Source organism: Stenotrophomonas sp. TWI700 (genome assembly GCF_039673645.1).
GTDB classification, from domain to species: domain Bacteria; phylum Pseudomonadota; class Gammaproteobacteria; order Xanthomonadales; family Xanthomonadaceae; genus Stenotrophomonas; species Stenotrophomonas maltophilia_AA.
Map to the genome: position 1 here is coordinate 57,672 of NZ_JBDJMB010000002.1, position 55,235 is coordinate 112,906.

Consider the following 55,235-nt stretch of genomic DNA (forward strand, 5'->3'; position numbering starts at 1 on the left):
ACGCCTGAGGCGCCGCGCCTCACCTGTGACCCCGACGATCCCCGCTCCGGCGGGGATCGTCGTTTCTGAAGAGTTGTCGAAAATGTGAATATCGGCCTGCGCCGGGTTCTGACACCATGCGCCTGTCGCCCACCCACACGCATCGTGAAGGCAGGAATCCGGACATGTCGCTCTTCGGCTATACCCGCGCTGGTCGCGAACCGGGCGGTCCACGCCCTCCATCACCGCTGCTGTGGATCGGACTGATCGCCCTGATCGCGGGTGGTCTGGTGCTGGCCTTCGCCTGGCTGGCCGGCTGGATCGGTCGCGACCGCGTCACCGCACAGACCTTCACCGATGCCATCGAAGCGACGGGGCCACCGCAGCCCGGCTTCCGCCGTGCGCATACCAAGGGTGTCTGCGTCAGCGGTGTGTTCCAGGGCACACCGGAAGGCGCGGCGCTGAGTTCGGCACGCGTGTTCCGCCAGCGCCAGGTACCGGTATTGGGCCGCCTCTCGATCGGTGGCGGCGATCCGCATGGTGCCGACAACAAGGCCCGCGTGCGCAGCATGGCGTTGCAGCTGGTCAGCGATGACGGCCAGGAATGGCGCATGGCGATGAACAGCTTCCCGTTCTTCGCAGTGCCCACCGCGGAAGCCTTCCTCGAGCAGACCCGTGCGGGCATCCCGGACCCGGCCACCGGCAAACCCGACCCGGCGAAGATGGCGGCCGTGCTGGAGAAATACCCCTCCGCGCGAGCCTTCCAGCAGTGGGCCAAGACCGCGCCATGGTCGAACAGCTGGGCCAACACCGCCTACAACGGCGTCAACAGTTTCCGCTTCACTGCCGCCGATGGCAGCCACCGCTTCGTGCGCTGGAGCATGCGCCCGCAGGCACCGTTCGAGGACATGACGCCGGAACAGCGCGCGCAGTCCGACGATGATTTCCTCAGCGAGGAGTTCGCGCAGCGGCTGGCGCAGGGCCCGGTGCGCTGGGACATGTGGGTGACCGTCGCCAACGATGGCGACCCGGTCAATGATCCTTCGCAGGTGTGGCCGGAGGACCGCCGCCAGGTGAAGGCCGGCACGCTGACCCTGAGCAGCATGCAGCCGCAGGCCACCGGCGCCTGCCGCGACCTCAACTACGATCCGCTGATCCTGCCCAGCGGCGTGGCCGGCACGGATGATCCGATCCTGGCCGCCCGCTCGGCGGTGTATTCACAATCGTTCAATCGTCGCGAGCGCGAAATCGCCCGCGGCAGCGCGCCCGCTGCCACGGGCAAGGAAGGTGCGCGATGAACCGTGATGCCGGCCATTTCAATCTTCTCGCCCGCGTCCTGCACTGGCTGATGGCGGCGATGATCCTGACCATGCTGTTCGTCGGCGTGACCATGGTCGCTTCGCTGCACTGGCGGCCGATGCTGATCGACCTGCACCGGCCACTGGGCATCGCGATCCTGCTGCTGGTGCTGGTGCGGCTGTACAACCGCCTGCGGCATCGTCCACCGCCGCTGCCGGCCGATCTGCCCGCCTGGCAGGCTGCGGCCGCGCATGCCTCGCACTGGGTGCTGTACGGGCTGATGCTGGCAATGCCGCTGGTCGGCTGGGGCATGTTGTCGGCCGGTGGCTATCCGATCGTGATGGGGGCCGGCGTGCATCTGCCGGCGATCTTGCCGCATGATCCGGCGCTGTATGCCGCGCTGCGCAACGCGCACAGCCTGCTGGCCTATGTGTTGTTCGCCACGGTGGTGATGCATCTGTCGGCCGCGCTGTTCCACCTGTGGGTGCGCCGCGATGGCGTATTCCAGGCGATGGCGAAGGGCCCGGAGAAAGAGCGCAACGACGATGCCGGATAAATCAGGCTGCCTGTCATCCTGGTAGCCACCGACCGCGTTACAACCAGCCTTTCTGCCGCGCCAGCCGATACGCTTCGATGCGGTTGGCGACGCCCAGCTTGCCGATGCATTCGGACAGATAGTTGCGCACCGTCCCGTGCGAGAGCCCGAGCTGGGTGGCGATCTCGCTGGCCGAGCGGCCGTCGCCGGACAGGCGCAGCACCTGACGCTCGCGGTCGTTGAGAGGGTCGGCCTGCGACCAGGCATCCAGCGCCAGCTGCGGGTCGATCGCGCGGCCGCCATGCTGCACCTGGCGCAGTGCATCGGCCAGGCGTTCGGCCGGGGCATCCTTGAGCAGATAGCCGCACACACCGGCATCCAACGCGCGGCGCAGGAAGCCGGAGCGCGCGAAGGTGGTGACGATCACCACCTTGATCGGGAGTCCCTGACGGGCGATCCGCTGCGCCAGTTCCAGCCCGGACAGGCCGGGCATTTCGATATCGGTGACCAGGATGTCCGGCTGCAGCTGCTGCAGCATCCGCCACGCGGCTTCGCCATCGGCAGCGCTGCCCAGCACCTCGATGTCCGGCTCCAGCCCGAGCAGCGCCGACAACGCGCCGCGCACCATCGCCTGATCTTCGGCGAGCACGATGCGGATCATGATGTGGCTCCGTCCGGGAGGGCATCGGTCGTGACCGGTGCCACGACCGGCGTGGTTGCCACCGGCAGCGTGACCCGCACCGTCACGCAGGTGCCCTCACCCTTCGCCGACTGCATCGCCAGGGTGCCGCGCAGTGCCGCAACGCGTTCGCGCATGCCGGTCAGCCCGTTGCCGTCGACGTGGACACCACCGCGCCCATCGTCGCGGATCTGCATCAACAGGCTGCGCCCGTCCTGCTCGAAGGTGATCCACGCCTGCCGGGCCTGTGCGTGGCGGGAGATATTGGTCACCGCCTCGCGCAGGACCAGTGACAACGCCCGTTCGGTATCGACCGGCATCGGCGGCGGCGGCGCGTAGTGCAGATGCACATGCTGGTACTCCAGCAGCAACCGGGCCGAGGCGAGTTCGGCCGCCAGATCGCTGGCGCGGATACCGGTGACTGCACTGCGCACTTCGGCCAGCGCCTGGCGCGCGATGGTTTCGGCCTCGTCCACCTCGCGGCGCGAGCCCGCCGGATCGCGATCGGCCAGCTTGCGCGAGAGCTCCAGCTTCAAGGTGATCAAGGACAGCGTATGCCCCAGCAGATCGTGCAGATCGCGACCGATGCGCTCGCGCTCGGCGGTCGCGGCGAGCCGCCGCACTTCGTCCTGGGAGAGCTGCAGCGCCGCATCCTGTTCATGGCTGGCGGTTTCGAAGTTGACCACCAGGCTGATGATCATCGCCATGCTCGGGATCCAGATCAGCGCCTGCCACGGATAGTGGGCCAACAAACCCACCACCACGAACAGCGCGTTCAATCCCACCAGCTGCAGCAGATAACGCCCATAGCCGCTGCGGCGCGAGACACGCAGGGTGACGCAGCCGAAAATGAAGTAGCTCACCGCCGAGGGGTACCACGCCAGCGGAACCAGCCCCAGTACCACCATCGACAGGGCGTAGCGCGGTGCGTGGCAACGCGGTGCGAGCAGCACACCGGCGTACAGCACGAGGAACACCGGGTAGGTCAGCAGGGTCAGCGCCGCCCAGCGCCAGGTGTATCCACCGCCGAACAACGGCGTCAGGAACACCCACAGCGTCCACAGCAGGTGGATCGCATCGACCCACGGCGATCTGCCGCGCCGCAGGTTCTCGGCCACAGCCGAATCCGGCGCGGGGCGCAACAGGGAGGCGAGCCGACTGGAGGACACGGACGATTCCAAAGCAGGGCGATCAGGCGCGATCATGCCACTTCAGCCGATGCGCCGCAGGCGACGCCGTGCCAGCCCAAGCGCCACCGCGGTGAGGCCAAGCAGCACGGCGACGTGCACCCACAGACTGCCCTGCGCCGGCTGGCCGACCGCCGGCAACGCCAGCTGGGCCAGATGCCAGGTTGGCCACAGCGGTGCCAGCGTGGTGAACAGCGGCGGCAGTATCGACAGCGGCAGCCACAGCCCGGACAACACGGCCAGCGGCAGATAGACCAGGTTGACCACGGCCGGCGCCGCGTTGGCGCCCACGTGGCTGCCGATCAGCAGGCCGATCGCGCCCAGCGGCAGCGCGGCGAACGCGGCCACCGCCAGCAGGTGAAGCACCGCCTTGGGCGTGACCGCCACGCCGGCGCCGATCGCCACCGCGATCAGCAGCATCGCCACCAGCACCGCGAACAGGACGGCCATCAGCAGACGCGCGAGCAACGGCGCCATCGGTGGCATCGGCAGCGCGCGCTTGAGCGTGAGCAGGCCACCCTCGCGATCCAGCGCCAGCTGTACGCCGAAGCCGAACAGCGCCGGCGCCATCGCACCGAACACGCAATAGGTCGCCAGCAGATAGACCGGGGCCTGGCCGCGGCCGAGCAGCACACCGAACAGCGAATAGAACAACACTGGGAACAACAGCGACGGCAGCACGAAGCCCGGGTAGCGCCAGGCGCGGCGCAGTTCGCAGCGTATCTCGGCGAGGTAGATGGGCCATGCCGGGGCGCGGGCGCTTGCAGCGGGTACGGTGTTCATGCGGCCTCCCGGGTCAGTTCAACGAAGGCGTCGGCCAGGCCGCCGCCATGTACTTCCAGTTCCTGCAGCTGCGGATCTTCGGCGAGCAGGCGCGCGACCACCGGCTCGGCCGGCTCAGCCAGCAGTTCCAGGCGCAGGCCATCGCGAACTACCTCGCGCACGCCGGGCCAGGTTTTCAGCGCGTCCACGTCCAATGCACTGCGGCAGCGGATGCGGCGCGGTGCCAGCTGCTGGCGGAACTGCGCCAATGGGCCATCGGCCAGCACGCGGCCCTGTTCGATCACCACCACGCGCTGGGCCAGCGCCTCGGCTTCTTCCAGGTAATGCGTGGTCAACAGGACACCGCAGCCCTCGGCCGCCAGCTGCCGGATGGCCTGCCAGAGCTGCTGCCGTGCCTGGATGTCCAGGCCGGTGGTCGGCTCGTCCAGGAACAGCAGCTGTGGCCGCCCGCAGACCGCGATGGCGAACTGCACGCGACGCTGCTGGCCGCCGGACAGGCGACCATAGCGGCGGCGGGCGAGATCGGTCAGCCCGGCCAATGCGAGGCACTCGTCCAGCGAACGCGGATCGACATAGCAGGTGCGCGCCAGATCAACCAGCTCCCGCACCTGCAGCACCGCAGGCAACGCGGTGGCTTGCAGCATCACGCCGATGCCCCCGCGGCGATCGCGATCCTGCGGGTCGCCGCCGAGCAGTTCCACCCGACCTGCATCGGCACGACGCAGGCCCAGCAGCAGGGAAATGGCGGTGCTCTTGCCGGCGCCGTTGCGGCCGAGCAGGGCCAGCACTTCGCCGCGATGCAACGAGAAGCTCACGCCCTGCAGGGCGGCGACGCTGCCGTAGTGGACCTGCACGTCGTGAAGGCAGGCCAGGGGCAAGGCAGTGGATTCGGTCATGACGCACTCCCGGAGAGGACACCCACAGCGTCCGTCATCCGCGCTGCCGGCCCCAGTGGCCGCCGTCAGCCCATGCAGGTGACAGCTGTCACTGCCGCCGCCGCAGGCCGCCGGGCATGCTGTGCACCACCCGGCCACCGTGCCGGTTTGCCCCCCGGCCGCCGTTGCGGTCACACTCGGCCCGATTCCCCGTCCAGACTCACGATGAACGCATCCGCTGAACTGCTCAAGGAACTCCGCATCGACCGCAAGGCCGGTTCGCCGCCGCCGTCGCCCCCGCGACGTGGCCGCTGGATCGTACTGGCGATCGTCCTTCTCATCGTGCTGGCCGGACTGGCCTGGTTCGTGTTCGGTCGCGAGCGCCCGATCGCCGTGACCACCGCCCCGGTGGTGGCGATCCAGCAGGGCGGCGCCAGCAGTTCGGTGCTCGACGCCAGCGGCTACGTGGTCGCCCGCCGCATGGCCACCGTCTCGGCCAAGATCACCGGCAAGGTCCGCGAGGTGATGATCGAGGAAGGCATGCGCGTGGAAGAGGGCCAGATCATGGCCACGCTCGACCCGATCGATGCCAACGCACAGCGCAGCCTCTCGGCCTCGCAGCTGGAGGCCGCGCGCAGCCAGCTGGCCGGATTGCAGGCGCAGGTCGCCCAGGCCGATGCCGAAGCCGGCCGCCTGCAGGCGCTGGTCGGCCAGCAGCTGGTCTCGCGCTCGCAGTACGACCTGGCCATCGCCCAGCGCGACAACCTGCGCGCCCAGCTCAAGACTGCCCAGCGCAACACCACCGTGGCCAGCGATTCGCTGGCGATCGCCGACCTCGGCGTGGACAACAACATCGTGCGCGCGCCGTTCTCCGGCGTGGTCACCGCCAAGGCCGCGCAGCCGGGCGAGATCGTCTCGCCGCTGTCGGCCGGCGGCGGCTTCACCCGCACGGGCATCGGCACCATCGTGGACATGGACTCGCTGGAGATCGAAGTCGAGGTCGGCGAATCCTTCATCGGCCGCGTGCAGCCGAAGATGCCGGTCGAAGCCACCCTCAATGCCTACCCGGACTGGAAAATCCCGGCCGAAGTGATCGCGATCATCCCGACCGCCGACCGCGGCAAGGCCACCGTGAAGGTGCGCGTGGCGCTGAAGACCAAGGACCCGCGCATCGTCCCGGAAATGGGCGTGCGGGTCAGCTTCCTGGAAAGCGCCCAGCCCACCGAAGCCGCCAAGCCGCAGGGCGTGCGCGTACCGGCGGCGGCGATCGTGGAGCGCGACCAGAAGACGGTCGCCTTCGTGGTCAAGGACGATGCGCGGGTGGAACAGCGCGCGCTCACCGTGGGCACCACGCTCAACAACGACCGCCAGGTCACGCAGGGCCTGAGTGCCGGCGAGGTCGTGGTGACCTCACCACCGGCCGAGCTGCACGACGGCAGCAAGGTCACCGAAACCCCCTGACGGGCCGAAGGTAGCAGTACGCGAGCCGCCCCCACGCTCGCAGCAAGTGCGACTCCCTCGTGCCGTCACGGCGCGCACGGTGGCGGCTGGCCGTCACCGCGGAACCCGGCGGCCTTCGCCCGGGCGCGCCGCATGCCTTTTCTCACTGATCCACGGAGAACCACCCATGTCCACCCTGGTTTCGCTCCGCAACATCACCAAGACCTACCAGCGCGGCCCCGAGAAAGTGCAGGTGCTGCACGGCATTGATCTGGACATCCAGTCGGGCGATTTCGTCGCGTTGATGGGCCCGTCCGGTTCGGGCAAGACCACCCTGCTCAACCTGATCGGCGGGCTGGACACGCCCACCGCGGGCGAGATCGAGATCGAAGGCGAGCGCATCGACCGCATGAGCGGTGGCCAGCTCTCGACCTGGCGCAGCCACCACGTCGGCTTCGTGTTCCAGTTCTACAACCTGATGCCGATGCTGACCGCACAGAAGAACGTGGAGCTGCCGCTGCTGCTCACGCACCTGGGCGCGGCGCAGCGCAAGCGCAACGCCGAGATCGCGCTGACCCTGGTCGGCCTGGCCGACCGCCGCAGCCACCGCCCGAACGAACTCTCCGGCGGCCAGCAGCAGCGCGTGGCGATCGCCCGCGCGATCGTCTCCGACCCCACCTTCCTGATCTGCGATGAGCCCACCGGCGACCTGGACCGGCAGTCCGCCGAGGAGATCCTGGGGCTGCTGCAGCAGCTCAACCGCGAACACGGCAAGACCATCATCATGGTCACCCATGATCCCAAGGCCGCCGAGTACGCCACGCACACGGTGCACCTGGACAAGGGCGAACTGGCCGACGTGCCAGCGGCCCACTGACGGAGGATGCGGCGATGAAATACTTCTCGCTGGTCTGGGCACAGCTGTTCCGCAGCAAGACCCGTACCCTGCTGACCTTGCTGTCGGTGGTGGCGGCCTTCCTGCTGTTCGGCATGCTCGATTCGGTCCGGGTGGCCTTCAACTCCGGGGGTGACACCATCGAAGGCGCCAAGCGGCTGGTGGTGTCCTCCAAGCTGTCGATCACCCAGAGCCTGCCGTTGCGGCTGCTGCGCGACATCGAAGCCACGCCGGGGGTGCGCAAGGTCAATTACGCGATGTGGTTCGGCGGCATCTACCAGGACCAGAAGAACTTCTTCCCGAGCTTCTCGGTCTCGGACAACTACATGGACCTCTACCCCGAGTTCGAGCTGCCGCCCGAGCAGGCCGAGGCGTTCAAGAACACCCGCTCCGGCGCGCTGGTCGGTGAAGCGCTGGCCAAGCGCTTCGGCTGGAAGGTCGGCGACACCATTCCGATGCAGGCCACGATCTTCCCGCGCAAGGGCAGCAACGACTGGCCGCTGGAGCTGAGTGGCATCTACCGCGCCAAGGACCGCAACAACGCCGGCGCGGAGAATCAGCTGCTGCTGCACTGGAGCTACTTCGACGAGTCCAACGATTACATCAAGAACCAGGTCAGCTTCTACACCGTGCAGCTGGACACCCCGGCGCATGCCTCACGCGTTGCCCAGGCGATCGACGCGCTGTCGCTGAACTCCGACCACGAAACCAAGTCGCAGACCGAAGCCTCGTTCTCGCAGGCCTTCGCCAAGCAGTTCGCCGATATCGGCCTGATCGTCACCGGCATCATGGCGGCGGTGTTCTTCACCCTGGTGCTGCTGACCGGCAACACCATGGCCCAGGCAGTGCGCGAGCGCATCCCGGAGCTGGCGATCCTCAAAACGCTGGGCTTCAAGGACGGCACGGTGCTGGTGCTGGTGATGGTCGAGTCGGTGCTGCTGATCGTGCTCGGTGGGCTGATCGGCATGGGCCTGGCCTCGATCGTGATGCCGGTGATCAGCGCCAGCAGCCAGGGCATGATCAGCCTGCCCGGCGTGCCGGCACAGACGTGGGTGATGGCGCTGGGCCTGATGGCGGTGATCGGGATCGTGGTGGGCCTGCTGCCGGCATTGCGCGCGCAGCGGTTGAAGATCGTCGATGCACTGGCCGGGCGCTGAGGAGACCACCATGAACAAACAATGGATGTGGAACGTACTGACCGTGGTGGCGCTGCTGGTTGCCCTGGTGGTGTGGATCGTGCTGCCGTGGTGGATGGTGCTGGCGATCGCGGTGCTGTTGGCCGCTTGGCTGGTGCTCACCCGCAGTGGTCGGCTGTCGCTGGCGGCCGCGCGTATCGGTATCGCCAGCCTGCCGCAGCGCTGGGGTGCCTCCTCGGTGATCGTGGTCGGCATCGCCGGGGTGGTCGGGGTGCTGGTGGCCATGCTGGCGATGGGCGATGGCTTCAAGGCCACCCTGGAGCGCAGCGGCAGCGATGACGTGGCGATCGTGCTGCGCGGTGGCTCGCAGGCGGAAACCAACTCGGTGATCATGCGCGACCAGGTCCCGCTGATCGAGAACCTGCCCGGCGTGGCCCGCGGCAGCGACGGCAAGCCGCTGATCTCCGCCGAGCTGTCGCAGGTGATCAGCCTGCTCTCGCGCAGCGACCACAGCGATACCAACGTGCAGTTCCGCGGCGTCGGCGAGCAGGCGTGGGCGGTGCGCGACAACGTGCGCATCATCGCCGGCCGCAGGTTCAAACCCGGCCTGCGCGAGATCGTGGTCGGCAAGGGCGCCCAGGCGCAGTTCGAGGGCCTGGAGATCGGCAAGACCCTGCAGCTGGGCAAGCAGGAATGGACGGTGGTGGGCGTGTTCGCCTCCAACGATGTGCACGAGTCGGAGCTGTGGTCGGACACCCAGACGCTGTCGACCACCTACAACCGCAGTGCCTACCAGTCAGTCAACGTGCGTACCGAAGGGGCGGCAGGCTTCCAGCAGTTCAAGGCCGCCATGGAGGCCGACCCGCGCCTGAAACTGGATGTCGAGACCACCCGCGACTACTACCGCAAGCAATCCGGCGGCCTGAGCAAGCTGATCAGCATCCTGGGCACGGTGATCGGCGCGATCATGGCGATCGGCGCGGTGTTCGGTGCGCTCAACACGATGTATGCGGCCGTGGCCACGCGCGCGCGTGAGATCGCCACCATGCGCGCGATCGGATTCCGCGGTGTGCCGGTGGTGACGGCGGTGATGCTGGAGACGATGCTGCTGGCCCTGCTCGGCGGTCTGCTCGGTGGGCTGGTGGCGTGGCTGGTGTTCAACAACTACACCGTGTCCACGCTGGGCAACAACTTCAGCCAGGTGGTGTTCCAGTTCCAGGTGTCCCCGCAGCTGCTGTGGACGGGCCTGAAGTGGGCACTCGGCATCGGCCTGGTCGGCGGCCTGTTCCCGGCACTGCGCGCGGCGCGGCTGCCGATCACCACGGCATTGCGCGAGACCTGAGCGATACGTTTGAACAACGCGCGTGCGCGTGATCGCGCACGCGAAATACCAAGCCTGGAACCGCACTTGCAAGAGTGCGGTTCTTTTTTTGTGCGCGCGTGTTCACTGCACGTTTAGCTGGCGATCGCGCAGCTGTACGCGCGCTGCGACGACACGCCGCACGCACTCAAGTTGCCTCGCGGGTCGCCGCTATTGCTGCCTCGGCCCACCGCGAGGGTGCTGTTTTCCTCGCGCTGCATGACGATGTGAAAAAGGTTTCGTCTGAATGCGTGGATTTGTCAGCCATCGTTCATTTAAAGCGCTTTTCACGCTTTCAAATGAAAGTAAAAATTTTGAAAAGTCATTAGACTCCCGCCCCCCACGTCGTGGTGTGTTGTTCCCCACGCCGCCCGAACGGGCGAATGTTTTTACAGAGAAAGAGAAACGCACGGATGTATTTGAAGACCAATCCGCTGCGCAACGCGATCGCCATCGCGCTTGTCGCCAGCTGCAGTGCCCCCGCCTTCGCACAGAGTGCCGATGACGGCACCACCAACCTTGATCGCATCGAGATCACCGGCTCGCGCATCCGCCAGGCCAGCGTCGAGTCCGCCCAGCCGGTCGTCGCGCTGAACCGCGCCGAGATCGAGAAGAAGGGCTACGTCAACGTCGCCGACATCCTGCAGGACGTCACCGCCGCCGGTTCGCCGAGCATGAGCCGTGCCTCCTCGCTGGAATCCGGTCGCGACTTCGGCGGCATGTACGTGAGCCTGCGCAACCTCGGCCCGGAACGCAGCCTGGTGCTGATCGATGGCCGCCGCATGGGCGTCAGCGCCGGCGGTTACTCCGATCTGGCCTCGATCCCGTCCTCGATCGTGGAACGCGTGGAAGTGCTGACCGACGGTGCCTCGGCCCTGTACGGCTCGGACGCCATCGCCGGCGTGGTCAACATCATCACCCGCAAGAACTTCGACGGCGCGGAAGTCAGCGCCTACGTCGGCCAGTACAGCGAAGGCGACGGCCAGAAGACCGCCTACAGCGCGACCTTCGGCAAGACCTTCGACCGCGGCTGGGTCACCGTGGGTGGCGAGTACACCGACGAAGATCCGGTCCTGGGTGGCGAGCGTGAGTTCACCGCCTACCCGAACGGCCCGCGCCACACTGCCGACGGCCTGAGCGGCGTCACCCCGTGGGGCTACGCGACCGTGGATGGCAAGAACCTCAGCGTGGGTCCGGGCGGCGATCCGACCCAGCTGGGCAACTTCGCGCCGGCCGACAAGGCCAACGATGCCAACACCAAGACCAACATGAGCCTGCTCACCGGTCTGCAGCGCAAGTCGGTGTTCGCCAACGGTGGCTTCTCGATCACCGATGACCTGCGCCTGGTCGCCGATGCGCTGTACAGCGAGCGCGAGTCGAGCAAGCAGCTGGCCGGTTACCCGTACCAGAGCACCGGTTCGCGTGCGCTGCTGTCCAAGGACAGCGCGTTCAACCCGTTCGGCCGTGACGTGGCGTTCGCGCACCGCACCGAAGAACTGCCGCGCGGCACCGAGAACAACCTGACCACCAAGCGCGCCAGCCTGGGCCTGGAAGGCAGCTTCGACACCGGTTCGCGTTACTGGGACTGGAACGTCAGCTACATGTACAACCGCAATGAAGGCGAGCGCATCGGCACGGGCAGCATGTACCAGCCGAACGTGAACCAGGCCGTGGGCCCGTCGTTCATCGATGGCCAGGGCATTGCCCATTGCGGCAGCGTCGGCAACGTGATCGCCGGCTGCACCCCGTGGAACCCGCTGGCCCCGATGGGTTACACCGGCCCGGGCTCGATGAGCAACCAGGATGTGCAGGACTTCCTGTTCACCCGCTTCACCGACAAGATGCAGAGCACCACCAAGGTGGCCAGCGCGAACATCTCCGGCTCGCTGTTCAGCCTGCCGGCCGGTGACATCCTGGGTGCACTGGGTGTCGAGCACCGCAGCGAAGAAGCCAGCTACTCGCCGGACCTGATGGTCCAGCAGGGCCAGATCGCCGGCACCACCGGCCAGCCGACCCAGGGCGACTACTCGCTCAACGAGGTCTACCTGGAACTGCAGGTCCCGCTGCTGGCCGACATGGCCTTCGCCCGCGAACTGTCGCTGGACATGGCCGGTCGCTACTCGGACTACAACAACTTCGGCTCGACCACGAACACCAAGTTCGGCCTGAAGTGGAAGCCGATCGACAGCCTGCTGGTGCGCGCCACCTACGGCACCGGCTTCCGTGCACCGACCGTGGAAGATCTGTACGGCGGCACCACCAGCACGCGTGACTCGTACACCGATCCGTGCGACACCACCTTCGGCGCGGCCGCCAACAACCCGCAGGTCCTGGCGCGCTGCCTGGCCAACGGTGTCCCGGCCAACTTCCGCCAGCTCGCCGCTGACGGCACCGCCGCGACGGTACCGGGCCAGCAGGGCGGCACGGACTTCAGCTCGGGCTCCAACGCTGCACTTAAGCCGGAAACCGCCAAGACCTGGACCGTGGGCGTGGTCTACAGCCCGGAGTTCGTATCGGGCCTGGACCTGAGCCTGGACTGGTGGAAGATCCGCATCAACGACGTGATCGTCGGTGAGTCGGCCACGGACATGCTCAACCAGTGCTACGTGCTGGGCGTGGACGCTGCGTGCGACCGCTTCACGCGTGCCAAATCGGGCCGCACCCTCGGCCAGGTCAACGGTCTGGACCGCACGCTGTTGAACGCGGGCTACCAGGAAACGGCCGGCTATGACCTGTCGGTCCGCTACCGTCTGCCGGAGCTGGCGATCGGCAAGTTCGCGGTCTCCTGGAACACCACGTACGTGGATTACCTGGAGCGCAAGAACGACAACGTCGACACCACCCCGGTGCGTCAGTACACGGGCTGGGAAGGCAACTTCCGCGTGCGTTCGAACCTCAATCTGGATTATCAGTACGGCAACTTCGGCCTGGGCTGGACGGCGCGTTACTACTCCAGCATGAAGGAGAACTGCGCTTACACGACGGAGTGCAGCAATCCGGGCTTCAGCTCGGCCTATACGGGCCAGCAGGGCATCAACAAGGTGGGTTCGAACACGTTCCACGATGTCCAGGTGCGTTATGTGCTGCCGTGGAATGGCACGGTGTCGATGGGCGTGAACAATGTGTTCGACCATCAGGGTCCGATCATGTACAGCCAGCCGAACAGCAGCTTCACGTACTACGGTGGGTTCGATATCGGCCGTTACATGTACATGAAGTACCAGCAGCGTTTCTGATCGGGTTCGCCTGATCAACCCTTTCTGATCTGCGGCTTACTCTCTCCAAGCCGCTGAGTGGAAGTAAGACGGCGCCTTCGGGCGCCGTCTTTTTTTTGCGCTGCCGTTTTTGAGCGATGGCTTCTGGAGCTCTGGCTTTTAGAGCAACAGCCTTTAGAGCAACAGCCTTTAGAGCAACAGCCTTTAGTGCTGGGCTAGCCCTGGCTTGGGCGGGCACGGGTGGGTTGTCGGGACCCGCTGCAAGTACGTCCATGTAAGCTCATATGCCGCCATCCATGGCGGCATATGGTCCCGCCAACCCACCCGTGCCCACCCTTTGACAGTGGGCTGGTGCGCAATGGGAAAGCGGCACCGCGGCTGGGGCTTTTGATCTGCTCTGCTGTGCTCTGCTTTGATCTGCTCTGCTCTGCTTTGATCTGCTCGGCGTTGATGAGCCCTGCGTTGATTGGTTTGGCTTAGCTCTACTGACCTTTAGTCGGCCTGTTCAACAAGCCTCCGCCTGGCTACAGCTCGCTCAACCCTGCTGCCTGCGCGCTGTCTTGGCTGAGCTTCCACCGGCGTTGCCCCACCGAATCAATACGCCGCTCGGCGCTGCAGAAATGGCGCCGCAGTGCCAGACCGCCCTTGGCTTTACCTAGGCCCCCAGCCAACTGTCGGAGGCGGGGTGTGGGTGGGTGCGCGGGACCATATGCCGCCATGGATGGCGGCATATGAGCCCCCATGGATGGGTTCACGGCGGGTCCCGCGCACCCACCCACACCCTGCCCAGCCAGCCATCCCCGCAGCCCAAGGCTTCAAAACGCTTCAAGGCTTTTCAGCCTTTCAAACCACCAACCCGCGACCGCCAAACACCGTCGCCGATGAACAGCAGCAGCCCGGTCCAGATCGCGGCGAAACCCACCGCCTTCGCCGTATCGAACGGCTCGCGGAAAAAGAACACGCCCAACAGCAGCCCGATACTCGGCGCGATGTACTGCAGGATCCCGACCAGCGACAGCGGAATCCGCTTTACCCCGTACGCAAACCCGATCAACGGCAACGCCGTCACCGCACCACCGAAGATCAACAGCGCATCGTTGCGCCAGCCCCAGCCACTGAAGAACGCCCCGCCGTGCCCGTTCTCGCTCCACAGCGCGAACCCGATCGCCGGCAGGAACAGATACAGACTCTCCATCCCAAGGCCGGCCACCGGATCCACCGAGATCATCTTGCGCAGCAGCCCGTACAGACCGAACGAACAGGCCAGCCCCAGCGCGATCCAGGGCGGCGTTCCCGCATCGACGGTCAGCCATGCCACCCCGAGGGCCGCGCAGCCCACCGCGAGCCACTGCAGGCGGCGCAGGCGCTCTTTTAAGACCACCACGCCGAGCACCACGCTCACCAGGGGGTTGATGAAGTACCCCAGGCTGGTCTCGATCACGTGACCGGCATTGATCGCCCAGATGTACAGGCCCCAGTTGAACGCGATCGCCACGCTGCTCAGTGCCAGCGTCGGCAGCGCGCGCGGCTGGGCGGCGATGGCCTTCCACCAGCCCATCCCGCTGCTCAGCAGCAGCCAGGCCACCACCAGCACCGTGCTCCAGATGATGCGGTGCGCGATGATCTGCTGCGACGGCACCGCCTTGAGCAGGTGCCAGTAGACCGGCACCAGGCCCCACAGGGTGAAGGTGAAGGCGGTGATCGCGAAGCCGCGGCGCTGCTCCTGCAGGCTGTGTTGCGCAGGCAGGCTCACTTCGCGCGCGTCCGGGCCAGGGTCAGCACCACCACGCCGGCCAGGATCACCGCCATTGCCAGCAGGTCACGCCCGCCGAAATGCTCGTTGCCGATGATCACGCCCAGGATCACCGCGATCACCGGATTGACGTAGGCATAGCTGGCCACCAGCGCCGGGCGCACGTTGTGCAGCAGCCACACGTACGCGGTGAAGGCGACGATCGAGCCGAACATGCACAGGTAGGCCACCGCCAGCAGCCCATTCATGCTGGGCCACGTGGTCGGGCGTTCGCCGCTGAGCAGGCCGAGCACGATCAGCATCGCGCCACCGCAGAGCATCTGCCCGGCGGCGGTCATGAACGGGCTGGGCAGGTCCAGGCCGCGTGCCCAGATCGAGCCGAAGGCCCAGCCGATCGGCGCGATCAGCAGCAGGATCAGGCCCTGCGGCGAGGCGGTCAGGCTGCTGCCGGCGTTGAGCCAGACCACGCCGAGGAAGCCGATCGCAATGCCCAGCCACTCGCCGCGGCTGGCGTTCTGCCCGCGCATCGCGCCGAACAGGGCCATCCACAGCGGCACCGAGGCCACGGCGGTCGCGGCCAGGCCCGAGGACACCGTGCGCTCGGCCAGCACCACCATGCCGTTGCCCAGCACCAGCATGGTCAGGCCCATGATCGCCAGGTTGCGCCACTGGCGCCGGGTCGGCGCGGGCGAGCCACGCCAGCGCAGCACGGCGTACATCAGCGAGCCGGCGATGATGAACCGGCCGCCGGAGACCATCGTCAGCGGCAGCGCGCCGCCCTCCAAGGCCAGCCGGATCCCGAGATAGGTGGACCCCCAGACCACGTACACCAGCAGCAGCGCCAGGACGATCAGGCCGCTGCGGGGAGCGGCCGACGGGGATTCGGGTAGGACGGCCATGGGCCACCACGGTGCGGGGGAACCCGGATTCTAGGCCGTTGCCGATGGCGCGGCACCCCTTGTGCTGGCACGCTGATTTCACCGGACCGCCGCGTGATGCCTGACACGCACCCGTTTTTGACGTGCGGTAAGGTAACAAGAGCCATCAACGCTTCCCAGCCAGGACCCCTACCCTGCATGAGCACTTCCGTCCCCGCCACCGCGGCACACCCCGAACGGGCCGCCCTGCGGCGCTCCATCTCCAACACCCTCAAAGGCTCGGCCGGCAACCTGGTCGAGTGGTATGACGTCTACGTCTACTCGGTCTTCGCGGTGTACTTCGAATCCCAGTTCTTCTCGGCCGCCGACAAGAACTCCACGATGTATGTGTGGGCGATCTTCGCCGCCACCTTCCTGATGCGCCCGATCGGCGCGTGGTACTTCGGCCGCTTCGCCGACCGCTACGGCCGACGGCTGGCGCTGACGGTGTCGGTCACGGTGATGGCCGCCTGTTCGTTCCTGATCGCGATCACCCCGACCGCCTCGCAGATCGGCATCTGGGCGGCGGTGATCCTGCTGTTCGCGCGCCTCCTGCAGGGCTTCGCGACCGGGGGTGAGTACGGCACCAGTGCGACCTACATGTCCGAGGCCGCCATCCCCGGCCGGCGCGGCTTCCTGTCCTCGTTCCACTACGTCACCCTGGTCGGCGGCCACGTGCTGGCGCAGTTGACCCTGCTGGGCATGCTGACCTTCTGGGACAAGCCGGAGATTTCCGCATGGGGCTGGCGCGTGGCGTTCGGCATCGGCGGTATCGCCGCGATCGTGGTGTTCTGGCTGCGCCGGAGCATGGACGAATCGCTGCAGACCGATTCCATCGAAGCCGCACGCGATGGCCGCGCCAAGGCCTCCGGCTCGATGCGTGAGCTGTTCGTCAACCAGTGGCGTCCGCTGCTGCTGTGCTTCCTGATCACCGCTGGCGGCACCGTCGCGTTCTATACCTATTCGGTCAACGGGCCGAAGATGATCCAGAGCGCGTTCGCGGGCGATGACGTCATGACCGGCACGATGATCAACCTCGGCGTGCTGACCTTCCTGATGGTGCTGCAGCCGATCGGCGGCTGGCTGTCGGACATGGTCGGGCGCAAGAGCCTGCTGGTGTTCTTCGGCATCGGCGGCGTGCTGTACAGCTGGTACCTGATCACCGAACTGCCCAACCAGCACGATCCGTTCATGGCCTTCCTGGTGCTGGGCATCGGCTTCGTGATCCTGACCGGCTACACCTCGATCAACGCCGTGGTCAAAGCCGAGCTGTTCCCCACCCATGTGCGCGCACTGGGCGTGGGCTTCGGCTATGCGATGGCCAACTCGCTGTTCGGTGGCACCGCGCCGCTGCTGTACCAGGGCGCGCTGAAGACCGGCCAGGTCGGCATGTTCGCGGTGTACGTCACGGCGATCATCGCGGTATCGCTGGTGGTCTACATGTTCTTCCTGACCAACAAGGGCCCGAACTGGCTCGATGGCACGCGCAAGTAGGGGACGCGCCATCGCATACGCGCTGACGCCCCACGCTTTGCTGCGCAAACCGCGGGCCCCTTCTTACCAGCACCCAGACCCCCGCCGCTACGCGGCCGCCCCCTGACTCAGGGGGCTTTGGTTTTGCTGGCGGATGCGGCGATCCCGCAATCCCCCCCTACATCAGCGGCGCGCGGACTCGGTCTTTTCACGCTCGGCGCGGAATTCGGAGCCTTCTTCCCACTGCGGCCAGCGACGGCTGTTGGCCAGTTCCGCGCCCAGGTCGTAGACCAGCAGGGTGTCGGCGGCGTGGCCGCTCGGGTCCCAGCCCGGGGTCCAGGCATCGCAGGCCTGGTGGTAGCAGGCGGCGAAATACGCATCGCGCAGCTCACGGCCCTTTTCGACGCCACCCTCGCGCATGTCCAGCCCCGGGCCGATGGTGATCGCCGGCACGCCGAGGCGGGCGAAGGCGAAATGGTCGGCGCGGTAGAAGAAGCCGGCTTCCAGGTTCGGATCCGGCGAGTAGGTCCGGCCGCGTGCCTTGGCCACGCGCTCCAGGTCTCCTTCCAGCGAGACCCGGCCCTTGCCCCACGAGGCGATGTCGCGGGTCGGGCCATCCGGGCTGAACATCTCGATGTTCAACACCGCAGCGGTCTTGTCGAGCGGGGCGAGCGGGTGCGCGGCGTAATAGCTGGCGCCGAGCAGGCCCTTCTCTTCCGCGGTCAACGCCACGAAATACAGCGTGCGCTGCGGCTGCGGGCCGGCAGCGAAGACGCGGCCCAGCTCCAGCACGGTGGCCACGCCGGTGGCGTTGTCGATCGCGCCGCGACGGATGCGGTCGCCCTTGGCATCGGGCTGGCCGATACCGAACGCGTCCCAATGCGCGGAGAAGATCACCGCTTCATCGGCATGCGCGCCACCGGGCAGCTTGGCCACCACGTTGCGGGTGATCACCTGCTCGCGCTTGAGCTTGAAGTCGACCGAGAGCTGCGCATCGCCCAGGGCCACCGGCTTGAAGGCCGGGGTCATGGCGCGGCGCTTCTCGGCCTCGAAATCCAGGCCCGCGTCGCGGAACAGCTGCTCGGCCAGGCTGCGCTGCATCCAGCCGCGCACCGGTACGTGCTGGGCCAGGGCCTGCTCGCGGGTGCGTTCGATATCGAACAGCGGCGAGGTGCCCGAGCTCTTTACCGTGGCCCAGCCGTACGCGGCCGGCGCGGTCTCGTGCACGATCAGCACGCCCTGCGCACCGCGGCGTGCGGCCTCTTCGAATTTGTAGGTCCAGCGGCCGTAGTAGGTCACGGCCTTGCCATCGAACGCGCCCGGCTGGTCGGCCTCGAAATCGGCGTCATTGATCAGCACCACGGCGATCTTGCCGTGCAGGTCGACGTCCTTGTAATCGTTCCAGTGGCGCTCGGGCGCATCGATGCCGTAGCCGACGAACACCAGCGGTGCGTTCTTGATCGCCACCGCATCCTGCGGGCGCAGGCTCTGCAGGGTCACGTCCTCGCCATTGGCCAGGGCGCGCTGCTTGCCCTTCTGGCGCAGCTGCGCGCGCACCGGGCCATCGACCTGCGCGCGCACCATCGGCACCGGCTGCACCCAACCGCCGTCGACGCCACCGGGCTGCAGGCCGTACGTCTTGAATTCCTCGATCAGGTACTGGACCGTGCGCTCTTCACCGGGCGTGGCCGGGGCGCGGCCTTCGAACTCGTCCGAAGCCAGGATGCGCACATGCCGCGACAGGGCCTGCGGATCGATGCCGCCACCGGGCAGATCATTGGCGGCGTGGGCCAGGCCGCCCACGAACAGGCAGGACGACAGCAGCAGCATGCGCATCGGATTCACGGCAGACACCAGGACGAAAACGGGACACCGGAGTGTAACGTGACACCCCCGTGACCGTGCACTAACGGCGATCGCGATCCAGCCAGCACGCCAGGCCCTGCGCGTTGAGCTCGATATCCATCGCCAGCACCCGGGTCACCGCTTCGTCATCCAGCGGGCAGCCGTGTGCCTGCGCGCGTTCGAGGTACAGCGCGGTCAGCGCCGCCACCAGGCAGCGATGCCGGTCCGGGCGACCATCGCATTGGCGACCGATCTCGACCATCGCATCGATCTGCTCGACGAGATCCGCCGCCAGTTTCCGCGGCGGTGCCACGGGCCCGTAGTGGGTCAGGTACATGGCCTGCGGATCGTAGGCCAGCATCTTCGCGATCGACTGCTTCAGCGGTTCCGGATCGAACTGGACAGGCGAAGAGGTCGGCACGATGAAGGCGCCCTGCGCGCTGTCCAGCTCGCGGTAGGACAGCCCGAAGGTGTCGCCGGTGAACCAGCTGCGGCTGCGTGCGTCCCACACGCACAGGTGATGGCGCGCGTGTCCGGGGGTATCGATGCACAGCAGTGCGCGCCCGGCCAGATCCACGGTGTGGCCATCCTCGGCAATCACCACGCGCGCGGCGGGCACCGGCAGCACCGGGCCATAACTGCGTGCGATCTCGGCTTCGCCATAGACCTCGGTGGCCCCGGCCACCAGGCGGGTCGGATCGAGCATGTGCGGCGCGCCGCGCGGGTGCACGACCAGGGTGGCGCTGGGCAATTGCTGCATCAGCAGGCCGGCGCCGCCGGCGTGATCCAGGTGCACATGGGTCAGGATCAGCCAGTCGACCTGTTCCGGCACGCAGCCGGCGCGCGTCAATGCGGCGAGCATCGCGGGCACGGCCAGGCCGGTACCGCAATCGATGAAGGCCGCCCGGCCGTTCTCGACGATCAGGTAGGCTGCGTCGAAATCATCGCGCTGGAACGCGGTGTCGATCGTATGAATGCTGGGGTCGGAGTGCATCAACACATCCCTGGCACGAAACGCCCCCATCTTACGTCGATCAGTGCAGTGGCTTCGATGCGGCTTTGGTCGCAGTGGCGGCCAGCAGCGGTCCGCGCAGCAGCACCGCAGCGACCATCACTGCCAGGAACGCACCGTAGGCATAAAGCACCGCCAGTACCTGCCGCCAGATCGGACCGGCGTCGTTCTGGACCACGCCGATGTGGTGGCCCCACAGCATCGCCACGATGCTCAGCACGAAGGCGAGGACCAGCGCGGCGCCATCGAACAGGCGGCGCGCGGTGCCACGCGGCTGGCGCGGGAACAGCCAGTACAGCGTGCCCAGCAGCACGAACCAGGGCAGGAACAACAACAACGACAACCAGGCCATCGCAGTCTCCCGTGCAGGAACACGCCCCTGCGGCGTGCAGGGGCATCATGCCATAGCGGTTGCATCGACCCACGGTCGATGCCTGCGTGATGGGGCGTTCGCCTGGTTGCCGGCCAGCGGCCGGCACTACGTGATGCTGCGATTGCCTGGTCGCCGGGCAGCGGCAGGCGTTACCCGCGCAGCGCCTGGAGTGCGGCCAGCACTACGTTGACCTCGGCCTCGAGCTTGAACAGCTCGCTCTGCAGCCCGTCGCCATGCTCGGTCTGCTTGAGCACGCCGATCAGCTGACCGGCATCGCGCGGCGAATCGAAGCCTTCGCTCTGGATCAGCGGCGTGCCGTCACCGGCCTGCAGCTTGAAGTAGAAACGGCCGTCCTTCTCGCGGTACTGCTTGAACAGCGGCGGCGCAGCGCGCGCGGCGTCGCTTTCCTCGCTGGGCACGTCACCGGCGGTGGACAGATCGCGCAGGCCGACCGCATGGCGCAGCTCCTTGAGCAGCGGCACGGCGAACTGCTCGCGCAGTTGCTGGCCACGACGGCGCAGCAGCGCCTCGATCTTTTCCGGCTCGGCCATCAGCGCGTCATAGCGCTCGCGCAGCGGGGTGATCTCGCTGTCGATGCGCTCGAACAGCTGCTGCTTGGCATCGCCCCAGCTGATGCCGTCGGCGAAGGCCTGCGCGAACGCAGCGGTCTGTTCCGGGGTGGCGAAGGCCTGGTACATCTGGAACAGCGCCGAGCCTTCGGTGCTCTTCGGCTCGCCGGGCGCGCGCGAATCGGTGAGGATCGCGAACACCAGCTTCTTCAGCTCCGCGCGCGGGGCGAACAGCGGGATGGTGTTGTGATAGCTCTTGCTCATCTTGCGGCCGTCCAGGCCCGCCAGCGTGGCGACCTGCTCATCGATCACCACCTCCGGCAGCGGGAAGAATTCCTGGCCGTAGACGTGGTTGAAACGCTGGGCGAAGTCGCGCGCCATCTCGATGTGCTGGATCTGGTCGCGGCCGACCGGCACGCGGTTGGCCTTGAAGATCAGGATGTCGGCCGCCATCAGCACCGGGTACATGAACAATCCCGCGCTGACCCCGGCGTCATCATCCAGCTGCTCCTCGCGGTTCTTGTCCACGGCCGCCTTGTAGGCATGCGCGCGGTTGAGGATGCCCTTGCTGGCGATCACGGTCAGGAACCACATCAGCTCGGTGGTTTCCGGGATGTCGCTCTGCCGGTAGAACCACACCTTGTCCGGATCCAGCCCGCACGCCAGCCAGCTTGCCGCGATCTCCAGCGTGGAGCGCTGGGTGCGCTCCGGCTCCTGCGCCTTGATCAGGCTGTGCAGGTCGGCCAGGAAGAAGAAGCTCTCGATATCCGAGGCCTGGCTGGCGGTGATCGCCGGACGGATGGCGCCGACGTAGTTGCCCAGGTGGGGCGTGCCGGAGGGGGTGATGCCGGTAAGGACGCGGGTAGTCATGGGGAATCAATGCGGACAGATGAACCGCCCCAGTTTACCTGCCCGCGCTCGACCCCGTTGGCCCGACCCGTGCGTTTGATCCTGCACCTGCCCTGCGGAGCCCTGCCATGAAACGCCTGATCCTGCCCCTGCTTGCCGTGCTGGCCCTGTGCGGCTTCAAGCCGGCGCCCTCTCTGCGCTACGACACCGGGCCCGTCCACCTGACCGTGATCGACCGCGACAGCGGCCAGGCCCTCACCCAGTACCGCCAGGGCAGCGAGCGCTGGGTGGCAGGGCAGCAGGGCCATCGCTACAGCGTGCGCCTGCGCAACGGCAGCGCCGAGCGGGTGCTGGTGGTGCTCTCGGTCGACGGCCTGAATGCCATCAGCGGCGAGGTGGCTGCCCCCGGCCAGACCGGCTATGTGCTCAACCCGTGGCAGACCACCGATATCCACGGCTGGCGCAAATCTTCCGACGAGGTCGCCCAGTTCGTGTTCACCGATCCGGACCGCAGCTATGCGGCCCGTACCGGGCGCCCGGACAACATCGGGGTGATCGGGGTGGCGGTGTTCCACGAAGCCGGGCGGGTGTCCTGGGAAGCGGCGCCCGCGGTGGCCGGCGCGGCCGATGCCAAGGCACGCCCGCAGGCGCGCGCATCGACGATGGAGAGCGCACGCGTGACCGGTTCCTCGGCCCGCGCCCCCCAACTGGGCACCGGCCATGGCCAGCGCGAGGCATCGCGCGTGCGCAACACCGCCTTCGAGCGCGCCACGGCGGATCCAGCACAGCAGCTGCAGGTCCGCTACGACAGTGAGCGCAACCTGAGAGCACGCGGCATCCTTCCACGGCGGGGCACGCCGCCGCGCGACGCGCCGCAGGCCTTCCCCGGCCAATACGTGCCGGACCCGCCGCCGTACCGCGATCGCTGATCCCGGACCAAGCGCATGAAAAAACGGGCCGCTCTCGCGGCCCGTTCCGGTTTCAACCCCCGACGGCAGCGCCGTCGCTACGGATCACCCCTCAGTGGTAATCCGGATAATCCTTGCGCATTGCGGCTTCGAAGTCGCGGACTTCGGTTTCAGCACGGTCGCGTGCCCAGCCATAGCGTTCCTGCAGGCGTCCCGCAAGGTACTCGGCATTACCTTCGGCCACCTTGAAATCGTCGTCGGTCAGGTCGCCCCACTTGGCCTGCGCCTTGCCCTTGAGCTGCGTCCACTTGCCGGAAATGATGTCTTTGTTCATGGGTTCGCTTCCTTGATTGCAACGGCCATCTCGCCGTGTGACCAGATTGCGCCACCGCGCGTTGCCGCACGGTCAAGCGGCGATGAAACGCATGCTCACGAGCTTGAATGATTCACTACGGAATCCGTCCGCACTGTCATCCCGCGGACATGAAAAAGGCCGGGAATCCCCGGCCTTTTTCGTTGACTGCTGATCCGCGGATCAGTTGCCCTTGGCAGCGTCTTCGACCGATTCACCGGCCTTCTGCACGTCCTTGCCTGCACCAGCAACGGTGTTGCAGCCGGACAGCATGGCCACCGAGAACATCGACAACAGCATCAGTGCGATAACACGCTTCATGGGGTTCTCCTGGTTGTTCAAATTCAATACCGAAATCCGGTCCCGCCTGTCAGGAGAGCACGCCAGCGCAGCTCCCCTTCCTGACCTGCAGTGCCGTGGGTCGAAACACACGGCGCCGCGTGACGTGCAATCTGGCTGGAGCCGCGTGCAGCGGATGTGAATGCAGGAAAACGCTGTTCAGCCAGAAGTTCTCAATCGCGCATCAGCGTCGATTTGCCGAACAGGCTTTCGACCAGATCCACCGCCAGTTCGGCCGTGGCATTGCGGTTGTCCAGCAGCGGATTCAGCTCGACGATGTCCAGCGAGCCCATGCGCCCGGTGTCGGCGATCATCTCCATCACCAGCTGCGCCTCGCGGTAGTTGACCCCGCCCGGCACCGTGGTGCCCACACCCGGCGCGATGCTGGGATCCAGGAAGTCCACGTCGAAGCTGACGTGCAGATGGGTGTTGGCATCGATGCCGGCCAGTGCCGCTTCCATGGTGCGCTTCATGCCGGCTTCGTCGATGTAGCGCATGTCGTAGACATCGACCTGGTGCTGCTTGATCAGGCGCTTCTCTTCCTGGTCCACCGAGCGGATGCCGATCTGGTGCACCTGCTGCGGGCGGATTGCGGGGGCGTCGCCGCCGAGCCGGGTCAACGCATCCGGGCCAAGCCCGCACAGGCAGGCCACCGGCATACCGTGCACATTGCCCGACGGGGTGACCTCGCTGGTGTTGAAGTCCGAATGCGCGTCCAGCCAGAGCACGCGCAGGTCCTTGCCCTGCTCGCGGCACCAGCGCGCGACCGCGGTGATCGAGCCGATGCCCAGGCAGTGGTCGCCGCCGAGCATGATCGGCATGCGACCGGCCTGCAGTTCGGTGTAGGTGGCGTCCATCAGCGCGCGGTTCCAGGCGACCACCTCGTCGAGATGGCGATAGCCCTGCACCGGTGCCGTCCATGGATTGCGCGGACCGTCCAGGTTGCCGAGATCGCGCACCTCCACGCCCCGCGCGATCAGCGCATCACCCAGGCCCGCGATGCGCAGGGCGTCCGGTCCCAGACCCGCGCCACGGTGGCCCGCCCCGATGTCGGTGGGCACGCCAATCAGGGAAACCGGGGAATACATCGCCATCGCTGTTGCCTCCATTGCAAAGAGGAACAGCATAGCCAGCGCGAGGTGATACGACTCGCGGCGCTGCAGCAGCCGTCATCGACCGTGCAGCAATGGTGCCGGCACCCGGATTCGAACTGGGGACCTACCGCTTACAAGGCGGTTGCTCTACCAACTGAGCTATGCCGGCATCGGCATCGCGGCGGGACGACCCGTCGCGGAGCCGGGATTCTAGCGCACGCGCGCGCATTCCAGCGAGCGCTGCTGGGCTGCGCCGCTGCGCTGGCGTGCCGCGGCGGCCTCTGTACCCGCTGCCAGGGTCGCATCCAGCCACCACTGCGCACTGCCATCGCCCCCGCTGGCGACCATCTTCGCCTTGAAACCGGCCGCGCTCAGCGCCGCCAGGCGACGATCCGCGCCTTCCCGGTTGCGGTACTGGCCCAGCGCGATGGCATGGGTCTCCTCGCCCTGGGCAATGATGTAGTAATCGCTCACCCCGGCCGCAACGATGCGCTTGACCGTGGCCTGCGCCTCTTCCCGGCTGGCGGCGGGCGGCAGCAGCACCCGGTAACGGGTGGCGCCGGCATCGGCGACCTCGCGCAGCCGGGCCGTGCGCAGGGCACTCCCGGCGCGGGACTGGGCGGCCTGGGCCGTCGCGCGGTCGGCGAAGGGCCCCAGGCTGACGCATTGGACAGGCGCGGCCGGCGGCGTGACCGGTGCGGGTGGGGCGACCGCCGGGGCGGCGGCGGGACCAGGCGCAACAGCGGGCGCGGTCGCTGCAGGCGTGGGCGCGGGCGTGGCAGCCACGGCGGTGGGCGGCACTTCGGGGGTCACCGGCGGCTGCGCCACCGGCGCCGCAGCCGGGGCCGGGGCCGGCGTCACGTCCTGCAGCGCGGGCGCGTTGTTCGTCGGTGTCGCCGCAGCGGGGGGCGCCTGCGTGGGCGGCAGCACTTCCAGCTGCGCCACGCCGACCGGCGAGGCCGGGGGTTCGCTGACCGGTTCGCCGCGCAGCAGCCACCACAGCGCGACACCGAGGTTGAGGATGACCAGGACGACGATCAGGGCACGGGTGAGCATCGGCTGATCCTAGCCTGCCGACGGCGGTTGATGCACGGCCCAGCGGGCCAGCCCGTCGAGCACCAGCGAAGGCTGGAATTCGGCATCGCCGAGCAGCGGCAGCAGGGCGGGTGCACCGCCCCCGTGGACCAGCAGGTGCGGCAGCGTGCCGAGCCGTTCGCCACCCTGTACGCGGCTGCGTTCGATCAGCGCCACCGCTGCACCATCGCAGCCGGACGCCAGCGCATCGGCGGTGTCATTGGCGAACTCGCTGTACTCGCCGCCGGCCGCAGGCAACTGCACCGCACGCGCATGCAGTGCTTCGCGCATGGTGGTCGGCGAGGCCGCGATGCGGCCGCCGTGGTGCTGGCCATCGGCGTCGAGCAGATCGATGGTCAGCGCGGTGCCCACGCCGGCGATCAACACGGCCTGGCCCCGCGCCGCCACGGCCAGCAGCGCCAGATAGCGGTCCACGCCGAAGCGGCCGGGATCGGCATAGGCGATCCGCACTCCGGCGTACTCGGCCTCGGTGCGCGCCACGCGCACATGGCGGAAGCGCGCCTGCAGCACATCCAGCATGGCGGCGGTCAGCGAGGGCGCTGCGACGCTGGCGACATACGCGGTGTCACCCGACGGCAGCGCCTCCAGTGCCGCGGCGGGCATCGCTTCGGCGCCATGCGGCCATGCCTGCACATCGCCCGCGCGCACGCCCTGCAGCGGGGCGAACTTGAAGCGCGAATTGCCCAGATCAAACAACCAGTTGCTCATTGCGCCCTCACGCTGACTTCGCCCGCATGGAAAACCCGTTCACTGCCGTCGATACGCACGCGCAGCGCCCCATCGTCGGCCAGACCCAGCGCCGTGCCGGCAAACAGCACGCCGCCTTCTTCCACCTGCACCTCGCGCCCGGCCAGGCTGTCCAACGCGGCATAGCGCGCGAGGAACGGCGCCAGGCCGTCCTGCTCGAACGCGTCCAGTGCCGGCAGCAGGACCGCGAGGATGCGTGCGACCACGGCGTTGCGCGACGTCTGTGCGCCGGACAGCGTGTCCAGATCGGTCCAGGGCTGGGTGATCTCCGCGGCGAACGCGGCGGGCATGCGCACGTTGACGCCCAGGCCGATCACCGCACGCGCGGGCCCGGCGAACTCACCGCCGCCCTCGATCAACAGGCCGCCGAGTTTGTGTCCGTCGACGACAAGGTCATTCGGCCACTTCAGCGCGACGTCGCGAAAACCCGCCTCGCGCAGCGCCTCGGCCACCGCGACCCCGGCGACCAGGCTCAGCCCGCCCAACCGCGACAGGCCACCGGCAAAGCCGCGCAGCACGGAGAGATAGATGTGCGCCGCCAGCGGCGAGGCCCAGGCCCGTCCGCGGCGTCCGCGGCCACGGGTCTGGCGCTCGGCCAGCAGGACCATCGCCCCGCGCTCCGGCGCGCTGCAGCGCAGCAATTCACTGTTCGTTGACGCAACCGACCAGGCCACCTGCAGGGAGGCGAGCTGGCCTGCGGCCGGGGCCGGCAGCGCGGCCTGGATCGCGTCGGCGTCCAGCAGATCCAGCGGTTGCTGCAACTGGTAGCCGTCACCGGCGCGCCCGTCGATATCGACGCCCGCCGCCCTAAGTCCTTGAATCCGCTTCCAAATCGCGGCGCGGGTCTGGCCCAGTTCGCGCGCCAGCGCGTCGCCGGACAGGCGCCCGGCGCCCAGTTTGGCCAGCAGTTGGCGGTCGTCCACGGCAGCTTCCATCGGGTAAACGGGAAAAGTATGCGGGAAAGCCGCCGCCAGCGCCCGCCGGGGGCCTTCCAATCCCCCGGCGGAATCGGGCTAGAATCGGGAACTTCACCCGCCGCTGGATGTTGACGATGCGCCCGTTCGCCCATTGCCTGCTCCTCCTGATGGCCCCGCTGGCCGCGCATGCTTCCGATGCGCTCACCCCGGCGGGTCGCGGCGCGTGTGTCTATTCGGCCAGTGAAAACGAGCGCAGTGCGCCGGCATCGGCATCTGCATCCGCCGCACCCGCCACGGTCAAGCCCAGCGCGAGCAGCGGGACCAGCACCGGCGGCGGCGGCGATGAGGACGTGCTGCCGCGCCTGCGCGCGCCGAAGTGGCACAGCTTCCTGCCGGGTATGTTCCGCTGATCGAACGACTGTTGGGCTGGCTGCGCCGCACGCCACGCGAGATCGACCCCACCCTCTGGGACACCACCTGCCACCGCGCCGCCTGGCTGCGGCGGTTGGATGCTGCCCGCCGCGAACGCCTGCGCGCCCTCGCCGCGCGCTTCCTGCACGAGAAAACCATCAGCCCGGCCGCCGGGCTGCAGCTGGACGAGGGCGATGGCGTGCTGCTGGCCGCGTTGTGCTGCCTGCCGCTGCTGGAGCTGGGTGAGGTCGGCCTGCGCGGCTGGTCGCAGCTGATCGTCTATCCCGACGCGTTCCGCGTGCACCGCAGCCAGGTGGATGCCGCGGGCGTGCTGCACGAATGGGACGATGCGCTGATCGGCGAATCCTGGGACAGCGGCCCGCTGATCCTGTCGTGGGCCGACATCCAGGCCGACATCGCCGATCCCGAGGCCGGGTTCTGCGTGGCGGTGCATGAGATGGCGCACAAGATCGATGCGCTGGACGGGGCGATCGACGGCACGCCGCCGTTGCCGCGGGCGTGGCAGCAACAGTGGGCGGCGGATTTCCAGCAGGCCTATGACGCGTTCTGCGCTGCGGTGGACCAGGGTCGGGAAACGCAGATCGATCCGTATGCGTCCGAGGCGCCGGAGGAGTTCTTCGCGGTGGTCAGCGAGTACCACTTCTCCGCACCGGCGCTGCTGGCATGCGAGATGCCGGCGGTGGCCACGCATCTGCAACGGTTCTATGGTCCGTCGCCCCTGATGCGGTGAGGTGCGCCACGACCAACGGTCGTGGGCTGATGCGGTGACGTGCGCCACGACCAACGGTCGTGGCCTACCTGTCCCGTGGGAATGCCGCGCGATACAGATCGATGATGCACTTTGGGTGGGTACTGGCCATCGGTAGGTACCGACCGTTGGTCGGTACGGCCTTTACGGCCCCGGCGGCAACTTCACTTCGAAGCGTGCACCACCCAGCTCCGGCGACCGCTTCACCTGCAGCTCGCCGCGGTAGTCCTTGATCAGATCCTGCACGATCGACAGACCGATGCCGTGGCCCTGCACGCGCTCGTCGCCACGCACGCCACGCTGCAGCACCTTGGCGATGTCCTCCGGTGCGATGCCCGGGCCATCGTCATCCACCGACAGCACCAGGCCGGCGCGACGCGCACCCGGTGCCGGCAACGGATGCGCGGTCAGCAGCACGCGGCGCTTGGCCCACTTGAATGCATTCTCCAGCAGGTTGCCGAGCAGTTCCTGCAGATCGCCGGGCTCGCCATGGAAACGCGCGGCCGGATCGATGTCGAACTCGCACAGCACGCCCTTGGAGGCGTAGACCTTCTCCAGGCCACGCACGATCTCTTCGGCGTTGGACTCGATCGGCAGCGGTGCGGAGAACAGCTTGTGGCCGGACGACGCCGCGCGCGCCAGCTGGTAGGACACCAGGTTGTTCATGCGCCGCAGCTGCACGTCGAATTCTTCGCGCAGATCCTCATCGCGCGCGCCGCTGTCGAGCTGCGTGCGCAGCACCGCGAGCGGTGTCTTCAGGCTGTGCGCGAGATCGGCCAGGGTGTTGCGCTGGCGCTCGAGGTTTTCGCGCTCGCTCTCGATGAAGGCGTTGATGCTGTCGGTCAGCGGCTCAAGCTCGCGCGGATGGCGTTCGCTCATGCGCTCGGTTTCACCGCGCTGGACCTTGGTCAGTTCGTTGATCACGCGCCGCATCGGGCGCAGGCTCCACTGCAGAATGACCGTCTGCAGCAGCAGCAGGATCAGACCGATGCCGCCGAGGTAGAACCATACCCGCCCGCGGAACACGCGCAGCTGTGCGCCGAGCGCGCGCGAGTCTTCGAGCACGTAGATCGTGTACGGGAATTCGGTGGCCGGGTCGGCGTCGGCATCCCAGACCAGGCCCATGCCATAGCGGTAGGCCGAGCCCTCGCTGCCGTCGATCTGGATCATCGGCAACGGGCCTTCGAAGACTTCCTGACGCGGGGCCAGCATGCCGCCGCCCACGGTCGGCAGCATAGGGCCTTCGGCGGACATGGAATTGCCCTTGCCGTCGGGCATCACGACCTGCAGATAGAGGCCGCTGCCCGGGACGTCGAAGCGCGGATCCGGCGGCTGCTCGCGGATGTACAGCGAGCGGTCACGGGTGAAATCGATGCCGGCCGCATACGCGGTGGCGTAGTTCTTCAGCCGCTCACGCAGGTTGGCCTTCGCGGTATCGGCGAATGCGGCATCCAGCGCGTAGCCGGCCAGGGCCAGGAAGGCCACCAGGCCCACCGAGGCGGCCAACAGCTGGCGCGCCTGCAATGAGCGCGGCCGCCAGCGTTTAAAGAACCACAGACGGCCGGACATCATCTATCGCCAGCCGCAGCTCAGCCTTCGTTGCGCGGAATGGCGAAGCGGTAACCGCGGCCACGCACGGTTTCGATCGGCTTGAGTTCGCCGTCGGCATCGAGCTTCTTGCGCAGGCGGCCGATGAAGACCTCCAGCACGTTCGAGTCGCGATCGAAGTCCTGCTGGTAGATGTGTTCGGTGAGGTCGGCCTTGGAGACCAGTTCACCGGCATGCATCATCAGGTACTCGAGCACTTTGTACTCGTAGCTGGTGAGGTCGACGTTGCTGCCGTTGACGCTGACCGTCTGCGCGGCAAGGTCCAGCGCGACCGGGCCGCACTCCAGCGTGGGCTTGCTCCAGCCGGCGGCACGGCGCAGCAGCGCATTGACGCGGGCCAGCAGCTCTTCGACATGGAACGGCTTGACGAGGTAATCGTCGGCGCCCTGCTTGAGGCCCTCGACCTTGTCCTGCCAGCTCGAACGCGCGGTCAGGATGAGCACCGGGAACTTCTTGCCCTCGTCGCGCAGCGCCTTGATCAGTTCCATGCCCGACATCTTGGGCAGGCCCAGATCGATGATGCCGACGTCGAACGGTACTTCGCGGCCCATGTACAGACCTTCCTCACCGTCCTGCGCAGCATCGACGGCAAAGCCTTCGCGCTTGAGCCGGGCTGCCAGTGTTTCCCGCAGCGGGGCTTCGTCTTCGACCAGAAGGATACGCATGAACTCTCCCTAGTGTCCTGGGTATGGCCCCATGGGGCCAGTGGGTAATGCAGATGACTGCGGACAACTATCCCTGTTCAGGGGTTATCGCCGCGTAGTGATGACATATCCGAGCGCGGCGTGCGGGGCTGTGAACGCGATGTCGCGGGATCGTCCATATAGCGGACGCGGCCGCGGTCATCCATGTACTTGACCCGGTTGATGTCGCGCCCGTCGAAGGGCACGCGCTCGGCGCCGAGGATGTGTCCACCGGTAGTCCGCTGCACCCGACGGACCGCATCGGACAGCGAGCGTTCCTGCGGGCCACCGCGTTCGGCCGTGCGCATCATCTCGGCACGGGCTGCTTCCGGCGGCATCTGCGCCCACGCACTGGCGGAGGCAGCTGCGCCCGTCGCCAGAAGGGCGAAGGCAGCGATGCGGCGGTGGCGGGTCACGGAGAACATCGGTCTGATCCTAGCGGAGCGCGGCTAAACGTTCAAAAGTTGTGAATCGGCAACCGCCAGCCTGGGCCGGCGCTTTACGAATCTTTAGCGAATTCTTGGTTTTAGCCAGTGAATCCGGTCTGAACTTTTCCGGTTGCCTCCCCCCTTTGTTCATCTAAGTGAACATTGGCGGCCAAAGCGAGGCCCTTGTCAAGTTGACAGGGTGATGCGGTTCACGCCGCGACGCGTTCGGCCTGGGCGCGGGTCACCGCCAACGCCTGGTCGATCAGGCTCCAGTCGGCCCCGACGCGGTGCGAGCCTTCGCTCAGAATCTGGCGGAAGGCGCGCCCACCCGGTTGGCCGTGGAACAGCCCCAGCAGGTGGCGGGTGATGTGCTTGAGCGCCAGCCCGCAGGCCAGCTGGGCCTCGATGTACGGCTGCATGGCGCGCAGCAGCGCCTCGCGCGACTGCAGCGGGGCACCGGTCTGGGCCGCCTCCAGCTGATGCAGCACGTAGGGGTCGTGGTAGGCCGCACGGCCCAGCATCACCCCGTCCAGCGCCGGCAGCTGGGCCTGCGCGGCCTCGACCGTGGCCAGACCGCCGTTGAGGACGATCTGCAACTGCGGGCGATCGGCCTTGAGACGGTGCGCCCAGTCATAACGCAGCGGCGGCACTTCGCGGTTTTCCTTCGGCGAGAGGCCCTTCAGCCATGCGTTGCGCGCATGCACCACGAACATCGCGCTACCGGCGTTTGCGGATTGATCGACGAAATTGACGAAGTTTTCGTAGTCATTGTCGTCATCCACGCCCAGGCGACACTTTACCGTCACCGGGATGTCCACCGCTGCGACCATCGCGCCCACGCACTCGGCAACCAGAGCAGGCTCGCGCATCAGGCAGGCACCGAAGCGCCCGGCCTGGACCCGGTCGGAGGGGCAGCCGCAGTTGAGATTGACCTCGTCGTAGCCCCACTCCTGCGCGATGCGCGCGGCCTGGGCCAGCAGGGCCGGATCGCTGCCGCCGAGCTGCAGCGCGAGCGGATGCTCGCTCCCATCGAAGCCGAGCAGGCGCTCACGGTCGCCATGGATCACCGCGTTGGCGTGCACCATCTCCGTGTACAGCCGTGCGCCGGGCGCCAGCAGCCGATGGAAGTACCGGCAATGGCGGTCCGTCCAGTCCATCATCGGGGCGACGGACAGGCGCAGGGAGGCGGCGTAACGCGCGGTGGCGTCGGTGATGGGCTGGGTCATGAGGCGCGGGGCTATCTGGATTCACTGGCAATACCAGCGCAATCAATAGTTTACCCCCCTGAGCTGAATACTGCCCGGGGGAGCCTAACCTGCACCCGACGGCCCCAGGACGTCGCGCGGATCCGCGCACTTCCCGGGAGACCCGATGAGCAGCCTTAAGACGCGTACGTGGGCCCATCCCACCCATCAAGGTACTTCGGCAGATCGTCCGACACGTCGACGACGCGCTGCCGATAGAACAAGTGCATGGTGGGAGCCAACGCCGCGTCAAGCTGGCCGTCGGTCGCACGGGCAACCAGCGCATTGGGGACGACACGCATGCCCAGTCGATTGGTACCGAAGAGAATGTCGCCGCAGACGCCACAGAAGGTCTTCGCCACCTGTTTTTCGGGATGCTGGAATGTCAGCGCCACGCCCTCTTCAACACGAACGGCAGCGGCTTCCCATGCTGTAGCGGACAACAAGGACGTCCCATAGAAGCCCCTGCAGGTGGAACAATGGCAGTTCGCACGCGCTGCGCGCGCGCCATGCAGTTCAACGGAAACCTTGCCGCACAGACAGGTAAAACGAAGTGACATGGTGACCTCGATGGCGCGACGAGCGTTGACTGTAGTGTGCCATCGGCGACCACACCCTGGCCGCGTCCGCTGGCCAGAACCATCATGTAATGTCCGTCGCGCGTGTCATGGTTTTTTCCGCATGGCTGGCGCAGGCTTGACCCGCAACGCACAGCCACAGGCGAGAATGCCCCATGAACGCTCCCGCGCACACCGCCTGATGTCCCTGCTCCGCCCTGGCACCTTCGACCCCACCACCGAACAAGGCGTGCTGCGCCTGTCGATCGCCGCCTCGTTGGCGATGGCGGCGGCTGCGGTGGCCTTCGGCCTGCTCGCCAACTCCTCGCTGATCATCTTCGACGGCATCTACGGGCTGATCGACGTGGTGATGACCTGGCTGTCGCTGCTGGTGGTGCGCCTGATCAGCCTGTCGACCCACGTGGATACCCTGCAGTCGCGCTTGAACCAGCGCTTCACCATGGGTTTCTGGCACCTGGAGCCGATCGTGCTCGGGGTCAGCGGCACGCTGATGATCGGGGCCGCGCTGTATGCCGCGGTCAATGCGGTCGATGCACTGATGTCCGGCGGGCGCGAGATCGCGCTGGGGCCGGCGATCCTGTTCGCGGTGATCTCGATCGTGGCCGAAACCGGGCTGGCGCTGTTCGTGCGCCGTGCGAACCGGTCGATCGGCTCGGACTTCATCGCACTCGATGCCAAGAACTGGGTGGTCGCGGCGAGCATGTCCGCCGCGTATCTGGTCGCCTTCGTCGGCGGTTATGTGCTGGGCGGCACCAAGTGGGCGTGGCTGGTCCCGTACATCGATCCGGCGATCCTGCTGGTGGTCTGCCTGTTCGTGGTGGTGGCGCCCCTGGGCACGGTGCGCCAGGCGCTGTCTGACATCCTGTTGATCACGCCGCTGGACCTGCAGGCGCATGTCGACGCGGTGGCGCGCGACATCGTGGCCAGGCACGGCTTCCTGGAGTACCGCAGTTACGTGGCCAAGGTCGGACGCGGTGAGCAGATCGAACTGTTCTTCGTGGCGCGCGCGGACGATCCGCCGCGGCCGCTGATCGAATGGGACCGGCTGCGCGATGAGATCGGCGAGGCGCTGGGCGAGGAGTCGCCGGACCGGTGGCTGACGATCATGTTCACGACGGATCGGGAGTGGGCGATCTGAGCGACGCCGACGTGCGTCGCACTATCGCCCGGGCGCCACACTGCCCTGCTTCCACTGCCGCGGCGACTGCCCGGTCTGCGCCTTGAACGCGCGCGACAATGCCGCCTCACTGCCGTAGCCCACCTCGATCGCGATGCGCTTGAGCGGATGGCCACGACGCAGCGCCTGCTGCACGAGGCGGGTACGCCAGCCCTGCAGATAGTGGCCGGGTGTGCTGCCGATGGTGTCGCGGAAACTGTCGGCGAAGGCGCTGCGTGACATGCCGGCGCGCTGCGCGAGCGACTCCAGCGTCCACTCGTCGGCCGGCGCTTCGTGCATGGCGACCAGCGCGTGGCGCAGCCGCGGATGGGCCATGCCGGCGAGCAGGCCGACACGGATCTGGCCACTCTCCATCAGCGCGCGCAGGATCTGGATCAGCACCACCTCGAACAGGCGATCCAGCAGGGCCTGGCGGCCGCAGCGCTGCGCGAACGCTTCTTCGAACAACAGCGACAGCACCGGCTGGCCGCCATACAAGCCCTCCAGCGGCAGGCACACGATCGGCGGCAGTGCCGCGGCGACCGGGTTGTTGGCGCCGCCTTCGAACTGCAGGTGGGCGCAGGCGAAATCCGCACCCCGCGTGGCATCGGTAACGAAGCGGTGCGCGAGCGGGCGCGGGTACAGCAGTACGCTGGGCGTGGTGATCTGCAGCGTGCTGCCGTCCGGGTGCTCGACACGCACCTCGCCGTCGCGGATCAGATGAAGCTGGCCGCGCTCGCCGTCGGCCGGCAGATCGTTGATGCCGCACAGCGCCCCGGCGTGGAAGACCTCGGCCGAGACGGCGAAACGGTCCAGCAGGGATTGCAGTCGATCGACCATGGCGGACTCCAGATCAAGTTTTCTGGACGAAATGTTGCCACAAGTACGGGATAGGCGCGCACAGTACACCTGCCATCTGGCCCACCCCTTTCACTCCGCAGGAAAGTCCCATGTCCATTGCCAACGTTCTGTATACCGCCCAGGCCACTGCCAACGGCGGCCGCGACGGCCGCGCCGTCTCTTCCGACAACGTGCTGGACATCCAGCTCTCCACCCCGCGCGAGCTGGGCGGCGCCGGCGGCCCGGGCACCAACCCGGAGCAGCTGTTCGCGGCCGGCTACTCGGCCTGCTTCCTGGGCGCGCTGAAGTACGTGGCCGGCCAGGCGAAGGTCGCCCTGCCGGCCGAAACGCAGATCACCGGCAAGGTTGGCATCGGCCAGATCCCGACCGGCTTCGGCATCGAAGTGGCACTGGAGATCTCGGTGCCGGGCCTGCCGCGCGAACAGGTCGAAGAACTGGTGCAGAAGGCCCACATCGTGTGCCCGTACTCGAACGCGACCCGCGGCAACATCGATGTGACGCTGACCGTGGTCTGATCCACCCGAGGCGCGCGATGCGCCTGCAATCCACGTACGGCCGGGCCTTGTCCCGGCCGTACGCGTGTGTGCGCGCCGTGATGCCGTGAGTCAGGATTGCTTCGTATACTGCCCGCCGGACAATGGAATGAAGGAATCAGGCATGCAGGCGAAGTTCAAACAGTCCCTTCTGGTCGGCATCACGCTGACCGCGCTGATCGCCAGCGGTGCGGCGATGGCGCGCTCGCCGGTCTCCACGGCGCAGCCCGGCAAGGGCATCAGTGCCTCCTTCACCACCTGCCAGCAGCGCGCCCAGGGCGCGATCGCACAGGCAGCGTGCATCTCGCAGGAAACCAAGCTGCAGGATCAGCGACTGAACCAGGTCTACAAGGCGCTGCAGGGCAAGCTCGACGCTGCCGGCAAGGCCAAGCTGGTTGCGGCGCAGCGTGCCTGGCTGGAGTCGCGCAAGCGCGACGGCGAGCTGGAGACCGTGATCTTCGACAGCACCCAGCCCGGCAACCTGCAGGGAAGCGAGATCGAGATGCGCCGCCTCGGCGCACGTGCGGACCAGTTGCAGGGCTACATCGACCTGCTCGACTGAGCCGCGCCACGCTGGAATGCTGACCCGGCCCCCGGCCGCCCCCCGATTGCACAGAAACAAGGAAGTAAGCCATGCCCGACAACATCGATACCCGTAACCTGGATGCCACCTCCGGCGCGGTCTACTTCGCGGTAGGCCGTGGCACCGAAGGCGGCCCGGCGTCGTACCATCTGTCCATCGCCGGCATCACCCGCGGTACCCGCGAGCCGGACTGGGGCGAGGTCAGCAGCGTCGCGCAGAACAGCGGCTACAGCCTGGGCGCGATCCAGGTCGATTTCGGCCAGCGCGGTACCTGGCCGGTCGGCGCGATCGGCGATCGTCCGCTGGCGGCGGGCGAAAAGACCTATGTGGATGCGGTGATCGACCAGGCCCAGGCCTACGCGAAAACGCACAATCTGCCGTTCACCAACGATCGCGCCGACCTGCGTGGCGACCTGCTCAGCCACGGCAACGGGCTCAGCGGCCGTTCTTCGATCCGCTTCATGGACGAACAGACCCGCGACAGCATCAACGCCTGGGCCGGTTCGGACGAAGGCAAGCAGTGGATCCACGCCAACATCGATTACCCGCAGGTGCGCAACGCCACCCAGACCGCGATGTCGATCCTGGACGCGCACGGCAGCCATATTCCCGATGAGCGTCGTTTCGAGGCGATCAGCCTGCTGGCCAAGACCGCCAACCAGATGCCCGGCCAGCTTTCAAAGCTGGAAAAGGTGCTGGAGAACGGCGGCGACTACGACGCCCTGCGCACCAAGGCCGGCGAGATCCGCGCCACACACACCTACTACGATGGCCCCAAGGCCGCCGACATCGCCGCGCGCTACGAAGACGCCTACGCGAACAACAAGGACGCGATGGACCGTGCCCACACCAAGGTCAGCAGCCGTGACTACGCGCCGGCCGGTGAGCGCAATGATGCGGACATCCGCGTCGCGCTCGACCAGATCCATCCGCCGCGCCAGCAGAGTGCCGCCTCGAGCGTGCTGAAGGAAGGCGCCAGCGGCAAGGAGGTGGGCAAGCTCGAGTCCAATCTGGCGGTCCTCGGCTACACCGCCGCCAACGGCCAGGCCCTGAACGCCGACAAGCGCTTCGACGGCGACACCCGCGCGGCGGTGGAAGCCTTCCAGCGCGCGCATGGGCTGGAGCCGGTGGACGGCAAGGCAGGCCCGGCCACCCTGGGCGCGATCGACCGTGAAGCACGTCAGCTGCAGACCGCACTGGCCGCGCAGGGACATACGGATGCCAACGGCCGCGCGCTGAGCGTGGACGGGCACCTGGGCGCCGGTACCCGCGCCGCGCTGGGTGCTTACCAGCAGGCGCACGGTCTGGACCCCAGCGGCGTACTGGACGCGCAGACCCGTGAAGCGATGGCCGCACCGGCGCGCACCCAGGCACCGGCCGACATCGCGCCTGCGCCGGAACCGGCGCAGCGCGATGGCGCCGCGCTGCGGCCGCTGACCGACCCGGGCAACGCCCAGCACGTGCTGTACATGGAAACCCTGATGCGCGTGCATGAAGCCGAAGAGGCCCGCGGCATCGGCCACGGCCCGCACAGCGAGCGACTGGCCGGCGCCCTGACGGTGGAAGCCGCACGCGCCGGCCTGCACACCATCGACCGCGTCGAGCTCAACCAGGACGGTTCGATGGCGCGCGCCGTGCAGGCCAATGCGCTGCGCGACGAGGCCGCGTTGAACCGCACCAGCGCGCCGGTGCAGACCGCCGACGCGATGGGCCAGTCGCTGGAAGAAAGCACGGCCCGCGCGCAGCAGGCCGGCGACCAACAGCGGGAGCAGCGGCTGATGGATCAGCAGGCCCAGCAGCATGGCGCACGGGCCATGTCGGCCTGAACCCGGCCGCCAGCGACCGGGCTTTACCGGTCGCTGGTGACCAGCTGCACCACGCTGGAGAAATCCAGTTTGCCGCGACCGGCCTGGTGGTTCATCGAGTACAGGTTGCGGGCCAGCTCACCCAGCGGGATCGAGGCGCCGACACTCATCGCCGCTTCCACCGCCAGGCCCATGTCCTTGAGCATCAGGTCGCTGCCGAAACCGCCGCTGTAACCGCGCGACGCCGGGGCGTTGTCCAGCACGCCGGGCCACGGGTTGCACACTTCGGTGGCCCAGCTGCGACCGGTGCTGACCGCCATCATCTGCGAGAGCACCTTCGGGTCCAGCCCGTGTGCGACGCCCAGCGCGATCGACTCACCGGTCACCGCCATGATCACGCCCAGCGCCATGTTGTTGCACAGCTTGGCGACCTGGCCGGCACCGCTGGCACCGACATGGAAGATGTTCTTGCCCATCGCCTGCAGCAGCGGGCGGGCGCGTTCCAGCGCCTCGGCTTCGCCACCGACGATGAAGGTCAGGGTGCCGGCCTGGGCCCCTGCGGTGCCGCCGGATACCGGAGCATCCAGCATCTGCAGGCCACGTGCGGCGGCCGCTTCGGCGACCTTGCGGGCGGTGGCCGGGGCGATCGTGCTGCAGTCGATGACCAGCGCGCCGCCGGGGATATCCGCGAGCAAGCCGTCATCGCCGAGGTAGACGCCTTCGACATGGCGGCTGGCCGGCAGCATCGAGATGACGATCTCGGCGTCGGTCAGCGTATCCAGGGCCGAGGTGGCGGCAGTGGCGCCGGCGTCGACGGCGGCCTGCACCGCGGCAGGCACCAGATCGAACACGCGTACGGCGTGGCCGGCCTTGGCCAGGTTGGCGGCCATCGGGCCACCCATGTTGCCCAACCCGATGAATGCAATACGGCTCATGCGTGGCTCCTTTCAGGGACGGTGGCACCGAGGTCGGCCAGCGGATGCGCGGCATCGGACCACGGCGAAACGAAGAAGGTGCGGGCCCACTCGGCCGTCGCGTCAGCCAGCGTGCGCGGCTGCCACTGCGGGGTGCGGTCCTTGTCGATCAGCAGCGCACGGATGCCTTCGGCGAAATCGCCATGGGCCGCCGCGTGCAGGGCTGCGATGTATTCGATGCGATAGACCTCGGCCAGCGAGGCGCCCTCGGCCAGGTGCTGCAGCTCGAACGCGAGTCGCGCCGAGCCCGGCGCACCGGCGGCGAGCGTCGCTTTGGCGGTGCTCAGCCAGGCATCGTCCGTCTCCAGCGCAAGGACCGCCTCGACGATCGCGCCGACGTCGTCGCTACTGCACAGCGCATCGATCGTCGCGGCGTTGCGCAGCAACGGGCCGGTGGCCGCGTCGCTGGCATGCTGCTGCAGCAGCGCGGTCAGCTGTTCGTGATTGCGCTTGGCCTCGCGGCTCCAGTGCACGTCCGCCAGCGCGTTGAATACGGTCTCGCGCTGCGCCTCGGCGATGTGGATATCCGCCAGACCGGCATAGATCGCATCGCCTGCGTTGAGCGGCGCGCCGGTCAGGGCCAGGAACAGACCGCCATGGCCGGGCACGCGCGGCAGCAGCCAGCTGCCACCGACGTCCGGGAACAGGCCGACGGTGATTTCCGGGAACGCCAGCTTGGAGCGCTCACTGACCACGCGGTGGCTGGCGCCGGACATCAGGCCGATGCCACCGCCCATGACGATGCCATGGCCCCAGCACAGGATCGGCTTGGGATAGGTGTGGATCGCGTAGTCGACGCGGTACTCGACGTCGAAAAATTCGGCCGCGTAGGCGTTGTCGCGGATATCGGTGTTCCCGCTCCCGCGGTACTCGACCATGCTGCGGTACAGGCTGTGCAGATCGCCGCCGGCGCAGAACGCCTTCTCGCCCGCGCCCTGCAGCACCACCAGCGCGATGCCGTCATCGCTGGCCCAGGCATCCAGCCGCTCGCGCAGCAGGTGCGCCATCGGCAGCGAGAAGCCGTTGAGGGTGCGCGCTGCGTTGAGCGTGGCAATACCGATGCGCGTGCCATTGCCGGCCTGGCGCTCTTCGAACAGCACCGGCGCCGCGTCGTTGGCGACGACGGTGCTCATGCGTTCTTCCACTGCGCGGCGCGCTTTTCCAGGAAGGCGTTCACGCCCTCGGCCTGGTCGGCGCTGTCGAACAGATCGACGAAGGCTTCGCGCTCGGCCACCAGTGCCGAGGCGTGGGTGCCGGTGCGGGTGGCCTGCACCAGGGTCTTGCAGGCGGCGATGCTGGTCGGGCTCTGCTTGCCGGCCTTGTGCGCCCATGCCAGTGCGAGGGCCTTGGCTTCGCCCTTGCCGACCTTTTCTTCGACCAGGCCGATACGCAGCGCGGTGTCCGCGTCGATGCGTTCGCCGAGCAGGATCATGCGCTTGGCCCAGCCTTCACCGACCAGGCGCGGCAGGTTCTGGGTGCCACCGGCGCACGGCAGCAGGCCGACGGTGGCCTCCGGCAGCGCCACCTGGGCGTGTTCTTCGATGATGCGCAGGTCGCAGGCCAGCGCGCATTCCAGGCCGCCGCCCATCGCGTAGCCGTTGATTGCCGCGATGGAGACACCGCGGAAACCAGACAAGGCTTCGAAGGCCTCACCGAAGCGGCGCGCGGCTTCACGAGCGGCCGCCTTGTCGCCGGAAGCGAACTGCTTGAGATCGGCGCCGGCCGAGAAGAACTTTTCGCCGTCGCCGGTGATCACCAGCGCATAGACATCGCGGTCTGCATTGAGCGCGCCCACCAGGTCACGCAGCGCGGACAGGCTGTGCACGGTCCAGGTATGCGCCGGCGGGTTGTCGAGGGTGATGACCGCGACGTGGCCATCGGCCTCGACCTTCAGGCCGACATGATCATGCTGGCGCCACTCCATCATCGCAGTTCCTCTTCGGTGTTGAGCAGGTGGCGGGCCACGATCACACGCATGATCTCGTTGGTGCCCTCCAGGATCTGGTGCACGCGCGAATCGCGCAGCAGCCGTTCAATCGGGTATTCGCGGATGTAGCCGTAGCCGCCGTGGATCTGCAGCGCATCGTTGCAGATGTTGAAGCCGGCATCGGTGGCGAAGCGCTTGGCCATCGCACACCACACATTGGCATCGCTGGCACCGGCGTCGAGCTTGCGCGCGGCGGTGTGCACCATCTGCCGGGCGGCGACCAGCTGGGTGGCCATGTCGGCCAGCTTGAACTGCAGTGCCTGGAATTCCGACAGCGCCTTGCCGAACTGGCGGCGCTCGCCCATGTAGCGGCGGGCGGCATCCAGTGCGCCCTGGGCAGCGCCCAGCGAGCAGGCGGCGATGTTGATGCGGCCGCCGTCCAGGCCCTTCATGGCCAGCTTGAAGCCGCTGCCTTCCTCGCCGAGCAGATGGCTGACCGGCACGCGCACGTTCTCGAACGTGATGCCGCGGGTCGGCTGGCTGTTCCAGCCCATCTTCTCTTCCTTGCGCCCGTAGCTGATGCCCGGCAGATCGGCCGGCACCGCGATCGCACTGATGCCACCGGCCCCGGCGCCACCCGTACGGGCCATCACCACCAGCAGCTCGGTGGCACCGGCGCCGGAGATGAAGGCCTTGGAGCCGTTGAGCACGTAATGATCGCCGTCGCGTACCGCGCTGGTCTTCAGCGAGGCCGCATCCGAGCCGGCACCCGGCTCGGTCAGGCAGTACGAGGCCAGCTTGGTGCCGGACGAGAGGTCTGCACCCCACTCCGCACGCAGGCTCTCCTGGCCCCATTTGGCCACCATCCACGACGCCATGTTGTGGATGCTGACATAGGCCGCCGTGGACGGATCCACATTGGCGAGCTCCTCGATGACGACGGCGGCGTCCAGACGGCTCAAGCCGCTGCCACCGACCTCGGGGTCCATGTACAAACCACAGAACCCGAGTTCCCCTGCCTTGGCGATCGCCTCGCGCGGAAAGATGCCCTCCGCATCCCATCGCGCGGCGTGCGGCGCCAGTTCGGCCTGGGCGAAGTCACGCGCTGCCTCTCTATAGGCCTGCTGCGCTTCGTCGAGTTCCGTCGTCATCGAGTGGCTCATGGTCGAACTCCGTTGTTGCTTACTTCAGGCTGATGGTGGTGTTGACGCCATGACCCAGCGTCTCGTCATCGAACCAGCGCGAGGTGATCGTCTTGGTCTGGGTGTAGAACATCACCACCTGCTTGCCGTACGGGCCCAGGTCGCCGAGCTTGGAGGCGCGCGAGCCGGTGAACGAGAACAGCGGCACCGGCACCGGGATCGGCACGTTGATGCCGACCTGGCCGACGTCGATGTCTTCCTGGAACTTGCGCGCGGCCGCACCGGACTGGGTGAACAGCGCGGTGCCATTCCCGTTCGGGTTGGCGTTGATCAGTTCGATGGCGTCTTCCAGCGTCTCCGCTTCCAGGATCACCAGCACCGGCCCGAAGATTTCCTCGTCGTACACGCGCATGCCCGGCGTCACGCCGGCGAAGATGGTCGGACCGACGAAGTTGCCCTTCTCGAACCCATCCACCTGCGGGTTGCGGCCGTCGAGCACCAGCTTGGCGCCCTGCTCCACGCCTGAGGCGATCAGGCCTTCGACACGCTCACGCGCGGCGCAGGAGATCACCGGGCCGACATCGGTCCCGGCGACGCTGCCACCACTGACCTTCAGCGTCTTGGCCTTGGCCACCAGGTCCGGCACCCATGCGCGCGCTTCGCCGACCAGCACCAGGGTGGAGGCGGCCATGCAGCGCTGGCCGGCCGCACCGAAGGCGGCACCGACCATCGCGTTGAGGCTCTGTTCCTTGTTGGCGTCCGGCAGCACCACGGCGTGGTTCTTGGCGCCCATCATGCACTGCACGCGCTTGCCGGCCAGCGAGGCGCGGTTGTACACATGCGTGCCGACGCGGGTGGATCCCACGAAGGACACCGCCTTGATATCCGGGTGATCGCAGATCGCGTTGACCACGTCTTCGCCACCGTGGACGACGTTCAACACGCCCTTGGGGATGCCGGCTTCCAGCGCCAGTTCGACCAGGCGCATGGTGACCATCGGGTCCTGCTCGGACGGCTTCAGGATGAAGGTGTTGCCGGTGGCGATCGCCATCGGGAACATCCACAGCGGAATCATCGCCGGGAAGTTGAACGGGGTGATGCCCGCGCACACGCCCAGCGGCTGCAGCAGGGTGTAGGTGTCCACGCCGTTGGCCACGTTGTTGGCCAGCTCACCGAGCTGCAGGTTGCCGATGGCGGCAGCGTGCTCGACCACTTCCAGGCCGCGGAACACATCGCCTTCGGCATCCGGCACGGTCTTGCCCTGCTCGGCGCTGAGGATGTGGGCCAGCTCGCTCATGTTCTCGCGGATCAGCTGCTGGTACTTCAGGAAGATTCGCGCACGGGTGCCGATCGGGGTCTTGCGCCAGGTCTTGAACGCTTCCTTGGCCGAGGCGACGGCGGCGTCGACCTCGCTGGGGGTCGCGAACGGGACCTGGGCCAGGACGTCCTGGGTGGCCGGATTGACCACGTTCTGCCAATGCGAGCTGGCCGATTCGATGAACTGGCCATCGATCAACATGCGGATACGGGGCGCTGCAACAGTCATGGACAATCCCGGCGGGTCGAAAGTTGTTAGCATTATTCACAGTGCTATCCTCGATTTCCGGGCTGTATGCGCTTAATCTGGCCAATGCCCGCTACGATTCTTGTGAATTCTGTGAATAGCCAGCCCGTCCAACGTCAGATCGGCCTGCGCCTGCTCAAGCTGCGCGAGCAGCGGGGCTACAGCCAGCTCGCGCTGGCCAAGGCTCTGGGGCTGTCGGCCAGCTACCTGAACCAGATCGAGCGCAACAAGCGGCCACTGACCCCGGCGGTACAGGGCAAGCTGCGCGAGGTGCTGGGTGATGTCAGCGACCTGTTCGAGGTCGATGACCCCGGTGCGCTGCAGGAATCGCTGGGCGAGACCCTGCGCGACCTGGGCCTGGCCGATGTCAGCAGCACCGAACTGCGCGCGATGGCGGGCAACCTGCCGCAGATCAGCCGTGCCCTGCTCGACCTGCACCGCCGCCACCTGATGCTGCGCGAGCATGCCGCCGCGCTGGAGTTCCAGCTGGGCGATGTGCATGCCGGGCAGGCGCTGCCCGCCGGCGACCAGGTGCGTGACTTCTTCAACCGCATGCACAACCACATCCCCGAGCTGGATGACCTGGCCGAGCAGTTGTTCGGCGAATGGGGGCTGGTGGCGGGGCATGTCGCGCCGCGCCTGCGCCAGCTGCTGGCCGACCGCCACGGCGTGCTGGTGGAGGTCGGACCGCTGCAGGCCGGACGCGAGAAGCGCGTCTACGACGGCGGCAGCCGCACCTTGTGGCTGCCCGACTACCTGGAGCCGGGTCAGCAGGCGTTCCAGATGGCGGCCGAGCTGGCCCTGCTCGGGTATGCGGCGCAGATCAATGCGGTGATTGCCCGCGCGGGGTTCGGTGAAGCCGAGCAGATCGCGCAGGCGCGGATCGGCATGTCCAACTATTTCGCCGGTGCGCTGGTGATGCCGTATGCACAGTTCCTGCGCGCCGCCGAGCACAGCGCGTACGACATCGATGCGCTCGCACATCGCTTTGGCGTGGGCTTCGAGGCGGTCTGCCATCGGCTGAGCACGCTGGCTCGACGCAGCGCGCCGGGGCTGCCGTTCTTCTTCATCCGCGTGGACCGCGCCGGCAATGTCTCCAAGCGGCATTCGGCGACCGACTTCCACTTCTCCCAGGTGGGCGGCTCCTGCCCGCTGTGGATCGTGTACGAGGCCTTCAACCAGCCAGGGCGGGTGCTGACCCAGACCGCACGCATGCCCGACGGGCGCCGCCATTTCTGGTTGGCGCGGCAGGTGAGCAGCGGCCCGATCGGGCATGGCCAGCCACGCAAGACCTTCGCGGTGGCACTGGGCTGTGATCTGCAGCATGCCGAGCGGCTGATCTACACGCGCGGGCTGGACATCCAGAGCCCGGGCAACTCGGTGTCGATCGGCCCAGGCTGCCGGGTATGCCCACGCGAGGACTGCATGCAGCGCGCATTCCCGCAGCTGCCGGGACGGGGCTGATACGGCTCGGTGGCGGTTGGATCGAGCCGGCCAACGGCCGGCACCTACCGGGTCACAGCACCACCGACCGCTGACCCGTTCCACCGACAAGGTAGTGCCGGCCGCTGGCCGGCTCCACGTAGCCCGCAATGCGGGCCAACGGCCGGCACCTGCCGGTTTGAAGGACACCGGTCTAGTAGATCGGCGTCACCTTCATCTGCGGCAGTGGTCGCGGTGCGCCATCCGTGAGGTCCGGCCCGAGGTCTTCCCAGGTCTGGCCCTGCTCCACCATGTGCCGCCACAGCTGCTGCGACTCGCGGCGTTTGTCTTCCGAGCTCAGGCGATAGGACGGGGGTACCGGCGTGCCGGTGGCCACGCTCTGATAGGCCGCCTCGTACGCCGCCACGCGCTGCGCCGGATCATCGGTGCGCGCCACATCCAGCGTGTAGCGCTGGTAGGCCGAGGCCAGATTGCGCCAGCGGATCCAGTAGTGGTTGGCAAAGGAGAAATCGCAGAAGCGTTCGCCGGCGATGCTGCCCTTGTCGGCGATGCGGCTGAGCACGGCCTGCGGCATGTCCAGGTTCATGCCTCCCTCGTCGCCCTCCAGCGCGACATGCACGATGCGGTCGCGGTAGCCCGGCGCGCGGGCCTGCAGCACATCGCGCCAGTTCTGCATGGTCGACACGATCGAGAACAAGAAGCCGGACATCTCCGCCGCCGCCAGCGGCTGCGCGATGGAATGGTAGCTGCGCTGCCAGCCATGGCGGTTCTCGGTCGGCAGGAACACCGCCTGCTCCGCACGCGCATGCGGGTCGCCGTGGGCCAGCACGCTGACCGCCTCGGCGTGGCGCGGATACACCAGATTGATGCCGAACGTCGGCCAGCGCGGCAACGCGGCGTCGAACAGATGGATCGGGAAATTGCTGCTGATCCCACCATCGGAGAACCAGCAGACGCGGAAGGCCGCGATCACCGGGCCACAGCTCTGGCCGCCACTGGTGAGCCCTTCCATGCTGTCGGCCACGTTGGTGTTGTCGCGCCGCGGCTCGGCGTCCGCGACCGGCTCGCAGCGACGCTCACGGCGGGCCGGCTCGTGCAGCGGCACCGCGCTGATCAGCAGCGGGAAGCTCAGGCTCATGCGCGTAGCGACCAGCACCGGCAGTTCCTCGCCATCGACCAGGCGGTAGTAGTCGCGCCCATCGACGTGCTCCGGCGTGCCTGCACGCGCCACCAGCCAGTCGACCACACTCGCCGGGAACAACTGCGCGAACTCCTCGCGCAGGAACCAGAAATGCGCTGCATTGAACGGCAGCGTGCGCGGCTCGCTGTGCGAGATGCAGGTGGTGATCATCTGCAGGGTGATCGCGTGCGCGCCGCCCGGTTCACCGGGATAGCGCGGCGCCGCGTGCAGATCGCCGAAGGTCAATGGCTGGTCGTCCGGCTTGCCGGCCAGTGCCTGCAGCCGTGCGTGCAGCCAATCGGTCAGGGCCGGTGCGGACGCATCGGGCTGGGTACTGCCATTGCACAGGCCGAGCAGGTTGCGCCGTGCCACCCGCGCGACGCGCAGCGCCGAGGCCAGCACGCCGGCGCCATACGCGCACAGCAGCGAAGGCAGCAGCGTCGCCCAGATACCCTCGATGCCACCGGCCAGGTAGCCGATCCCGAGCAGGCCGGCGAGCGCAACCAGCAGCTCCACGGGTGCGATCGCGAACACTGCCGCGAGCAGGCAGGCGACCTTGCGCAGCAGGCCGGCCTTGCCGGTCAGCATCACCAGCAGGCGATACGCGGTACGCGCGCCGTACGCCGGCTGGAACAGGCTGTGGATGAAACCCTGTCGCGACAGCTGCGCCGAGACCTCGGCCAGCCCGGGAAAGCCTACCGCCGCAGCGACCGGCTCACCGGCCTGGCGGCGCCGATCGCCCAGTGCGGCGGCCGCTGCCACGGCGGCGGCAATGGCCCCGGCCGAGGTGCCGCCGATGCTCTTGAAACGGTACTCACGGGCCAGCGACAGCACCGCATTGGGATACACGATGCCGCTGGTGATGCCGCCCTTCATGACCAGATCGCAGTACTTGTCCGCCACGTTGCCGTCCTCTGTCCGCCGGTGCGCGGCCGATCCGCGCACCCTCCCCGCCTGGTCCCGCAACGATGCAGGGACCGGCGAGGTCGATGGCGACAGTATCGCCCGCGCGCTTCTCAAGGCCTGAGAAGCGCGGCACGGAACGGCTTATTCGGCCTTGCCGGACTGCGGTACGCGCCGTACCTGGGACAGGTCGTAGCCGAGCGCGGCGATGCGGGTCATGGCCGCCTGGTAGTCCGCATCGGAGATGGTCGGCGTGCGCGCCATCAGCCACATGTAATCGCGTTTGCTGCGCCCGACGATGGTCTGCCTGTAGTCGTGATCGAGATCCACGATCACGTACTCGGCCTGGATCGGCCAGATGAACTGCATGCCCCAGACGGCGCCGCCGGTGCCCTCCTTGACCGTCCCGATCGGGTGCATGGTCTTGATCGGGGCCTGGAAGCTGCCCTTGCGGTAGCGGAAGGTGGTCTGGATGCGACCGTCCGGACGCAACGCATAGGACTCCACCGCATCGAACGCTTCACGCTCGGGGCGGCTGGGGATATGGGCGATCACATACCAGTCGCCCATGAAGCGCGGCACGTCCACGTGGGCCACGGGCGGGATCGGACGGGTGTTGCCACTGCAGCCGCCGAGCATCATGCCGACGGCCAGCAAAGGGATGAGAGCGCGGATCGACATGACGGCTTCCTCCAGGAACGTGGGGTGATCACGGACGGTTGAACAGGTAATGGGCCACCTGCCACTGCTGGCCCTGCTGATAGCCGAACAGCTCCGCGCAGGCCATCCAGAACATCCGCCAGCGCTGGTGCCACAGCGCGGCCGAGGCATCGCCGTAGGTCTGGCGCAGCACGGCCATCACCGCCTCTTTCTCGCGGTCCTGGTTGGCCAGCCAATGGTTGGCTGTGCGCTCGTAGTGGGTGCCATCAAGCAGCCAGCGCTGCTGCAGCTGCAGGTGCTGCTGGAAGAACAGCAGGGTATCGGCGGCCGGCATCAGGCCACCGGTGAAGAAGTGGCGGCCCATCCAGTTGTCATCGCCCTCGGTCTCGAACGGGTACATCAGCGTGCGGTGCACGAAGATGTGCACGAACAGCTTGCCCTCCGGGCGCAGCCAGCGGTGGATGCGCTGCAGCAGCTGCGGGTAATTGCGCATGTGCTCGAACATCTCGATCGACACGCAGCGATCGAAGGTCTCCGCATCCAGCATCAGATGGTTCACGTCACGGGTCAGCACGGTGACGTTGATCAGGCCACGCGCGCGGCACTGGCCCAGGATGTACTCGCGCTGGCTGTTGGAATTGGATACCGCGGTGATCTGCGCGTTCGGGTAGCGCTCGGCCATCCACAGTGTCAGCGACCCCCAGCCGCAGCCCAGCTCCAGGATGTGCTGCCCATCGGCCAGCTGTGCGCGCTCGCCGTACAGCGCCAGCATCGCCTCTTCAGCCTCGTCCAGCGTTTCCGTGCCGGTGGCGTAGTAGCAGCTGCTGTACTTCAGCCGCTTGCCCAGGCAACGGTGGAAGAACTCGGCCGGCACCTCGTAGTGCTGGCGGTTGGCGGCATCCACGTGCAGCGCCACGGCGCTGCTGGCCAGCCCGGCGATGCGCGCGGCAAAGCGCTGCGACTGCACCTGCTGGCCGCCGGCGAGTTCTTCGCGCAGGCGCTGCTCGCACTGGCGGCGGATGCCCAGCCGCAGCAGGGCATCGGGCAGCAGTCCGCGTTCGGCCAGGCCGGTCAGGCCCGGTGCGTAGTCCGGCAGCGGAAGACGGTCACTGGCGACATTCATGGGGAAGATTCCTTGCGGGCAGACGACGAACGGGAGGGGAACCACGGAAACAGCATCGGCGTGGTGCGCTGGTACTCGCGGTAATCCTCGCCACGCGAACGCAGCGCCTGCGCCTCGGTGAAGGGAATCCCACTGACCCAGCGCAGGAACACGTACATCACCAGTGGCCCGGACCAGGCCAGCCACCACAGCGGCGAGTGCACGGCGAGCAGCACATAGGTGAACCAGTGCAGCCACTCGAAGAAATAGTTGGGGTGCCGCGAGTAGCGCCACAGCCCGTCACGGCAGGTCTTGCCCTTGTTGGCCGGATCGGCACGGAAGCGCGCCAGCTGACGGTCCGCCAGCGATTCGCCGCCCACGCTCAGCAGCCACATCGCGATGGCCGCCATCAGCCAGCCCCAGCCCTGGGGTGCCGGATTCACCGACACCGCCACGAATGGCAGCGCAAACAGCACGATCAACAGCGCCTGGAACTGGAAGAAGCCGAAGATCTTTCCCTGGTGGCCGTTCCAGTGCCTGCGCAGGTGCTGGTAGCGGCCATCCTCGGGCTCGCTGCGCACGCGGTGCCACAGGTGCAGTGCCAGGCGCGAGCCCCACAGGCCGCCCAGCACCGCCAGCGCGATCCGCGGCATCGCCGCGCCATCGCCCAACAGTGCCAGCAGCAGGGCCGACGCGCCGACGCCCTTGGCCCAGAGCACATCCACCACACCGATGTTCTGGTGCCGGCGCTGCCACCACCAGCCCCAGGTCATGATCACGGCGGCGTACAGCCACACCCACCACAGCATTTTCATCGTGTCTCTCCCGGAACGAGTGGGCGCATCGGTGCGGCGTGGCGCTGCCAATGACGGGCGCACGCGGCAAGCACCGGCAGCGCGATCGCCCAGCCCAGGCCGAGCAGCAGCACGCCGTGCCATTGCGGTGCGGCGAACACCACCGACGACCAGCCGCGCGCGGCGGACAGATACGCCAGCGGCGCCAGCAGCAGGCCGACCAGTGCCGCCATGGCCAGATGCCGCTGCAGCACCGCGAATGACAGCGTGAGCGTCATCGCGAACGCGGCCCACAGCGCGAGGATCCAGACCGGGGCGACCCACGCGGGATCACTGCCGGCCGCGTAAATCACCCTCCCGGAAGCGGCGGCCAACCCGTCAACGATCACGCCGCAGCCGATCGCCACCAGCATAAGTTTGAGTTCGACCGACGGTTGTGCCGACAACGCCAACTGGCTGCCCACATACAACGCCGCCGCCACCAGCGCGGGCCAGCGCAGCCCATGACCAGCGCCGATCACGGCGCACAGCCAGACCAGCTGGTTGCCGATCACGTTGGCCCAGAAACGGGGCACCTCAGCCCTCCCCGGCGATCAGCGCGGGCCGGTAGCCCGGACGCGCCATCAGCAGGTGCGAGACGCCGATGGAGCGCTCCAGGAAGCCACCTTCGCAGTACGCGAGATAGAACTCCCACAGGCGGATGAAGCGTGCATCGAAGCCCTGCGCGCGCACTGCGGGCAGCTGGGCCAGGAAACGCTGGCGCCACGCGCGGAGCGTGAGTGCATAGGACGGCCCGAAGTCATGCTGGCCGATCAGCTGCAGGTCGCTGCTGCGGGTCTTGGCCGCGACGATCGCGTTGATCGAGGGGATGAAGCTGCCGGGGAACACGAAGCGCTTGATGTAGTCCACGCTGCGCCGCGCCTGCTGGTAACGCTGGTCTTCGATGGTGATGGCCTGCAGCAGCGCCAGACCGTCATCCTTGAGCAGGCGGGTCAGCGTGGCGAAGTAGGTGTCCAGGTACTGCGCGCCGATCGCCTCGATCATCTCGATGGACACCAGCTTGTCGTACTGACCGTCCAGATCGCGGTAATCCTTGAGCAGCAGGGTCACCTTGTCCTGCAGGCCGGCCGCCTCGACCCGCTGCTTTGCCAGCGTGTACTGCTCGACCGAGATGGTGGTGGTGGTGACGTGGCAACCGATATGGCGCGCCGCGTACAGCGCGAAGCCGCCCCAGCCGGTGCCGATCTCGACCACGCGGTCGGCGGCGGTCAGCTGCAGCTGCTCGCAGATGCGCGCCAGCTTGCGCTCGGACGCCGCCTCCAGCGTGTCGTCCGGGCGGGCATACAGCGCCGAGGAGTACATCAGGTCCGGGGACAGGAACAGCGAGAAGAATGGATTGCCCAGGTCGTAGTGCGCGGCGATGTTGCGGCGGCTGCCTTCGCGCGTGTTGCGGCGCAGCCGGTTCCAGCCTTTCAGCAGCCAGCCGCCCAGGCGGGCCGGGCCGCGCTCCATGCCATCGAGCAGATCGCGGTTGCGGACCAGCAGCTGCACCAGCGCGACCAGGTCATCGCAGCGCCAGTCACCGCGGATGTAGGCCTCGCCCGCACCGACACTGCCCTGCGCGGCGACCGCGCGGTAGAAGCCGGGGTCGTCCACCCAGACCGTCACCTGGGGCGTGGCGTCCGGATCGCCGATCACCACATCACCCACGGCGTCGCGCAGCCGCAGCTGCCCGCCGCGCAGCGGCGCCAGCTGCGCCAACAGGCGTGCGCGCAGGAACCCTTCGAGGGCGGACGGTTGCGGCACGGCCACCGCACGGGTCATGTCGTTCATGGGGATTTTCCGGCAAGAGAAGGATGGTCGTGGACGGGGGTGCGCTTCAGCCACAGGCGCAGCGCCTGCCAGTGGATCGCGGCAACGACCTTGAGGGTCATCAGCGGGTAGCGCAGCAGCACGCCGGCCAGGCCACGACCGGTGAGCGGATGGCGCCGCATGACCAGGTCGGCATCGAACTGGCATGCGCCCTCGCGCCAGACCTGCATGTGCACGTGCAGGTCGTCGCCCGGCGCGGTGAAGCGCCAGCGGTACTCGCAGTCCATCGGCATGAAGGGCGAGACATGGAACTGCTTGTCGAAGGACCAGCACAGCGCGCGGCCCTGGGCATCGGCCTGCGCCACCGGCAGCACGTAGGCGTGGCGCTCCTTCCACGGCGTGTTGGTGATCTCCGCGACGATGCTGTCCAGCGTGCTGCCATCGGCGGCGTAGCAGTAGTAGAAGCTCACCGGATTGAAGACATGGCCGGCATAACGCGGATGCGTCAGCAGGCGGATCGGCCCGGCGGGCGCGCGGCCCAATGCCTCGGTGATGCGTGCACGCACGGCATCGGCCAGCGGCTGATCGGGCGCGCCGAGATAGTCGCTGCGGCGGAACTCGACCACGTTGCGGCGGCCGACCGACCACAGCCAGCGCCGCTCGAACAGGCGCGGCAGTTCGTCCAGGTCCAGCAGCAGCTGCGCGATCGGGTAGCGGAATGCGTGCGCGTGCGGCGCGTGCCGCCGATGGCGCATCCAGCCGCGGTAGATCGCACTGGCGTTCATGCCGGCAGCGCCTCGGCCAGCGGCCAGTACGACTCCGCATCCAGCGCCTGTAACGCGTCGACCACGCGCCGTGCACTGCGGATGCCATCCTCGTGGAAGCCCCAGCCCCAGTACGCACCGGCGAACCAGGTCCGGCGGTGGCCCTGGATCTCCGTCCAGCGCTGCTGCGCCCGCACCATCGCGTGGTCGTGCACGGGATGGGCGTACTGCAGGCGACGCAGCACGGTGGCCGGATCGATCGCAGCGCTGCGGTTGAGGGTGACCACCAACGGCGTCGGCGTGTCGATGCCCTGCAGCAGGTTCATGCAGTAGCTCACCGTGCACGGCGCGAGGGGATCGCGCGGCACGTGCGCATTCCATGCGGCCCACGCCTTGCGGTCACGCGGCAACAGGCTGGCATCGGTGTGCAGGACGACGTCGTTGGGCTGGTAGCGGATCGCGCCCAGCACCGCGCGCTCGGTGAGATCGGCATCGGACAGCAGGGCCAGTGCCTGGTCGCTGTGGCAGGCCAGCACCAGCTGGTCGAAGCCTTCCAGGCCGGCAGCGCTGTGCACGCGCACGCCATGCTCGTGGCGCTCCACGCCGAATACCGGGCACTCCAGGCGCTCACGCACCTGCCAGCGACGGCGCAGCGCGTCGACATACCGCGCCGAGCCGCCCTGCACCACGCGCCACGGTGCGCGCCCGGTCATCTGCAGCATCTGGTGATTGGCCATGAACTGCACGAGGTAGCGCGCCGGGAACGCGGCCAGGCTGGCCGTCGGCGACGACCACAGCGCCGAGGCCATCGGCAGCAGGTGTTCGTCGATGAAGGTGCGGCCGTAACGGCCCTTGTCCAGGAATTCGCCCAGCGAGGGGCCCTCATCGTCGCGCTCGAGCAGCGCCGGCGCCTCGCGGTAGAAACGGCGCAGGTCGCGCAGCATGCCCCAGAAGCGCGGTGACACCAGATTGCGGCGCTGGCAGAACAGCGTGTCCAGCGAGGTGGCGTTGTACTCCAGCCCGCTGCGTTCGCTGTGCACCGAGAAGCTCATCGTGGTCGGCTGCGAGGCCACGCCCAGTTCCTCGAACAGGCCGGTCAGCAACGGATAGTGCGCGGGGTTGAACACGATGAAGCCGGTATCCACCGCCTGCGTGCGGCCATCGATCTCCACCTCATGCGTGTGGGTATGGCCACCGAGGTAGTCATTGGCTTCGAACAGCGTCACTTCGTGCCGCTGGCTCAACCACCACGCACTGGCGAGGCCGGCGATGCCCGATCCGATCACGGCGATACGCATGTCAGTGCTCCGCCTTGGCCAGCACCCAGGCCGGCACGGGTTTGAGGTCACGCACCAGCCCGAGCGCGGCCATCGCCCGCAGGCCATACCAGGTGACATCCACTTCCCACCAGTAGAAGCCCTGGCGCGCGGTCCCCGGGAAGAAGTGATGGTTGTTGTGCCAGCCTTCGCCGAAGGTCAACAGGGCGAGCCACAGGTTGTTGCGGCTGTCGTCACCGGTGTTGAAACGCTGGCGGCCGAAGCGGTGCGCGAGTGAGTTGATCGTCACCGTCGCATGGAACAGCACGACGGTGGAGATGAAGAACCCCCACACCAGCATCTGCCCGCCGGTGGTGCCCCACGACGGCGCGATGCGCTCCAGCAGGGCACCCAGGCCGAACAGCGCGGCGGCCAATGCGATCGGCACCAGCGTGTCGAAGCGGTCCAGCCAGCGCAGCTCCGGGTACTTGGCCAGGTCGGGGATGCGCGACCAGTCGGTACGGAAGCCCTCGACCGTGAGGAACCAGCCCATGTGGCTCCACCAGAAGCCATGCACCGAGGGCGAATGCGGATCGGCCGCCGTGTCGGTATGGCGATGATGATTGCGGTGATGCGCGGCCCACCACAACGGGCCGCGCTGCACGCTGGAGGCACCGATCAGCGCGAAGAGGAACTGCACGGCGCGCGACGTCTGGAACGTGCGGTGGGAGAAGTAGCGGTGGTAGAAGGCGGTGATCGCAAACATGCGCACCGCGTACAGCGCGACCGCCACGCCGACCGCGACCCAGGACACGCCCACCCAGATCACCGCCAGGCAGGCCAGGTGCATCGCGGCGAACGGGATCGCCCGCACCCAGTCCACGCGCTGTGGCTGGCCGGTCGCGGCCGCCGCATCGGTGCTGGTGTCGAACCAGCGCAGCAGCGTTGCCCAGCGGCGTCGCTGTGCGGTGCGTCCTGCGTCGGGGGTGGGGCTGACCGACATGACTCGCTTCTCCTGAGGCGTTATCAGGAGATACGGGAGCGGGCGCCTTTTGGATGCACGGATCCGGAAAAATAGTCCGGACCCATGCGGTTACAGGTTCGCGATATCGCCCTTGGCGATGATCGGGCCGGTCGGAATGCCCTGCGGCGCGCCGGTGGAGGGCTCCAGCGTGATCGCCAGCACCGAGCCGTTCACAAGTGCATCACGCAGGGTGTCGGGCACGGCCACGGTGTGGGCGCGGTTGATCGAGACCAGGCCCAGCGAACGCGGAGCGCCACCGGCCGGGATCAGCCACAGCTCCGGCGCGCGACCGGCCGCGTCTGCCGGTGCCGGGACGGGCACCATCAGCACCTTGCCCTGGGTCTTGTCGACCGAGGCCAGCCAGCCCGGCGTGCCATCGTCGTGCAGCAGCGGGGTGACCGGCTT

55 protein-coding genes and 1 tRNA gene (2 of these 56 cut by a window edge) are annotated in these 55,235 nt (G+C 67.6%); 18 read left to right on the forward strand and 38 right to left on the reverse strand.

The features are described from left to right. The 3 genes from ABE473_RS02060 to ABE473_RS02070 form a co-directional block, all read left to right on the forward strand. Positions 1–8, forward strand: partial view of a leucyl aminopeptidase family protein gene (locus tag ABE473_RS02060; protein ID WP_346488318.1) — the 3' portion only. 1,360 nt of this gene lie to the left of the window's left edge; 8 of the gene's 1,368 nt are visible here — the last part of the coding sequence; its start codon lies beyond the left edge, outside the window; the stop codon is at positions 6–8. 156 nt (positions 9–164) lie between these two features. Beyond that, complete coding sequence (locus tag ABE473_RS02065; protein ID WP_346488319.1) at positions 165–1,277, forward strand: catalase family peroxidase; 1,113 nt, start codon at positions 165–167, stop codon at positions 1,275–1,277. Continuing rightward, the gene (locus tag ABE473_RS02070; RefSeq protein WP_346488320.1) at positions 1,274–1,834 is read left to right on the forward strand and encodes a cytochrome b/b6 domain-containing protein; all 561 of its coding nucleotides are present in this window, start codon (positions 1,274–1,276) and stop codon (positions 1,832–1,834) included. Before ABE473_RS02065 ends, ABE473_RS02070 begins: the two co-directional genes overlap by 4 nt. 37 nt (positions 1,835–1,871) lie before the next feature. Here ABE473_RS02070 and ABE473_RS02075 read toward each other — a convergent pair whose 3' ends face one another. The 4 genes from ABE473_RS02075 to ABE473_RS02090 are packed head-to-tail and all read right to left on the reverse strand — an operon-like array spanning position 1,872 to position 5,358. Next, complete coding sequence (locus ABE473_RS02075) at positions 1,872–2,474, reverse strand: response regulator transcription factor (protein WP_123731154.1); 603 nt, start codon at positions 2,472–2,474, stop codon at positions 1,872–1,874. Next, on the reverse strand, positions 2,471–3,697 hold the full coding sequence (locus ABE473_RS02080; RefSeq protein WP_346488321.1) for a sensor histidine kinase: 1,227 nt from the start codon (positions 3,695–3,697) through the stop codon (positions 2,471–2,473). Before ABE473_RS02080 ends, ABE473_RS02075 begins: the two co-directional genes overlap by 4 nt. Before the next feature lie 6 nt (positions 3,698–3,703). Beyond that, entirely contained in the window at positions 3,704–4,462 is a 759-nt protein-coding gene (locus ABE473_RS02085) for an ABC transporter permease (protein WP_346488322.1), read from the reverse strand. After that, positions 4,459–5,358 (reverse strand): ABC transporter ATP-binding protein, encoded by a 900-nt coding sequence (locus tag ABE473_RS02090; RefSeq protein ID WP_346488323.1) that lies wholly within the window; start codon positions 5,356–5,358, stop codon positions 4,459–4,461. The genes ABE473_RS02085 and ABE473_RS02090 overlap by 4 nt, the downstream gene beginning before the upstream one ends. 204 nt (positions 5,359–5,562) lie before the next feature. Here ABE473_RS02090 and ABE473_RS02095 point away from each other — a divergent pair, with 204 nt between their 5' ends. The 6 genes from ABE473_RS02095 (at position 5,563) to ABE473_RS02120 (ending at position 13,404) form a co-directional block, all read left to right on the forward strand. Next, positions 5,563–6,798 (forward strand): efflux RND transporter periplasmic adaptor subunit, encoded by a 1,236-nt coding sequence (locus tag ABE473_RS02095; protein ID WP_346478422.1) that lies wholly within the window; start codon positions 5,563–5,565, stop codon positions 6,796–6,798. 166 nt (positions 6,799–6,964) lie between these two features. Continuing rightward, a complete protein-coding gene (locus ABE473_RS02100) occupies positions 6,965–7,654 on the forward strand; it encodes an ABC transporter ATP-binding protein (RefSeq protein WP_179460460.1) in 690 nt (229 codons plus the stop codon). A 14-nt stretch (positions 7,655–7,668) separates the two neighbouring features. Further along, positions 7,669–8,829, forward strand: a complete 1,161-nt coding sequence (locus ABE473_RS02105; protein WP_346488324.1) for an FtsX-like permease family protein — start codon at positions 7,669–7,671, stop codon at positions 8,827–8,829. Between the two features lie 10 nt (positions 8,830–8,839). Continuing rightward, positions 8,840–10,150, forward strand: coding sequence for an ABC transporter permease (locus tag ABE473_RS02110; RefSeq protein WP_346488325.1), 1,311 nt, complete (start codon positions 8,840–8,842; stop codon positions 10,148–10,150). A gap of 98 nt (positions 10,151–10,248) precedes the next feature. Next, positions 10,249–10,497, forward strand: a complete 249-nt coding sequence (locus ABE473_RS02115; RefSeq protein ID WP_346488326.1) for a hypothetical protein — start codon at positions 10,249–10,251, stop codon at positions 10,495–10,497. 84 nt (positions 10,498–10,581) lie between these two features. Continuing rightward, positions 10,582–13,404, forward strand: coding sequence for a TonB-dependent receptor (locus tag ABE473_RS02120; protein ID WP_346488327.1), 2,823 nt, complete (start codon positions 10,582–10,584; stop codon positions 13,402–13,404). Positions 13,405–14,218: 814 nt separating this feature from the next. On the opposite strand, the gene rarD is transcribed toward ABE473_RS02120, so the two are convergent. Further along, positions 14,219–15,136 (reverse strand): EamA family transporter RarD, encoded by a 918-nt coding sequence (gene rarD, locus ABE473_RS02125; protein WP_346488328.1) that lies wholly within the window; start codon positions 15,134–15,136, stop codon positions 14,219–14,221. Continuing rightward, positions 15,133–16,035 (reverse strand): drug/metabolite exporter YedA, encoded by a 903-nt coding sequence (gene yedA, locus ABE473_RS02130; RefSeq protein ID WP_346488329.1) that lies wholly within the window; start codon positions 16,033–16,035, stop codon positions 15,133–15,135. Before yedA ends, rarD begins: the two co-directional genes overlap by 4 nt. Positions 16,036–16,212: 177 nt before the next feature. On the opposite strand from yedA, the gene ABE473_RS02135 reads away from it, so the two are divergent. Beyond that, positions 16,213–17,547 (forward strand): MFS transporter, encoded by a 1,335-nt coding sequence (locus ABE473_RS02135; protein ID WP_176990148.1) that lies wholly within the window; start codon positions 16,213–16,215, stop codon positions 17,545–17,547. A 162-nt stretch (positions 17,548–17,709) separates the two neighbouring features. On the opposite strand, the gene ABE473_RS02140 is transcribed toward ABE473_RS02135, so the two are convergent. The 4 genes from ABE473_RS02140 to ABE473_RS02155 all read right to left on the reverse strand — a co-directional run bounded on the left by ABE473_RS02140 (position 17,710) and on the right by ABE473_RS02155 (position 22,195). After that, positions 17,710–19,362: a M28 family metallopeptidase gene (locus ABE473_RS02140; RefSeq protein WP_346488515.1), complete on the reverse strand. Its 1,653-nt coding sequence runs from the start codon at positions 19,360–19,362 to the stop codon at positions 17,710–17,712. Positions 19,363–19,432: 70 nt separating this feature from the next. Then, positions 19,433–20,365, reverse strand: coding sequence for an MBL fold metallo-hydrolase (locus tag ABE473_RS02145; RefSeq protein ID WP_346488330.1), 933 nt, complete (start codon positions 20,363–20,365; stop codon positions 19,433–19,435). Positions 20,366–20,405: 40 nt separating this feature from the next. Continuing rightward, on the reverse strand, positions 20,406–20,735 hold the full coding sequence (locus tag ABE473_RS02150) for a hypothetical protein (protein ID WP_179460467.1): 330 nt from the start codon (positions 20,733–20,735) through the stop codon (positions 20,406–20,408). A gap of 170 nt (positions 20,736–20,905) precedes the next feature. Further along, on the reverse strand, positions 20,906–22,195 hold the full coding sequence (locus ABE473_RS02155; RefSeq protein ID WP_346488331.1) for a tryptophan--tRNA ligase: 1,290 nt from the start codon (positions 22,193–22,195) through the stop codon (positions 20,906–20,908). Positions 22,196–22,302: 107 nt separating this feature from the next. Here ABE473_RS02155 and ABE473_RS02160 point away from each other — a divergent pair, with 107 nt between their 5' ends. Then, positions 22,303–23,103 (forward strand): hypothetical protein, encoded by an 801-nt coding sequence (locus tag ABE473_RS02160; RefSeq protein ID WP_346488332.1) that lies wholly within the window; start codon positions 22,303–22,305, stop codon positions 23,101–23,103. A gap of 91 nt (positions 23,104–23,194) precedes the next feature. Here ABE473_RS02160 and ABE473_RS02165 read toward each other — a convergent pair whose 3' ends face one another. The 7 genes from ABE473_RS02165 to birA form a co-directional block, all read right to left on the reverse strand. After that, positions 23,195–23,416, reverse strand: a complete 222-nt coding sequence (locus ABE473_RS02165) for a CsbD family protein (RefSeq protein WP_019185523.1) — start codon at positions 23,414–23,416, stop codon at positions 23,195–23,197. A gap of 201 nt (positions 23,417–23,617) precedes the next feature. Further along, a complete protein-coding gene (locus tag ABE473_RS02170; RefSeq protein WP_123731139.1) occupies positions 23,618–23,755 on the reverse strand; it encodes an entericidin A/B family lipoprotein in 138 nt (45 codons plus the stop codon). 191 nt (positions 23,756–23,946) lie between these two features. Continuing rightward, complete coding sequence (gene rocF, locus ABE473_RS02175; RefSeq protein ID WP_179460470.1) at positions 23,947–24,867, reverse strand: arginase; 921 nt, start codon at positions 24,865–24,867, stop codon at positions 23,947–23,949. A gap of 93 nt (positions 24,868–24,960) precedes the next feature. Beyond that, positions 24,961–25,036 (reverse strand) — tRNA-Thr (locus tag ABE473_RS02180). 41 nt (positions 25,037–25,077) lie between these two features. Further along, entirely contained in the window at positions 25,078–25,923 is an 846-nt protein-coding gene (locus ABE473_RS02185; RefSeq protein ID WP_346488333.1) for an SPOR domain-containing protein, read from the reverse strand. A gap of 9 nt (positions 25,924–25,932) precedes the next feature. Continuing rightward, positions 25,933–26,670 (reverse strand): type III pantothenate kinase, encoded by a 738-nt coding sequence (locus ABE473_RS02190; protein ID WP_346488334.1) that lies wholly within the window; start codon positions 26,668–26,670, stop codon positions 25,933–25,935. Further along, positions 26,667–27,632, reverse strand: a complete 966-nt coding sequence (birA, locus tag ABE473_RS02195) for a bifunctional biotin--[acetyl-CoA-carboxylase] ligase/biotin operon repressor BirA (RefSeq protein ID WP_346488335.1) — start codon at positions 27,630–27,632, stop codon at positions 26,667–26,669. Before birA ends, ABE473_RS02190 begins: the two co-directional genes overlap by 4 nt. Before the next feature lie 128 nt (positions 27,633–27,760). Between birA and ABE473_RS02200 the strand changes: the two genes are divergently transcribed. Together ABE473_RS02200 and ABE473_RS02205 are read left to right on the forward strand one after the other, a co-directional pair. Further along, positions 27,761–28,036, forward strand: coding sequence for a hypothetical protein (locus ABE473_RS02200; RefSeq protein ID WP_346488336.1), 276 nt, complete (start codon positions 27,761–27,763; stop codon positions 28,034–28,036). Next, positions 28,003–28,788: a M90 family metallopeptidase gene (locus tag ABE473_RS02205; RefSeq protein WP_346488337.1), complete on the forward strand. Its 786-nt coding sequence runs from the start codon at positions 28,003–28,005 to the stop codon at positions 28,786–28,788. Before ABE473_RS02200 ends, ABE473_RS02205 begins: the two co-directional genes overlap by 34 nt. A 162-nt stretch (positions 28,789–28,950) precedes the next feature. On the opposite strand, the gene ABE473_RS02210 is transcribed toward ABE473_RS02205, so the two are convergent. From ABE473_RS02210 to ABE473_RS02230, 5 genes are all read right to left on the reverse strand, one after another. Continuing rightward, positions 28,951–30,375: a sensor histidine kinase gene (locus tag ABE473_RS02210; RefSeq protein ID WP_070474511.1), complete on the reverse strand. Its 1,425-nt coding sequence runs from the start codon at positions 30,373–30,375 to the stop codon at positions 28,951–28,953. A gap of 20 nt (positions 30,376–30,395) precedes the next feature. Continuing rightward, positions 30,396–31,079, reverse strand: coding sequence for a response regulator transcription factor (locus ABE473_RS02215; RefSeq protein WP_019185514.1), 684 nt, complete (start codon positions 31,077–31,079; stop codon positions 30,396–30,398). A 77-nt stretch (positions 31,080–31,156) separates the two neighbouring features. Then, a complete protein-coding gene (locus ABE473_RS02220; RefSeq protein WP_176990160.1) occupies positions 31,157–31,522 on the reverse strand; it encodes a hypothetical protein in 366 nt (121 codons plus the stop codon). A gap of 212 nt (positions 31,523–31,734) precedes the next feature. Next, positions 31,735–32,751 carry a tRNA dihydrouridine(20/20a) synthase DusA gene (gene dusA / locus ABE473_RS02225; protein WP_346488338.1) on the reverse strand — a complete coding sequence of 339 codons (1,017 nt, stop codon included), beginning with the start codon at positions 32,749–32,751 and terminating at the stop codon, positions 31,735–31,737. Between the two features lie 155 nt (positions 32,752–32,906). Next, positions 32,907–33,329 (reverse strand): GFA family protein, encoded by a 423-nt coding sequence (locus tag ABE473_RS02230; RefSeq protein WP_346488339.1) that lies wholly within the window; start codon positions 33,327–33,329, stop codon positions 32,907–32,909. A 199-nt stretch (positions 33,330–33,528) separates the two neighbouring features. Between ABE473_RS02230 and ABE473_RS02235 the strand changes: the two genes are divergently transcribed. Further along, complete coding sequence (locus ABE473_RS02235) at positions 33,529–34,485, forward strand: cation transporter (RefSeq protein ID WP_346488340.1); 957 nt, start codon at positions 33,529–33,531, stop codon at positions 34,483–34,485. 21 nt (positions 34,486–34,506) lie between these two features. Here ABE473_RS02235 and ABE473_RS02240 read toward each other — a convergent pair whose 3' ends face one another. After that, positions 34,507–35,343, reverse strand: coding sequence for an AraC family transcriptional regulator (locus tag ABE473_RS02240; RefSeq protein ID WP_346488341.1), 837 nt, complete (start codon positions 35,341–35,343; stop codon positions 34,507–34,509). A gap of 110 nt (positions 35,344–35,453) precedes the next feature. Here ABE473_RS02240 and ABE473_RS02245 point away from each other — a divergent pair, with 110 nt between their 5' ends. The 3 genes from ABE473_RS02245 (at position 35,454) to ABE473_RS02255 (ending at position 38,306) form a co-directional block, all read left to right on the forward strand. Then, positions 35,454–35,879 carry an organic hydroperoxide resistance protein gene (locus ABE473_RS02245; protein ID WP_019185509.1) on the forward strand — a complete coding sequence of 142 codons (426 nt, stop codon included), beginning with the start codon at positions 35,454–35,456 and terminating at the stop codon, positions 35,877–35,879. A gap of 142 nt (positions 35,880–36,021) precedes the next feature. Then, positions 36,022–36,459 (forward strand): lysozyme inhibitor LprI family protein, encoded by a 438-nt coding sequence (locus ABE473_RS02250; RefSeq protein WP_346478441.1) that lies wholly within the window; start codon positions 36,022–36,024, stop codon positions 36,457–36,459. Positions 36,460–36,530: 71 nt separating this feature from the next. Beyond that, positions 36,531–38,306 carry a peptidoglycan-binding protein gene (locus tag ABE473_RS02255; protein WP_346478442.1) on the forward strand — a complete coding sequence of 592 codons (1,776 nt, stop codon included), beginning with the start codon at positions 36,531–36,533 and terminating at the stop codon, positions 38,304–38,306. A 23-nt stretch (positions 38,307–38,329) separates the two neighbouring features. On the opposite strand, the gene mmsB is transcribed toward ABE473_RS02255, so the two are convergent. Genes mmsB through ABE473_RS02280 form a run of 5 tightly spaced genes read right to left on the reverse strand, consistent with a single transcriptional unit; the run spans position 38,330 to position 43,874 of the window. Further along, positions 38,330–39,220, reverse strand: a complete 891-nt coding sequence (gene mmsB / locus ABE473_RS02260) for a 3-hydroxyisobutyrate dehydrogenase (RefSeq protein ID WP_346478443.1) — start codon at positions 39,218–39,220, stop codon at positions 38,330–38,332. Further along, positions 39,217–40,392 (reverse strand): enoyl-CoA hydratase/isomerase family protein, encoded by a 1,176-nt coding sequence (locus ABE473_RS02265; RefSeq protein ID WP_346488342.1) that lies wholly within the window; start codon positions 40,390–40,392, stop codon positions 39,217–39,219. Before ABE473_RS02265 ends, mmsB begins: the two co-directional genes overlap by 4 nt. Further along, positions 40,389–41,186 (reverse strand): enoyl-CoA hydratase, encoded by a 798-nt coding sequence (locus ABE473_RS02270; protein ID WP_346478445.1) that lies wholly within the window; start codon positions 41,184–41,186, stop codon positions 40,389–40,391. The genes ABE473_RS02265 and ABE473_RS02270 overlap by 4 nt, the downstream gene beginning before the upstream one ends. Next, entirely contained in the window at positions 41,183–42,349 is a 1,167-nt protein-coding gene (locus ABE473_RS02275; protein ID WP_346478446.1) for an acyl-CoA dehydrogenase family protein, read from the reverse strand. Before ABE473_RS02275 ends, ABE473_RS02270 begins: the two co-directional genes overlap by 4 nt. Positions 42,350–42,368: 19 nt before the next feature. Further along, a complete protein-coding gene (locus tag ABE473_RS02280; RefSeq protein ID WP_176990171.1) occupies positions 42,369–43,874 on the reverse strand; it encodes a CoA-acylating methylmalonate-semialdehyde dehydrogenase in 1,506 nt (501 codons plus the stop codon). A gap of 84 nt (positions 43,875–43,958) precedes the next feature. Here ABE473_RS02280 and ABE473_RS02285 point away from each other — a divergent pair, with 84 nt between their 5' ends. Next, positions 43,959–45,356, forward strand: a complete 1,398-nt coding sequence (locus ABE473_RS02285; RefSeq protein ID WP_346488343.1) for a short-chain fatty acyl-CoA regulator family protein — start codon at positions 43,959–43,961, stop codon at positions 45,354–45,356. 172 nt (positions 45,357–45,528) lie between these two features. Here ABE473_RS02285 and ABE473_RS02290 read toward each other — a convergent pair whose 3' ends face one another. The 10 genes from ABE473_RS02290 to ABE473_RS02335 form a co-directional block, all read right to left on the reverse strand. Next, complete coding sequence (locus ABE473_RS02290) at positions 45,529–47,418, reverse strand: RpoH suppressor (protein ID WP_346488344.1); 1,890 nt, start codon at positions 47,416–47,418, stop codon at positions 45,529–45,531. Positions 47,419–47,562: 144 nt separating this feature from the next. Then, positions 47,563–48,099: a lipocalin family protein gene (locus tag ABE473_RS02295; RefSeq protein WP_346488345.1), complete on the reverse strand. Its 537-nt coding sequence runs from the start codon at positions 48,097–48,099 to the stop codon at positions 47,563–47,565. Between the two features lie 28 nt (positions 48,100–48,127). Continuing rightward, positions 48,128–49,201 carry a class I SAM-dependent methyltransferase gene (locus ABE473_RS02300; RefSeq protein ID WP_346478450.1) on the reverse strand — a complete coding sequence of 358 codons (1,074 nt, stop codon included), beginning with the start codon at positions 49,199–49,201 and terminating at the stop codon, positions 48,128–48,130. After that, complete coding sequence (locus ABE473_RS02305) at positions 49,198–49,995, reverse strand: DUF1295 domain-containing protein (RefSeq protein ID WP_346488346.1); 798 nt, start codon at positions 49,993–49,995, stop codon at positions 49,198–49,200. Before ABE473_RS02305 ends, ABE473_RS02300 begins: the two co-directional genes overlap by 4 nt. Then, entirely contained in the window at positions 49,992–50,549 is a 558-nt protein-coding gene (locus tag ABE473_RS02310; protein ID WP_346488347.1) for a DUF2878 domain-containing protein, read from the reverse strand. Before ABE473_RS02310 ends, ABE473_RS02305 begins: the two co-directional genes overlap by 4 nt. 1 nt (position 50,550) lies before the next feature. Next, complete coding sequence (locus tag ABE473_RS02315) at positions 50,551–51,807, reverse strand: cyclopropane-fatty-acyl-phospholipid synthase family protein (protein ID WP_346488348.1); 1,257 nt, start codon at positions 51,805–51,807, stop codon at positions 50,551–50,553. Beyond that, entirely contained in the window at positions 51,804–52,571 is a 768-nt protein-coding gene (locus ABE473_RS02320; protein ID WP_346478454.1) for a DUF1365 domain-containing protein, read from the reverse strand. The genes ABE473_RS02315 and ABE473_RS02320 overlap by 4 nt, the downstream gene beginning before the upstream one ends. Beyond that, positions 52,568–53,848 (reverse strand): FAD-dependent oxidoreductase, encoded by a 1,281-nt coding sequence (locus tag ABE473_RS02325; protein WP_346488349.1) that lies wholly within the window; start codon positions 53,846–53,848, stop codon positions 52,568–52,570. Before ABE473_RS02325 ends, ABE473_RS02320 begins: the two co-directional genes overlap by 4 nt. Before the next feature lies 1 nt (position 53,849). Beyond that, entirely contained in the window at positions 53,850–54,809 is a 960-nt protein-coding gene (locus tag ABE473_RS02330; RefSeq protein WP_346488350.1) for an acyl-CoA desaturase, read from the reverse strand. Between the two features lie 90 nt (positions 54,810–54,899). Further along, on the reverse strand, positions 54,900–55,235 hold the end of the coding sequence (locus ABE473_RS02335) for an anti-sigma factor (protein WP_346488351.1). It continues 450 nt past the right edge of the window; the window shows 336 of its 786 coding nt (coding positions 451–786); its start codon lies off the right edge, out of view — the gene reads right to left on this strand; it ends in the stop codon at positions 54,900–54,902.

Bases quoted from the DNA above. Each gene is read 5' to 3' on its own strand.
- ABE473_RS02255 (WP_346478442.1), top strand. From the start codon at position 36,531: ATGCCCGACAACATCGATACCCGTAACCTGGATGCCACCTCCGGCGCG.
- ABE473_RS02065 (WP_346488319.1), top strand. From the start codon at position 165: ATGTCGCTCTTCGGCTATACCCGCGCTGGTCGCGAACCGGGCGGTCCA.
- ABE473_RS02295 (WP_346488345.1), bottom strand. From the start codon at position 48,099: ATGTCGATCCGCGCTCTCATCCCTTTGCTGGCCGTCGGCATGATGCTC.
- ABE473_RS02315 (WP_346488348.1), bottom strand. From the start codon at position 51,807: ATGAACGACATGACCCGTGCGGTGGCCGTGCCGCAACCGTCCGCCCTC.
- ABE473_RS02270 (WP_346478445.1), bottom strand. From the start codon at position 41,186: ATGATGGAGTGGCGCCAGCATGATCATGTCGGCCTGAAGGTCGAGGCC.
- ABE473_RS02145 (WP_346488330.1), bottom strand. From the start codon at position 20,365: ATGCACTCCGACCCCAGCATTCATACGATCGACACCGCGTTCCAGCGC.
- yedA (WP_346488329.1), bottom strand. From the start codon at position 16,035: ATGGCCGTCCTACCCGAATCCCCGTCGGCCGCTCCCCGCAGCGGCCTG.
- ABE473_RS02275 (WP_346478446.1), bottom strand. From the start codon at position 42,349: ATGAGCCACTCGATGACGACGGAACTCGACGAAGCGCAGCAGGCCTAT.
- ABE473_RS02120 (WP_346488327.1), top strand. From the start codon at position 10,582: ATGTATTTGAAGACCAATCCGCTGCGCAACGCGATCGCCATCGCGCTT.
- ABE473_RS02095 (WP_346478422.1), top strand. From the start codon at position 5,563: ATGAACGCATCCGCTGAACTGCTCAAGGAACTCCGCATCGACCGCAAG.
- ABE473_RS02150 (WP_179460467.1), bottom strand. From the start codon at position 20,735: ATGGCCTGGTTGTCGTTGTTGTTGTTCCTGCCCTGGTTCGTGCTGCTG.
- rocF (WP_179460470.1), bottom strand. From the start codon at position 24,867: ATGGCGATGTATTCCCCGGTTTCCCTGATTGGCGTGCCCACCGACATC.
- ABE473_RS02285 (WP_346488343.1), top strand. From the start codon at position 43,959: ATGCCCGCTACGATTCTTGTGAATTCTGTGAATAGCCAGCCCGTCCAA.
- ABE473_RS02265 (WP_346488342.1), bottom strand. From the start codon at position 40,392: ATGAGCACCGTCGTCGCCAACGACGCGGCGCCGGTGCTGTTCGAAGAG.
- mmsB (WP_346478443.1), bottom strand. From the start codon at position 39,220: ATGAGCCGTATTGCATTCATCGGGTTGGGCAACATGGGTGGCCCGATG.
- dusA (WP_346488338.1), bottom strand. From the start codon at position 32,751: ATGACCCAGCCCATCACCGACGCCACCGCGCGTTACGCCGCCTCCCTG.
- ABE473_RS02190 (WP_346488334.1), bottom strand. From the start codon at position 26,670: ATGAGCAACTGGTTGTTTGATCTGGGCAATTCGCGCTTCAAGTTCGCC.
- ABE473_RS02240 (WP_346488341.1), bottom strand. From the start codon at position 35,343: ATGGTCGATCGACTGCAATCCCTGCTGGACCGTTTCGCCGTCTCGGCC.
- ABE473_RS02165 (WP_019185523.1), bottom strand. From the start codon at position 23,416: ATGAACAAAGACATCATTTCCGGCAAGTGGACGCAGCTCAAGGGCAAG.
- ABE473_RS02230 (WP_346488339.1), bottom strand. From the start codon at position 33,329: ATGTCACTTCGTTTTACCTGTCTGTGCGGCAAGGTTTCCGTTGAACTG.
- ABE473_RS02170 (WP_123731139.1), bottom strand. From the start codon at position 23,755: ATGAAGCGTGTTATCGCACTGATGCTGTTGTCGATGTTCTCGGTGGCC.
- ABE473_RS02080 (WP_346488321.1), bottom strand. From the start codon at position 3,697: ATGATCGCGCCTGATCGCCCTGCTTTGGAATCGTCCGTGTCCTCCAGT.
- ABE473_RS02185 (WP_346488333.1), bottom strand. From the start codon at position 25,923: ATGCTCACCCGTGCCCTGATCGTCGTCCTGGTCATCCTCAACCTCGGT.
- ABE473_RS02220 (WP_176990160.1), bottom strand. From the start codon at position 31,522: ATGTTCTCCGTGACCCGCCACCGCCGCATCGCTGCCTTCGCCCTTCTG.
- ABE473_RS02325 (WP_346488349.1), bottom strand. From the start codon at position 53,848: ATGCGTATCGCCGTGATCGGATCGGGCATCGCCGGCCTCGCCAGTGCG.
- ABE473_RS02140 (WP_346488515.1), bottom strand. From the start codon at position 19,362: ATGCGCATGCTGCTGCTGTCGTCCTGCCTGTTCGTGGGCGGCCTGGCC.
- ABE473_RS02105 (WP_346488324.1), top strand. From the start codon at position 7,669: ATGAAATACTTCTCGCTGGTCTGGGCACAGCTGTTCCGCAGCAAGACC.
- ABE473_RS02090 (WP_346488323.1), bottom strand. From the start codon at position 5,358: ATGACCGAATCCACTGCCTTGCCCCTGGCCTGCCTTCACGACGTGCAG.
- ABE473_RS02100 (WP_179460460.1), top strand. From the start codon at position 6,965: ATGTCCACCCTGGTTTCGCTCCGCAACATCACCAAGACCTACCAGCGC.
- ABE473_RS02300 (WP_346478450.1), bottom strand. From the start codon at position 49,201: ATGAATGTCGCCAGTGACCGTCTTCCGCTGCCGGACTACGCACCGGGC.
- ABE473_RS02200 (WP_346488336.1), top strand. From the start codon at position 27,761: ATGCGCCCGTTCGCCCATTGCCTGCTCCTCCTGATGGCCCCGCTGGCC.
- ABE473_RS02155 (WP_346488331.1), bottom strand. From the start codon at position 22,195: ATGACTACCCGCGTCCTTACCGGCATCACCCCCTCCGGCACGCCCCAC.
- ABE473_RS02245 (WP_019185509.1), top strand. From the start codon at position 35,454: ATGTCCATTGCCAACGTTCTGTATACCGCCCAGGCCACTGCCAACGGC.
- ABE473_RS02075 (WP_123731154.1), bottom strand. From the start codon at position 2,474: ATGATCCGCATCGTGCTCGCCGAAGATCAGGCGATGGTGCGCGGCGCG.
- ABE473_RS02330 (WP_346488350.1), bottom strand. From the start codon at position 54,809: ATGTCGGTCAGCCCCACCCCCGACGCAGGACGCACCGCACAGCGACGC.
- ABE473_RS02160 (WP_346488332.1), top strand. From the start codon at position 22,303: ATGAAACGCCTGATCCTGCCCCTGCTTGCCGTGCTGGCCCTGTGCGGC.
- ABE473_RS02320 (WP_346478454.1), bottom strand. From the start codon at position 52,571: ATGAACGCCAGTGCGATCTACCGCGGCTGGATGCGCCATCGGCGGCAC.
- ABE473_RS02305 (WP_346488346.1), bottom strand. From the start codon at position 49,995: ATGAAAATGCTGTGGTGGGTGTGGCTGTACGCCGCCGTGATCATGACC.
- ABE473_RS02085 (WP_346488322.1), bottom strand. From the start codon at position 4,462: ATGAACACCGTACCCGCTGCAAGCGCCCGCGCCCCGGCATGGCCCATC.
- ABE473_RS02210 (WP_070474511.1), bottom strand. From the start codon at position 30,375: ATGTCCGGCCGTCTGTGGTTCTTTAAACGCTGGCGGCCGCGCTCATTG.
- ABE473_RS02235 (WP_346488340.1), top strand. From the start codon at position 33,529: ATGTCCCTGCTCCGCCCTGGCACCTTCGACCCCACCACCGAACAAGGC.
- ABE473_RS02250 (WP_346478441.1), top strand. From the start codon at position 36,022: ATGCAGGCGAAGTTCAAACAGTCCCTTCTGGTCGGCATCACGCTGACC.
- ABE473_RS02280 (WP_176990171.1), bottom strand. From the start codon at position 43,874: ATGACTGTTGCAGCGCCCCGTATCCGCATGTTGATCGATGGCCAGTTC.
- ABE473_RS02070 (WP_346488320.1), top strand. From the start codon at position 1,274: ATGAACCGTGATGCCGGCCATTTCAATCTTCTCGCCCGCGTCCTGCAC.
- ABE473_RS02110 (WP_346488325.1), top strand. From the start codon at position 8,840: ATGAACAAACAATGGATGTGGAACGTACTGACCGTGGTGGCGCTGCTG.
- ABE473_RS02135 (WP_176990148.1), top strand. From the start codon at position 16,213: ATGAGCACTTCCGTCCCCGCCACCGCGGCACACCCCGAACGGGCCGCC.
- ABE473_RS02215 (WP_019185514.1), bottom strand. From the start codon at position 31,079: ATGCGTATCCTTCTGGTCGAAGACGAAGCCCCGCTGCGGGAAACACTG.